The sequence below is a fragment of the Acinetobacter sp. NRRL B-65365 genome, from assembly GCF_001605865.1.
GTDB classification, from domain to species: Bacteria; Pseudomonadota; Gammaproteobacteria; order Pseudomonadales; family Moraxellaceae; genus Acinetobacter; species Acinetobacter vivianii.
The window spans coordinates 1-57,671 of the sequence record NZ_LRPD01000037.1; the positions used below are offsets into that span (position 1 = coordinate 1).

49 protein-coding genes (1 of these 49 running past the window's edge) are annotated in these 57,671 nt (G+C 41.6%); 29 read left to right on the forward strand and 20 right to left on the reverse strand.

Annotated elements, in window-relative coordinates; translation table 11 throughout:
- From AWW72_RS13490 to AWW72_RS13510, 5 genes are all read left to right on the forward strand, one after another.
- Window positions 1–1,007 (forward strand): acyl-CoA dehydrogenase family protein (locus AWW72_RS13490; RefSeq protein ID WP_502686080.1); only part of this gene is annotated, 1,007 nt, incomplete at its 5' end.
- The gene (locus tag AWW72_RS13495; RefSeq protein ID WP_062847668.1) at window positions 995–1,771 is read left to right on the forward strand and encodes a PIG-L deacetylase family protein; all 777 of its coding nucleotides are present in this window, start codon (window positions 995–997) and stop codon (window positions 1,769–1,771) included. The genes AWW72_RS13490 and AWW72_RS13495, both read left to right, overlap by 13 nt.
- Window positions 1,764–2,363, forward strand: a complete 600-nt coding sequence (locus AWW72_RS13500) for a class I SAM-dependent methyltransferase (protein ID WP_062847669.1) — start codon at window positions 1,764–1,766, stop codon at window positions 2,361–2,363. Before AWW72_RS13495 ends, AWW72_RS13500 begins: the two co-directional genes overlap by 8 nt.
- Window positions 2,360–3,004, forward strand: coding sequence for a glycosyltransferase family 2 protein (locus AWW72_RS13505; protein WP_062847670.1), 645 nt, complete (start codon window positions 2,360–2,362; stop codon window positions 3,002–3,004). Before AWW72_RS13500 ends, AWW72_RS13505 begins: the two co-directional genes overlap by 4 nt.
- Before the next feature lie 143 nt (window positions 3,005–3,147).
- The gene (locus tag AWW72_RS13510) at window positions 3,148–3,618 is read left to right on the forward strand and encodes a BLUF domain-containing protein (protein ID WP_004772199.1); all 471 of its coding nucleotides are present in this window, start codon (window positions 3,148–3,150) and stop codon (window positions 3,616–3,618) included.
- On the opposite strand, the gene AWW72_RS13515 is transcribed toward AWW72_RS13510, so the two are convergent.
- Window positions 3,605–3,943 (reverse strand): hypothetical protein, encoded by a 339-nt coding sequence (locus AWW72_RS13515; RefSeq protein ID WP_062847671.1) that lies wholly within the window; start codon window positions 3,941–3,943, stop codon window positions 3,605–3,607. The genes AWW72_RS13510 and AWW72_RS13515 overlap by 14 nt on opposite strands.
- 540 nt (window positions 3,944–4,483) lie before the next feature.
- On the reverse strand, window positions 4,484–5,119 hold the full coding sequence (locus tag AWW72_RS13520) for an SOS response-associated peptidase (protein WP_062847672.1): 636 nt from the start codon (window positions 5,117–5,119) through the stop codon (window positions 4,484–4,486).
- A gap of 458 nt (window positions 5,120–5,577) precedes the next feature.
- Between AWW72_RS13520 and gltS the strand changes: the two genes are divergently transcribed.
- The 5 genes from gltS to AWW72_RS13545 all read left to right on the forward strand — a co-directional run bounded on the left by gltS (window position 5,578) and on the right by AWW72_RS13545 (window position 11,058).
- Window positions 5,578–6,798 carry a sodium/glutamate symporter gene (gene gltS, locus AWW72_RS13525; protein ID WP_062847673.1) on the forward strand — a complete coding sequence of 407 codons (1,221 nt, stop codon included), beginning with the start codon at window positions 5,578–5,580 and terminating at the stop codon, window positions 6,796–6,798.
- A gap of 270 nt (window positions 6,799–7,068) precedes the next feature.
- Complete coding sequence (locus AWW72_RS13530; RefSeq protein ID WP_062847674.1) at window positions 7,069–8,232, forward strand: zinc-dependent alcohol dehydrogenase; 1,164 nt, start codon at window positions 7,069–7,071, stop codon at window positions 8,230–8,232.
- A 157-nt stretch (window positions 8,233–8,389) separates the two neighbouring features.
- Window positions 8,390–9,190, forward strand: coding sequence for an SDR family NAD(P)-dependent oxidoreductase (locus tag AWW72_RS13535; protein WP_062847675.1), 801 nt, complete (start codon window positions 8,390–8,392; stop codon window positions 9,188–9,190).
- Between the two features lie 160 nt (window positions 9,191–9,350).
- Window positions 9,351–10,235, forward strand: a complete 885-nt coding sequence (gene yddG, locus AWW72_RS13540; RefSeq protein WP_062847676.1) for an aromatic amino acid DMT transporter YddG — start codon at window positions 9,351–9,353, stop codon at window positions 10,233–10,235.
- Window positions 10,236–10,335: 100 nt separating this feature from the next.
- Window positions 10,336–11,058: a 4'-phosphopantetheinyl transferase family protein gene (locus AWW72_RS13545; RefSeq protein ID WP_062847677.1), complete on the forward strand. Its 723-nt coding sequence runs from the start codon at window positions 10,336–10,338 to the stop codon at window positions 11,056–11,058.
- Between the two features lie 62 nt (window positions 11,059–11,120).
- On the opposite strand, the gene entS is transcribed toward AWW72_RS13545, so the two are convergent.
- From entS to fes, 4 genes are read right to left on the reverse strand one after another with little or no spacing between them, the layout of a single operon-like run.
- Window positions 11,121–12,371: an enterobactin transporter EntS gene (gene entS, locus AWW72_RS13550; protein WP_005257602.1), complete on the reverse strand. Its 1,251-nt coding sequence runs from the start codon at window positions 12,369–12,371 to the stop codon at window positions 11,121–11,123.
- Window positions 12,361–19,524, reverse strand: a complete 7,164-nt coding sequence (locus AWW72_RS13555; protein WP_062847678.1) for a non-ribosomal peptide synthetase — start codon at window positions 19,522–19,524, stop codon at window positions 12,361–12,363. Before AWW72_RS13555 ends, entS begins: the two co-directional genes overlap by 11 nt.
- 13 nt (window positions 19,525–19,537) lie before the next feature.
- The gene (locus AWW72_RS13560) at window positions 19,538–19,753 is read right to left on the reverse strand and encodes an MbtH family protein (protein WP_062847679.1); all 216 of its coding nucleotides are present in this window, start codon (window positions 19,751–19,753) and stop codon (window positions 19,538–19,540) included.
- 31 nt (window positions 19,754–19,784) lie between these two features.
- Window positions 19,785–20,978 (reverse strand): enterochelin esterase, encoded by a 1,194-nt coding sequence (gene fes / locus AWW72_RS13565; protein ID WP_062847680.1) that lies wholly within the window; start codon window positions 20,976–20,978, stop codon window positions 19,785–19,787.
- A 271-nt stretch (window positions 20,979–21,249) separates the two neighbouring features.
- Between fes and AWW72_RS13570 the strand changes: the two genes are divergently transcribed.
- The 4 genes from AWW72_RS13570 to AWW72_RS13585 all read left to right on the forward strand — a co-directional run bounded on the left by AWW72_RS13570 (window position 21,250) and on the right by AWW72_RS13585 (window position 25,877).
- The gene (locus AWW72_RS13570; protein WP_062847726.1) at window positions 21,250–22,020 is read left to right on the forward strand and encodes an SDR family oxidoreductase; all 771 of its coding nucleotides are present in this window, start codon (window positions 21,250–21,252) and stop codon (window positions 22,018–22,020) included.
- Between the two features lie 61 nt (window positions 22,021–22,081).
- Window positions 22,082–23,314: an isochorismate synthase gene (locus tag AWW72_RS13575; protein ID WP_062847681.1), complete on the forward strand. Its 1,233-nt coding sequence runs from the start codon at window positions 22,082–22,084 to the stop codon at window positions 23,312–23,314.
- Between the two features lies 1 nt (window position 23,315).
- Window positions 23,316–24,965, forward strand: a complete 1,650-nt coding sequence (locus AWW72_RS13580; RefSeq protein WP_062847682.1) for a (2,3-dihydroxybenzoyl)adenylate synthase — start codon at window positions 23,316–23,318, stop codon at window positions 24,963–24,965.
- Window positions 24,966–25,007: 42 nt separating this feature from the next.
- A complete protein-coding gene (locus AWW72_RS13585) occupies window positions 25,008–25,877 on the forward strand; it encodes an isochorismatase (RefSeq protein ID WP_062847683.1) in 870 nt (289 codons plus the stop codon).
- A gap of 134 nt (window positions 25,878–26,011) precedes the next feature.
- On the opposite strand, the gene AWW72_RS13590 is transcribed toward AWW72_RS13585, so the two are convergent.
- Window positions 26,012–29,167, reverse strand: coding sequence for a multidrug efflux RND transporter permease subunit (locus tag AWW72_RS13590; RefSeq protein ID WP_062847684.1), 3,156 nt, complete (start codon window positions 29,165–29,167; stop codon window positions 26,012–26,014).
- 224 nt (window positions 29,168–29,391) lie between these two features.
- Here AWW72_RS13590 and AWW72_RS13595 point away from each other — a divergent pair, with 224 nt between their 5' ends.
- The 6 genes from AWW72_RS13595 (at window position 29,392) to AWW72_RS13620 (ending at window position 37,322) form a co-directional block, all read left to right on the forward strand.
- Entirely contained in the window at window positions 29,392–31,386 is a 1,995-nt protein-coding gene (locus AWW72_RS13595; protein ID WP_062847685.1) for a TonB-dependent receptor plug domain-containing protein, read from the forward strand.
- A gap of 142 nt (window positions 31,387–31,528) precedes the next feature.
- Window positions 31,529–31,909 (forward strand): Fur family transcriptional regulator, encoded by a 381-nt coding sequence (locus AWW72_RS13600; protein ID WP_047427491.1) that lies wholly within the window; start codon window positions 31,529–31,531, stop codon window positions 31,907–31,909.
- Between the two features lie 153 nt (window positions 31,910–32,062).
- Window positions 32,063–34,219: a TonB-dependent siderophore receptor gene (locus AWW72_RS13605; protein WP_062847686.1), complete on the forward strand. Its 2,157-nt coding sequence runs from the start codon at window positions 32,063–32,065 to the stop codon at window positions 34,217–34,219.
- Window positions 34,220–34,754: 535 nt separating this feature from the next.
- Window positions 34,755–34,991, forward strand: coding sequence for a VF530 family protein (locus tag AWW72_RS13610; protein WP_017390743.1), 237 nt, complete (start codon window positions 34,755–34,757; stop codon window positions 34,989–34,991).
- Window positions 34,992–35,403: 412 nt separating this feature from the next.
- Entirely contained in the window at window positions 35,404–35,955 is a 552-nt protein-coding gene (locus tag AWW72_RS13615) for an RrF2 family transcriptional regulator (protein WP_062847687.1), read from the forward strand.
- Window positions 35,956–36,116: 161 nt separating this feature from the next.
- On the forward strand, window positions 36,117–37,322 hold the full coding sequence (locus AWW72_RS13620) for an NAD(P)/FAD-dependent oxidoreductase (RefSeq protein ID WP_062847727.1): 1,206 nt from the start codon (window positions 36,117–36,119) through the stop codon (window positions 37,320–37,322).
- A gap of 259 nt (window positions 37,323–37,581) precedes the next feature.
- On the opposite strand, the gene AWW72_RS13625 is transcribed toward AWW72_RS13620, so the two are convergent.
- Complete coding sequence (locus AWW72_RS13625; RefSeq protein ID WP_062847688.1) at window positions 37,582–38,607, reverse strand: helix-turn-helix transcriptional regulator; 1,026 nt, start codon at window positions 38,605–38,607, stop codon at window positions 37,582–37,584.
- A 126-nt stretch (window positions 38,608–38,733) separates the two neighbouring features.
- Here AWW72_RS13625 and AWW72_RS13630 point away from each other — a divergent pair, with 126 nt between their 5' ends.
- Entirely contained in the window at window positions 38,734–39,435 is a 702-nt protein-coding gene (locus AWW72_RS13630; protein ID WP_062847689.1) for an NAD(P)H-dependent oxidoreductase, read from the forward strand.
- 65 nt (window positions 39,436–39,500) lie between these two features.
- Here the strand turns inward: AWW72_RS13630 and AWW72_RS13635 are convergent, their stop codons facing one another.
- On the reverse strand, window positions 39,501–40,247 hold the full coding sequence (locus tag AWW72_RS13635) for an iron-containing redox enzyme family protein (protein ID WP_004772138.1): 747 nt from the start codon (window positions 40,245–40,247) through the stop codon (window positions 39,501–39,503).
- A gap of 297 nt (window positions 40,248–40,544) precedes the next feature.
- On the opposite strand from AWW72_RS13635, the gene AWW72_RS13640 reads away from it, so the two are divergent.
- Window positions 40,545–41,774 carry a GGDEF domain-containing protein gene (locus AWW72_RS13640; protein WP_004772135.1) on the forward strand — a complete coding sequence of 410 codons (1,230 nt, stop codon included), beginning with the start codon at window positions 40,545–40,547 and terminating at the stop codon, window positions 41,772–41,774.
- A gap of 111 nt (window positions 41,775–41,885) precedes the next feature.
- On the opposite strand, the gene aroC is transcribed toward AWW72_RS13640, so the two are convergent.
- The 7 genes from aroC to AWW72_RS13675 form a co-directional block, all read right to left on the reverse strand.
- Window positions 41,886–42,977: a chorismate synthase gene (gene aroC, locus AWW72_RS13645; protein ID WP_062847690.1), complete on the reverse strand. Its 1,092-nt coding sequence runs from the start codon at window positions 42,975–42,977 to the stop codon at window positions 41,886–41,888.
- A gap of 13 nt (window positions 42,978–42,990) precedes the next feature.
- Window positions 42,991–44,001 carry a 50S ribosomal protein L3 N(5)-glutamine methyltransferase gene (gene prmB, locus AWW72_RS13650; RefSeq protein ID WP_004772132.1) on the reverse strand — a complete coding sequence of 337 codons (1,011 nt, stop codon included), beginning with the start codon at window positions 43,999–44,001 and terminating at the stop codon, window positions 42,991–42,993.
- Between the two features lie 126 nt (window positions 44,002–44,127).
- Window positions 44,128–45,333: a tryptophan synthase subunit beta gene (gene trpB, locus AWW72_RS13655; RefSeq protein ID WP_062847691.1), complete on the reverse strand. Its 1,206-nt coding sequence runs from the start codon at window positions 45,331–45,333 to the stop codon at window positions 44,128–44,130.
- Window positions 45,334–45,375: 42 nt separating this feature from the next.
- Window positions 45,376–46,563 (reverse strand): vWA domain-containing protein, encoded by a 1,188-nt coding sequence (locus tag AWW72_RS13660; RefSeq protein WP_004772130.1) that lies wholly within the window; start codon window positions 46,561–46,563, stop codon window positions 45,376–45,378.
- 12 nt (window positions 46,564–46,575) lie between these two features.
- Window positions 46,576–47,427, reverse strand: coding sequence for an AAA family ATPase (locus AWW72_RS13665; RefSeq protein ID WP_004772128.1), 852 nt, complete (start codon window positions 47,425–47,427; stop codon window positions 46,576–46,578).
- Window positions 47,428–47,462: 35 nt separating this feature from the next.
- Window positions 47,463–47,849, reverse strand: coding sequence for a hypothetical protein (locus AWW72_RS13670; RefSeq protein WP_004772126.1), 387 nt, complete (start codon window positions 47,847–47,849; stop codon window positions 47,463–47,465).
- A complete protein-coding gene (locus tag AWW72_RS13675) occupies window positions 47,842–48,147 on the reverse strand; it encodes a YcgL domain-containing protein (protein WP_062847692.1) in 306 nt (101 codons plus the stop codon). Before AWW72_RS13675 ends, AWW72_RS13670 begins: the two co-directional genes overlap by 8 nt.
- Before the next feature lie 170 nt (window positions 48,148–48,317).
- Here AWW72_RS13675 and AWW72_RS13680 point away from each other — a divergent pair, with 170 nt between their 5' ends.
- A complete protein-coding gene (locus AWW72_RS13680) occupies window positions 48,318–49,070 on the forward strand; it encodes a class I SAM-dependent methyltransferase (RefSeq protein WP_062847693.1) in 753 nt (250 codons plus the stop codon).
- A gap of 4 nt (window positions 49,071–49,074) precedes the next feature.
- Here the strand turns inward: AWW72_RS13680 and AWW72_RS13685 are convergent, their stop codons facing one another.
- The 4 genes from AWW72_RS13685 to AWW72_RS13700 form a co-directional block, all read right to left on the reverse strand.
- The gene (locus AWW72_RS13685; protein ID WP_004772121.1) at window positions 49,075–50,217 is read right to left on the reverse strand and encodes a ribonuclease D; all 1,143 of its coding nucleotides are present in this window, start codon (window positions 50,215–50,217) and stop codon (window positions 49,075–49,077) included.
- A gap of 297 nt (window positions 50,218–50,514) precedes the next feature.
- Window positions 50,515–51,111, reverse strand: coding sequence for a recombination mediator RecR (recR, locus tag AWW72_RS13690; protein ID WP_004772120.1), 597 nt, complete (start codon window positions 51,109–51,111; stop codon window positions 50,515–50,517).
- A gap of 71 nt (window positions 51,112–51,182) precedes the next feature.
- Entirely contained in the window at window positions 51,183–51,512 is a 330-nt protein-coding gene (locus AWW72_RS13695) for a YbaB/EbfC family nucleoid-associated protein (RefSeq protein WP_004772118.1), read from the reverse strand.
- A gap of 12 nt (window positions 51,513–51,524) precedes the next feature.
- Window positions 51,525–52,712 (reverse strand): O-succinylhomoserine sulfhydrylase, encoded by a 1,188-nt coding sequence (locus AWW72_RS13700; protein ID WP_004772116.1) that lies wholly within the window; start codon window positions 52,710–52,712, stop codon window positions 51,525–51,527.
- 135 nt (window positions 52,713–52,847) lie between these two features.
- Between AWW72_RS13700 and AWW72_RS13705 the strand changes: the two genes are divergently transcribed.
- The 6 genes from AWW72_RS13705 to AWW72_RS13730 all read left to right on the forward strand — a co-directional run.
- Window positions 52,848–53,933, forward strand: coding sequence for an alpha/beta fold hydrolase (locus tag AWW72_RS13705; protein ID WP_062847694.1), 1,086 nt, complete (start codon window positions 52,848–52,850; stop codon window positions 53,931–53,933).
- A 3-nt stretch (window positions 53,934–53,936) separates the two neighbouring features.
- Window positions 53,937–54,809: an NAD(P)-dependent oxidoreductase gene (locus AWW72_RS13710; RefSeq protein WP_062847695.1), complete on the forward strand. Its 873-nt coding sequence runs from the start codon at window positions 53,937–53,939 to the stop codon at window positions 54,807–54,809.
- Between the two features lie 148 nt (window positions 54,810–54,957).
- The gene (locus AWW72_RS13715) at window positions 54,958–55,605 is read left to right on the forward strand and encodes an SOS response-associated peptidase (RefSeq protein ID WP_062847696.1); all 648 of its coding nucleotides are present in this window, start codon (window positions 54,958–54,960) and stop codon (window positions 55,603–55,605) included.
- Window positions 55,606–55,711: 106 nt separating this feature from the next.
- The gene (locus tag AWW72_RS13720; protein ID WP_062847697.1) at window positions 55,712–56,203 is read left to right on the forward strand and encodes a LexA family protein; all 492 of its coding nucleotides are present in this window, start codon (window positions 55,712–55,714) and stop codon (window positions 56,201–56,203) included.
- Window positions 56,200–57,495 carry a Y-family DNA polymerase gene (locus AWW72_RS13725; protein ID WP_062847698.1) on the forward strand — a complete coding sequence of 432 codons (1,296 nt, stop codon included), beginning with the start codon at window positions 56,200–56,202 and terminating at the stop codon, window positions 57,493–57,495. The genes AWW72_RS13720 and AWW72_RS13725 overlap by 4 nt, the downstream gene beginning before the upstream one ends.
- Before the next feature lie 34 nt (window positions 57,496–57,529).
- On the forward strand, window positions 57,530–57,671 hold the 5' end (the start) of the coding sequence (locus AWW72_RS13730) for a hypothetical protein (protein WP_062847699.1). Its footprint extends 1,037 nt past the window's final position; 142 of the gene's 1,179 nt are visible here — the first part of the coding sequence; the start codon lies at window positions 57,530–57,532; its stop codon lies off the right edge, out of view.

The window sequence follows — 57,671 nt, forward strand, 5'->3', positions numbered from 1 at the left end:
GTAGAATATCTATTAAAAGATCAACTTTTGACATTTTAAATCGCTTTGAGCAGTACTCAGCTGAAGAGAGGCTAAATCAACGACCATTGGTGCTTAAACAGTTGATCCATTCTGTCGGGCGATTACCTGAACCGGCCTCGGGCCAGACCTATCAGCGCTGGCAAGTTTTTGCCCAGATTGCTGGCTTTGACCTAAGTTTAGCCAAGCTTTTTGAATCACATTGTGATGCGTTAAGCATTTTGCATGAGCTCGGATATGAAAATGAAATTGATGAGAAAATATGGGCCATTTGGGCGGCCGATGGTGGGCCAGCGCCATTACAGGTCGAAAATGAGTTTTGTTGTGGAATTAAACCGTGGTGTTCAGGCGCTGAATTTATTCAAAAAGCATTAATCAGTTTCAAAGATCCACAGGGGCAATCTCAGCTTTGCATTCTCGATCTCAACCAACCCTCGGTCACCATTGATCTGGCTCACTGGCAAGCCGTAGGCATGCAAGGCACACAGACTGCCAGAGTCAATTTTCAGGAGACAGCCGTCAAACGTATTGGTCGTCCCAATGATTACCTTGATCGGGCTGGTTTCTGGCATGGTGCTGCGGGCGTTGCAGCTTGCTGGTATGGTGCGGCAGTACGGTTAATGGATGAGCTGCAACAAAGCTGCCTTAAAACACCCAATCCTTTTAAGAAAATGTATTTAGGTCAGTTGACAACTCAACTTGCTGTGACCCGACAATATTTCCAATACGTCGCGCAACTGATTGATAGCCAACCCAAGCTCAGTCATGAACGGGATGTACGGATCTTGCGTGCACAGGCAGAACAAAGCTGTTTGGCAGTTATTGAAGGAGTCGGAAAAGCGCTGGGCGCACGGCCTTTTTGTGAACAAGCGACCTTTGCCAATTTGATGGCAGATTTACCTGTATTTATTCGGCAAAGCCATGCGGCATTTGATGATGAGCAAATTGCTGAACGATGTTTACAGGAGCAAATAGCATGGCAGCTCTAAAACATCCTTTGGTTGAGGATCGCATTATTGAAGGGCAAGGTACTTCTAGAGAACAATGGCTACATGCATTTGAGCAACAACCGCTATCGCCGCTCAATCTTGAAAAATTTCAATCGAAACGAATTGTGATTGTGGCGCCGCATCCAGATGATGAAATACTCGGTTGTGGCGGCTTGATGCAACAGTTGATTAGTATGAATTGTCACTTAGTGATTGTTGCCGTCAGCAATGGTACCCAAAGCCATCCGCATTCAAGCAAATATAGTCCAGAGCAATTAGATCGAATCCGCCCGCAAGAAAGTCTGGCGGCATTACATTGTTTAGAGGTCTCGGATTTTGCACAACGTATTGCCTTAAATTTACCCGATGGAAAGATTCATTTGCATACAGAGCAACTCTGGCAAGCATTAGAGCAGCTGGTTCAAGCGCAAGACATTCTGATTTGTAGCTACGCACAGGATGGACATCCTGATCATGAAGCGGTAGGAAAAACGGTACAGGCCTTTGCTCTAGCACATGACCTATCATATTTACATGTGCTGATCTGGGCATGGCATTGGGCGCGACCGTTAGATCCGCGTATCAACTGGCAACAGGCCAGAGCTTATAGCTTAACTCAGAGCCAGTTAATCAAAAAACGTCAGGCCATTATGCAGTTCAAAAGCCAGATCGAAGCTGATGAAAGTACAGGCAATGCTGCGGTTTTATCTCCAGCAATCATCGAACGTTTGTTGATGCCTTGGGAGGTTTATCTTTGTGAATGATTCTAGTCAATATTTTGAAGCCTTATATCATCACAACAATGACCCTTGGGGTTACGATCATCATTGGTATGAGGCTCGTAAAAGGCAGATTTGTTTAGCATTACTCACTCAACAGCACTATTCATCAGTGCTGGAAATCGGCTGTTCCAATGGTCATTTAAGTGTAGAACTGGCCCAACGCGCTGATCAGCTTTTATGTCTAGATCTTTCTGCTCACGCTGTCCATTGGGCTTCGCAACGTTTACAGAATCTGGGCCATGTGAATGTTCAACAGCAAAAAATACCTGAAAATTTTCCTGAACAGAAATTTGATCTGATTATCATCAGTGAAGTGGCTTATTACTTATCTCGCAATGAATTGCATGAACTTATCGATCAACTCAAAGACAGTTTAACGCCACAAGGTGAAATCCTGTGTTGTCACTGGCGGCACGCGATTCAGGATTTTGAACTGAATGCCTTTCAAGTACATGATCATTTAAAACAATCTTTGCCTTTCACTCATTATTTAAGTCTGAATGATCCAGATTTCATCATTGATATCTGGACAGTAAATCCTTCATCTTTGGCTAAACAGCAGGGTTTAATATGAACATCGGTATTGTTATCCCAGCCCATAATGAAGAGCAGCATTTATCTGCCTGTTTGCAGTCGATTCAACAGGCTGTACAATATATAGGTCATGAACAGGTCAAGATTTTGGTGGTTCTAGACAGTTGTACGGATCAGTCTCGTGCGATTGTAGAATCACATCAAGTGAACTGGATTGAATGCAATTATGCTTGTGTAGGCAAGGCCAGAGATTTAGGTATTCGACATCTGATTCAACAGGGTGTGACATGGGTCGCTTGTACTGATGCCGATACCATTGTTGATCCAGACTGGTTACTGTGTCAGATGCAACATCAGCCTACTGATGCCATCTGTGGAATCGTAGTGCTGGATAATCTAAATCATTTATCAGCACCGCAACAGCAAAAATATCTGGCACATTATCAGGATAGTATGGGGCATCAGCATATTCATGGCGCAAATTTAAGTTTTAGCGTAGACGCTTATCTTCAGGCAGGAGGTTTTGAGCCGATTCCTTGTCATGAGGATGTGTCATTAATTCAAAAATTTATGACTCAATGCAGCAAAATCACCTGGAGTAATCTGGTTCGGGTCACCACCAGCAGCCGACTGAATGGACGTGCACCACAAGGGTTATCACATTTTTTAAAACAGCTATAAGGTACTTTTAGGGTGAAAGTTGATTAAACGGTATAAAAGCAAATGAGAAAATAAAAAATTAAAGTTTTCGTGATTCTGTAAATATATGATAGTTTTAAAAATTATAATTAACAAAATAACTTTCAGAGTTTGCGGAAATCTTTATGAATATACGATTATGTTATGCCAGCAAACGCAATGAAAATAGCGATGATTTGCTACAAGATTTACGCGATATCCTCACCGAAGCTCGAGATTTCAATACTCAACATTGTATCTATGGCGTCCTCTACTATGCAGATAATGCCTTTTTTCAGTGCTTGGAGGGAGAACAGCAGATTGTTGAAAGTTTATTTGAAAAAATAAAAACTGATTCACGCCATCTTGATGTCAAGCATCTCAATACACACTCCATTGACCAATCGAGCTTTAACCGCTGGTCAATGAAATATGTACAACGAAATACCAATATTGAATCTTTCTTTCTGACTTTGGGAGAAAATAGCTTTAATCCGAGCTGTCTCGACCAGACAAGTTTAGATGCTTTTCTCAGTGAATTGCTACTTGCAGAACAGACAACGCTTCCCATTGGCAAAAAAGTTGGCATGGTCAATCGTGGCGTTAATCCATTCTAAGCTGTTTGGCTCGTAACTTGATATTCACGGTTTTGAGTTTCGGTAACACTTTAGCCATGAGTAAATAGACAGCAATAGAAGTCATAAACATCAAGATCACTTCCATACTCTGGCTAATAATCAGCATGGCACAGTAGAAGAAACTAAATAAGGCCAAACATAATTCTGTGCCTTTGAAATACCACGTAATAAACACACCAAAGAGAGTCGCGGAGAGTATCAGATTAACTGTTTCGTTAAAGCCTAAATAATTGAAGAAGATGATGAGTAGGCACAACGCTAACATTGATAGTAAAAAGACAAAGATATTTTTTGCAATAAACATATTCTATTTCCTATCCTGAAGTTAATTTAAAAATCTTTCCTCTGGAACCAGAGGAAAGATGGTACATATTCAGACATTATTTGAGATTCTTTTCTATTATTCAGATTTGTTATATTAATAAAGATGCCTTTTTTATTTTACGGGATCTCTTCATTAATATTCAGCTTTCTATTGAATAGTAAAGAGCGCTTAAATGTACCGAATTAATTATTAAAGAAATCAAACAGTTGAAGAATAAGTTTTTGGCTTACACGTTTGTAAGAGATTGCCTACAAATGATTGTTTTTTGACCAAAATTTACATTTGAATTTAAAATAAATTAATTTAAAAACAATTACTTATTTTCAAATCACAATTTCTCTAAATTTACATTTTTAACAAAACGCAACATGATATTTCATTAGAGAAAGAAATAATAATGAGCAATATTTAAATGAAGTAAGAATATTGATTATCTAGAATTGGTATGCACTGTTATCGATGCGATTTTCTATAAAAAGAAAATGAGAAAAGAATTAAGTTTTACGATAAGAAATTCATTCATGGATAGAAATGATCAATTTGGGATTTCGGTGCAACAGTAAAATCATCTGGAGAAAATTCAAGGATCATTTCGGCTGCCTGTACATGGTCTGCATTGAGCCAGTCCAGACGGTGTCCTTCAGAGATGATAACGACTGATCTTTTTTCATGTTCAGGCGCATGAAACTGGTTCATTAAAGGGTGGGAATCTGCATTGATGGTTAGCATACTCATGGAGAGAATTTCCTGACCTGCAACACTTGCATATTCATATATAGCGGCGACTGTAAACGGCTTTTTGTCCTGACGATAGATGCCATACCACTGTGCTTGCCCATCAATATACTTAGGTTCAAAAATTACTTCGACAGGTACCAAAGCAAATTGATTTTTGTTCCAAGCATGTTTGAAACTATTTTTTCCAGCTACCGTTTCAGCACGTGCATTATAAGCATTCTGAACTGCCTTTAACTCCTTGGCCCAAAAAGGCACAAGACCAAAACGGGCGGCACGCCATTCTACTTTTTGATCGGGTGAGATCAGGATCGGGCTAAGATCTTCAGGATAAATATCCGTTTTGTAGTCAAATGTCGGTTCAAACAAATCTAATAAATGAGCCCGAGTTTTCTGAATAGGTCGATAGTTTGCACACATACACCATCCTCGTATCGTTCAATAAACACTCTTTTAGTGTTGATCAAAATCACGTTATTGATGAGCGCATTTTTGTATTTGGATTGCATCAATACTTACTGATCTGGGGATTCTTATAGAGAAAATGAAATCTTATGACACGATCTGAAGGGATAGATGATTTAAGATATCTTAAAAAATAGATGAGATAAAAAATTATCTCAGGATGATAATCAAATGGGCGAAATTAACCCAAACTCATAAATTTTATACTTCGATTTAAAAGATTCTGATCAAAGGAAATTGAGCCGACATTAACCATTTGTATTTATATCGATTTTTACATGTTTAGGCCTGCAAAAAATTACTAAGCTTAACAAACAAATCCTTCTAATTGCTTTACTATCGCCCGCTTTATCTTCAAAAGAAGGTCTCCCTTAACCAACGACTTTCGTCAGTGTTTTTTGATTTGGTAAACAATGAATTTTGATATCGACATTTTTGGTACGATTGTAGTTGCAGTCTTTGTACTTTTTATTGGTTATTTTCTGGTTAATAAAGTTAGTTTATTAAAACGCTACAATATGCCTGAACCTGTAATTGGTGGACTTGTCGCCGCGATTGTCACTTATTTTCTATTCACCAAATTTGATATTACGGTGAATTTTAATGCGGACATTCAACGCAGTTTCATGCTGGTCTTTTTTACTTCGGTTGGTTTGAGTGCCAGCCTGTCAAAGTTAAAAGAAGGCGGAAAAACACTGATTGTTTTCATGTTCTGTGTAATTGTCTTTGTACTATTACAAAATGCTTTAGGCATAAGTTTGGCAACCGCTTTAGGGCTTGATCCATTGATTGGTCTCATTACGGGATCAGTCACCTTAACAGGGGGGCACGGTACTGCAAGTGCATGGGGAAGTATATTCGAAGAAGAATATGGCATTCAAAGTGCAGTAGTGTTAGGCATGGCCAGCGCAACCTTCGGTTTGGTTGTCGGCGGCATGATGGGTGGCCCAGTAGCGAAGTTTTTGATTCGACGTTATCAATTGGCCGAAGAAATTGCACCGACACAGCAACGTACTGAAGCACCACCTGCAAATGAAACAGCGCCATTTGAATATCCAGAAAAAACCCGACTGATTACGGCGGACGATGCTGTAAAAACACTGGGGATGTTTGCACTGTGTATTTTCTTTGCCAATTTTATGACTGACTTTGCCAAAGGCCACTGGTTTGAATTACCGACCTTTGTGTGGGCGTTAGGCTGTGGTGTGTTCTTACGTAATACGCTGGAATATGTGTTTAATATCAAGCTATTTGACCGCTGTATTGACGTATTTGGTAACGCGTCTTTGGCTTTATTCCTTTCTATGGCATTGATGTCTTTACAGCTCTGGCAGCTTGCTGGTCTGGCAGGGCCACTTGTCATTATTCTTATTGCACAGACCTTATTTCTGGCGCTTTACCTGTTTTTCGTCACCTTTAAAATTATGGGCAAAAACTACGATGCAACGGTACTTTGTGCAGGACAATGTGGTGTCAACTTAGGTGCAACGCCAACAGCAATTGCCAATATTCAGGCAGTTACCAATACTTATGGGCCTTCACATAAAGCCTTCTTGATTATTCCACTGACTGGGGCATTTTTTGTCGATATTATTAATGCGCTTGTGATCCAGACCATTATTAATTTCTTTTAGCGTGCAGAGCTTTGATCCATTAAAGAGCTGAAATGCTTTACCACTTTGAAAATGCCAGTTTTTATCAACTGGCATTTTTTATTGCTATTCACTGCATTTTCTTAAACATATTCTTTTTTAGCTTTTTTTTAATTTTTCATGATTGGTTACAAAGCGTTAGTTCCTTTTGCATATTCACAATATGACTTACCTGAGCGCAAACAAACGTTGCAAACGGTAAAGAAACACCGCCCATAATCAAATGAACGATTAAAAATTAAAGGAATAAACATGCGTGCGCTTACTTACCACGGTGCTGAAGATGTTCGAGTTGAAACGGTAGCTGATCCTGTTATTCAAGAAGCTGACGATATCATTTTACGGGTCACTGCAACTGCAATTTGCGGTTCAGATCTGCATCTCTATCGAGGAAAAATTCCTCAGACCGAGCAGGGTGATATTTTTGGACACGAATTTATGGGGATTGTTGAAGATACTGGTTCTGCCGTCACACAGGTTAAAAAAGGTGATCGGGTCATTGTGCCTTTTGTCATCGCTTGTGGACAGTGTTTCTTTTGCCAGTTAAATCTGACCGCTGCATGTGAAACCACCAATACAGGCCGAGGATCGATTATTAATAAAAAACAAATTCCTTCAGGCGCTGCCTTGTTTGGATATAGCCATCTCTATGGTGGCATTCCGGGTGGGCAGGCAGAATATGTACGTGTACCCAAGGCCAATAAAGGGCCGTTTAAAGTGCCTACGTCACTGTCAGATGAAAAAGTGCTTTTTCTCACCGATATTTTGCCCACCGCATGGCAGGCCGTAAGCAATGCAAAAGTCACTAAAGGTTCAACTTTGGCAATCTATGGTGCAGGGCCTGTTGGCTTGCTGAGCGCAGCGTGCGCCAAAATGCTCGGTGCAGAAAAGATCTTTATTGTCGATCATAATCAATACCGATTGAGATATGCAGCGGAAGCGTATGGGGCGATTCCTGTTGATTTTGAAGCAGTAGATGCTGCCGAATACATTATCCAGAACACAGACAATTATCGTGGTGTCGATGCGGTCATTGATGCCATTGGATTTGAGGCAAAAGGCAGTGTTATAGAAACATTGCTGACGAATCTAAAACTTGAAGGCTCAAGTGGTGTAGTTTTACGTCAATGTATCGCGGCGGTACGTCGAGGTGGAGTGGTCAGTGTACCCGGTGTATATGCAGGGCCTATTCATGGTTTCCTATTTGGCGATGCTTTTGATAAAGGGCTTACTTTTAAAATGGGACAAACGCATGTGCATCAATTTTTACCTCAATTATTAGAATTGATTGAGGACGGTAAGTTGTCGCCAGAAGCCATCATTACCCATCGAATGAAATTAGAAGATGCAGCCGAAGGTTATCGTATTTTCGATAATAGGGAAGAAGAATGTCGTAAGGTCATTCTTACCCCTTAAAAACCGATTAAGCGTAGAAAACCTCTAAGTTATATTGGAGGTTTTTTTATTCTCCAACCAACTTTTAAATAAAAAAATAGAGAATTCGAAATCGCCGAAACATGGCTAAAAAGCGTACAATAAATGAAAAATAAAAATACAGGTTCGGGCATATCTCATGTTAGTTAAAAATAAAATTGCCGTAATTTTTGGTGGAAGTGGTGCAGTAGGTCATGCAATTGCAGATGTTTTGGCCCGAGAAGGCGCACACGTCTATTTAGGAGCCCGTCATCAGGACAAACTGGAGCAGGTTGTAGCAAATATTCACAACGTAGAAGGTCGAGTAAAAACCTTTATTGTGGACGTCCTAGATGAACAAGCCATCCAAACAGCGATAAAACAGTTGGTTGAGCAAACAGAGGAAATTGACATAGTCATCAATGTCACTAGTTTTATGCATAACCAAGGCAAAGAACTTTCAGAACTCACCCAACATGAATTTATGCAAGGCATCACACCTTTTCTTACTGCACAATTTAATATTTCAAAAGCAGTGGCACCTTATATGGGAGCAAAGTCTACAGGTGCAATAATTAGTGTGATTGCACCTTCGGGAGGAATGGCGATAGCGGGTCATTTGGGACATATCGCTGGATGTGCAGGAACTGAAGCATTTATCAAAGCGCTCGCCTGTGAACTTGGACCGAAAAATATTCGGGTGCTTGGTATACGCTCCCATGCAATTGCGGATGCCGCCCAAGCAGGGTCTTATACTCGTGAGTTATTTAGCTTAAAAGCACAAGCCATGGGTCTGAGCTTAGATGAATGGTTAAATGGAGCTGCGCAAAGTACCATGTTAAAAAGATTACCGACACTGGCTCAAATTGCCGAAACGGTGACATTTCTGGCATCTGATCATGCCAGTGCAATGACCGCTACCATCATTAATATCACCGCGGGTACAACGATAAACTCATAGCAACATACCGATAGAATTTTTAAATAATTCAATATGATTCCTGTGCAAAGCAGACGAGTCATGGTAAAAAGTAAATCCTTATAAACTCTAATATTCAAGTGAAGAATCAATCGTTCATTCTTCATGATCAGAATATGAAACTTGATAAGTGATTAAGTGGATGATAACCAAAAGAAATGCAACCTTAGTAGGACTCATTGCTGTGCTCTTATGGAGTTCAATTGTCGGGTTGATTCGAAGCGTCAGTGAAAATCTTGGGGCGACGGGCGGAGCTGCCATGATCTACAGTGTCGCGTCATTGTTCTTATTGATGAGCATTGGATTTCCCAAACTACGTGAATTTCCCCGACAATATCTGATTTGGGGAAGCTTACTTTTTGTTTCTTACGAGCTTTGCCTTGCATTATCGATTGGCTATGCCAATACCAGTCAGCAAGCGATTGAAGTGGGTATGGTGAACTATCTATGGCCAGCACTGACCATGGTATGTGCAATTCTATTTAATCATCAAAAATCAAGTTGGCTTGTAATTCCCGGTTTTATAATTTCTATTTTAGGAATTTGCTGGGTACTTGGAGGGGATCAAGGACTTGAGCTCACTAGTATGTGGGCGAATATTCAAAATAATCCTCTAAGTTATGGACTAGCCTTCATCGGTGCATTGATTTGGGCGGCTTATTGCACAGTAACGGCTAGAATTGCCAATGGTAAAAATGGTGTCACGTTATTCTTTATCCTGACGGCGGTGGCGTTATGGCTTAAATATTTATTCATGGGTGCTGAACCGATGCATTTTGATTTGCATGCACTGGTTTATCTTATACTCGCTGCTGCCGCTATGGGCTTTGGCTATGCCGCATGGAATGTCGGGATCTTGCATGGCAATGTTACACTGTTAGCGGGCGCTTCTTACTTTATCCCTGTTTTTTCGGCAGCGCTGGCAGCTATCGTTTTACAAACATCACTTTCGATTGCCTTTTGGCAAGGCGCAGCAATGGTTTGTATTGGTTCAGTTCTTTGCTGGGTGGCTACGCGACAGAAATAATATTTCTGTAAAAATCACATTTTAAAAAAACCAGTTTAGCAAATAATAATCATTCTCTTAATTATGTATAATGTTCAGGTAATAATACCTGTAACACTTGATGAATTATTTTTTAGAAATTCCACCAATGCTAGCATCAGCTTGCCTGCAACATGCAACACTGATACGACTTACAGCAAATACGTTTTGTTATCGTGCAGAGATTTCGATAATCACCCAGATTCGACACTCTTATACACTTGAAAGACCGAGTTACTTAGAAAATGCCAGCGCAAAACGCCTCAATGAGTTTTTTGCAGGACGTATTTTGGCACAAGCCATCTTGCAACAATATTTTAATTGCTCAATGTGCATTAGTTCGACACAGCTAAAATTACCGCAATGGCCTAAAGGCTTTATTGGCAGTATCAGTCATTCAAATGAGCAGGTGATTGTCGCGATTTCATCGCAATCTGAATATTTAGGTATCGATATAGAACGAATCGTTGAGACCAGTTTTGCCGATGAAAGCGCAGCACTGATTTTGACTCCATGCGAACAAAAATTATGGCAAGCCGAAATCTCGCACTATTTAAATTTTCGTACATACCTGACGCTTATTTTTTCTTTAAAGGAAAGTCTCTACAAAGCCGTTTATCCAATTGCTCAAAACTATATTGATTTCTTAGAAGCAACAACGGTTGAAATGAACATGGAAAATCAATCAGTTATTTTAAAATTTGATCAAAAAACTAGACAGCGCTATGGATTAAAGTCTGAATATCAAGGTTATTGGCAATTTAATAATGATGATGTCATTACATACATAGTACAAAGCAATTAATTTCTTAGATAGGGATAAAACAGATAGATGGCAAAGTCGCCATCTATCTGTATGAGAAAATTCTAACTTTGTTGCAGGTCAGGATCATTAAAACTTGCGTCTCTGATTTTTTCAGCACTCATCAGAAAACCCAGCCCAAGTGCAAAGCTCAAGCCACTGAAGATAAAAATACTGCTTGAGATAGGCAGGAAACGTGTCAATGCGCCCAGAATTGTGGTGGCAATCGAGTCAGAAGATGCATCCTGAGCCAGCCAGATGGCATTGATACGACCTAAATATTCATCAGGCGTATGACCTTGTACGATGCTGTATTGCAACAGGTTGGCGATTGCTGAAAGATAGCCGAACACACTTAAGATCACCAAGGTCAACAGCAACCACGGCGACAAGCCAATCAAAAACATACAGGCAAAAACAGCAAGACTGGCATAAATCATGACTGTACCCGGTCGAGTTAAACTTGCAGTCCAGCCACTTAACAGTGCACCCAAAGTTGCGCCTAGTGGCACTGCGGAGTACATCAAGCCCAATTCAAATGCGCCTCCCGCAAATTGTTGGTCAACGATCTGTGGGAAAAGGATACGAATGGCGCTAGTGAAACCCAGAATCGTACCAATCAGAATGGTGCTACCTACTACTTTATTCTGGAAAACGAATTTGAAACCTTGTAATAACTGCTGAACTGGATGCTCATCTTCACTTTCAGTTTGTGGTTTTAATACAGGTAGGCCAAGTAATAGCAACACCGTAAACAAGGTGCCAATCGTCGCAATCCAGTAAGCCCAAGCAACACTGCTGGCAGCAATCACAATTCCACCAATCGCAGGTGAAATTACTGTCGCCAGACGTACCGAAACCATACTGATGGCACGCGCTTGCACAATATTCTCACGCCCAACAATGATCGGCATAATCGCCATCATTGCCGTGACACCTAAAGCTCCGAAAAAGCCATCCCACGCACTTAAAAAATAAAGTGCATAAAGCGAAGGTGTATCGAGCATGGCATTCACCGCCAAGCCCATAAACCCAAAACCACAAACCAAACGGGCAAATAGAATCAGTTTTTTACGATCATAGCGATCCGAAAGTACACCACCCAACAGCAAACCGATAAACATGGCAATGCCTTCAAAAGCAGTCACAATTGCAACCTGAAAGACATCCTGCGTCATTTGATAGACTTGTTGTGGAATCGCAACAATTAACATCCCAATCGTCAGCAGCGAAACGGTTCGGGCAATAAAAACATTTCGGAAATGTGTATTCACTTTAAGCAGACTAAAGTCAGTCAAGATATTTTTAAGCTTCATGCTTTGAATCCTTTAATTGATAGACTTGACTGAGATAGTCATTTAACAATGGCCCTAATGTGGTCAATTGTTCAGGCGATAATAAGGTTTCGTGACTGGCTTCTGGCAAATGGATAATTTCCAGCTCATTCACAAGAGGTTGCCAGTTTTGTTGGGGCTGGATATAGGCAGGAAGTGATTGTTCGGCCACAAAAACATGGATCTTGCCCGCGTAAGCAGTCGTTGTATGTTGGCTTAACAGACGCACAGCATCCCGATAATTCGCAAAAATGTATTCCTGCAAACTGTCTTTTTCTTCATTCAGCGCTTCATCAGCACCATCCAAGACCTGATTAAAGAACTGGATTTGTTCCTGTTCTGCTTCTTCGGTTACCACAGCGGCATTTTGCATGTCCCATTCATGAATTTCCGCAGGATAGGTGTCTAATAAGCCTACAAAAGCAACCTCATGACCTAAACGTTGCAAACGATCTGCAAGGCCATAGGCAATCGTTCCGCCCAGAGAATATCCCAAGAAGGTAAATGGACCTTCTGACTGTATGTCCAGTACCTGTTTTAATTGATGATCAATCAACTCATCCATGCTCTGGCTATAAACCAGCGCGCCATTCGGACGAGGGGATTGCAAACCAATCAGGCTAATATCGGGATGTAAATAACGGTTGAGCACGCTATATTGCCAAGCCAGACCAGAACCTGGATAAATACAAAATACAGGTTTGGTTTTTGCCTCACGGATCATGAAAGTCGTGTCAAAACCAGCTTCATCATTGGCCTGATTCATTAGATTTTGTAGTTGCACTTGCTCAGCCAGTTTTTCAATATTGGCACCCGTCATGATTTGATTTACCGCCAGACTTCGGTCAAACGCCTTTTTAATTTCAATCGACAGTTTCATGGCAAGAATCGAATGACCTCCTAACGCAAAGAAATCTTCCTCGACATAGATACGACGCGTTAATCCCAAAATATTCTGGAAAATCCGTTCCAGTTTTAATTCAGTCTCACTCGAAGCAAATCGCTGCTGTGAAGAGTGATTCAATTGCGGGCGTGGCAAGGCTTTACGGTCTAATTTACCGTTATGGCTTAAAGGCAAAGTCTCAAGCGCAATGAAATGGCTTGGAATCATATAAGTCGGCAAGTGTTTCGCTAAACGTTTCTTTAAACTGCCAGCATCAACACTTTGTGTGGTTTTTAGATAAGCAACCAGTTGCAGATCAGTCGCATTTTGATCTGCTGAAACAGACATTGGCTGAATCACAACTTCGTCAATTTGACTGACCAGACGTAATTGTTGTTCGATTTCACCTAATTCAATACGTTGTCCACGGATTTTAAGCTGATCATCTGCACGGCCTACATATTGAATACTGCCATCTATATTCCAGCGGGCAATATCACCTGTACGGTACATCCGTTGTCCAGCCTGAAATGGATTCGCCACAAAACGTGTTGCCGTCAGATCCGCACGTTGCAAGTATCCCAGCGCCAGCTGATCACCTGCCAAATACAGTTCACCTTCAGCACCGATCGGGAGCGGACGTAAATATTGATCCAGAATATAGAGTTGGGTATTCCAGACTGGATAGCCAATCGCAATACTATTTTCAGATGTGAACTGGGCCTGTTGTGCATCCATATAACTCACATCCACGGCTGCTTCTGTTGGGCCATATAGATTATGTAATTCAGCACTGAAATGTTGGTTAAAGGCCTGCGCCATTGTAGTCGGCAATGCTTCACCACTACAGAACACACGTTTTAATGGCAGTGCCTTACGTTGCTCATCCGTTAAAAATGCAGTGACCGATTCATCAAATACAGACAGCATGGAAGGGACAAAATGCAAAGTCGTGATATTGTTCTGCTGAATAATATCCAGCAAAGCCATTGGATCACGATGCGCATCTACAGGTGCCATCACCAAACGTGCACCCACCAGATAAGACCAGAAAAACTCCCACACGGAAACATCGAAACTACACGGTGTTTTTTGCAGGATACTGTCATTGATATCCAATGGATACTGGTGTTGCATCCACAAAATACGATTCACAATCGCCTGATGAGACACCATCACACCTTTGGGCTGACCAGTGGTACCCGAGGTATAAATAATATAGGCAGGCTGCTGTGGACTCACCAATGTAATTCTATAATTGGTCAGTGCGGTATCGGCTACGTCAAATAAGCTTTCAAAATTCAGTTTCGGTGTATCTATATCTGTTAACAGGTCTGCTGCAGTAATGGTTAGTCGCGGCTTGGCATCTTGCAACATATACTTGATACGTTCGGTCGGATGCTGAATATCGATCGGCAAGTAGGCTGCACCCGCTTCAATCACAGCCAGAATCGCAATACTCAGTTTGACTGAACGAGGTAAAGCGATTGCGACAATATCACCAGCCTGAACACCAGATTGCTGTAATCGTTTCGCCAGTGTACAAACTTGCAGACGTACTTGCGCAAAGCTGAGCTGATGTTCTTCATCCACCAGTGCAATGGCATCTAGATGGCGCAATGCCTGTGTACGCAACAATTGCTGCAAGGTTGTGTACGGAACATCATGTGCAGTTTGATTAATCTGCTCAATCAATTGCTGTTCAACAGGTAATTGCAATGGATAATGCTGCAATGCCGTTTCAGGTTGTTCCAATGCGGTCTGAATCAATTGTTCAATACGTTGCAAGAATTGCACTGGCTGGGCAATCACACCACGTTGTTCCAGTAATAACTCAATTTCCTGATCAGGAATCACCAGCAAGGCCAGAGGATAATGGCTATAGCCACGATTGATCAGCTTTTCAATTTTTGCTGAACCTAAGTGTTGTTGCAAATATTGATGGTCTGGATAATTCTCTACCACTAAAAGACTGTCAAATAGACTGCCTTGACCCAACTGCTGCTGTATTTCATTGAGTCCTAAACCATCATGTTCCAGATGACGAATATGCAAGTGTTGCAGATGATGCAATTGCTGCCATAAATTCTGTTGCATCTGTAGTTGGACACGTACAGGAATAGTATTCAGAAATAGACCAATTTGCTGCTCGATACCGTTCACGGGTGCAGAACGTCCCGCAACAGGTGTACCAAACAGGATATCTTCACGATGCGCATCGCTCTGTAAGCACATTGCCCAGATCATTTGCATAAATACATTTAAGGTAATGCCCGTTTGACGCAGCTTATGTTGAAGCGCTGCACTCAATTTTGCATTTAAGCGATGTTGGGTTTCCTGTACGTTTTGTTTCTTGGTATGTTCAAATAAAACTAAAGCTTGAGCATCGGCCAAATCCTGCTGCCAGATCTGTTTAGAACGAGTATGGTCTTGCTGTACCAATTGCAGAATGACATCGGCATAGGCATGTTTGGCAACCGTCAGACTTTGCTCGGGGTTCTGATAAGCTTGAATGAAATCTTGCATAAACAGCGGGGTAGACCAACCGTCTGTCAACAAATGATGCACCATCAAAATCAATTCAGATTGTTGAGATGAGGTCTGGATCAACACAGCACGAATCAGTCCATACGCCTGATGCAACTGCATCGGTTGCTTAAGCACATCTGCAATGCATTTTTCCAGGGTCTCAGGGGTACTGCTATATACATCTACAGGCCAGATTCGGGTTGGATTCGGCGTATAGACAAAGATTGGTTCATCATGCAATGTACTATCAAAACAGCCTGCCAGTTGCGGGTGTTTTCTTAATACATTGGTCAATGCCTGTTGTAACTGGATCAGATCAATTTCACCCGTGAGGCTCAGGCGAGTAAAGGCATTATAGCTAGCCTGTTGCTGTTCAAGCTGCACATGGAACAACATGCCTTTATGTAACGGCAATAGCGGTAAAACAATCGAATCCTGTCCATATTCTGCTTGCACCTTGTCAATGATTTGATCATCAAAAACCGACTGCATGGTGTAATCAACATCTCTAGGATCCAGTACTTCCAGCTGAGTGGCCATAGTTGCAATGGTTTTGAGCTGGAAGACATCACTCGGTTTTAAACCATAGCCATGTTGACGCAATTGGGTACATAACATGATGGCAGAAATACTGTCGCCACCCGTCATAAAGAAATCATCGTCAATGCCGATCTGCTCAAGCTTTAAAACAGTAGCCGCAATCTGACACAACAGAAGTTGTTCTGGTGTTTGGGCGGCACGACTTTGAGTGCGGATTTGCGGTCGTGGTAGTGCCTTTTTATCGACTTTACCACTGACATTGCGAGGGAACTCCTGCATCACGGTCAAGGCCGAAGGCACCATATAATCAGGCAGGTTTTGGCGTAATAAACTGAGGTAATGCTGGCTGAGTTTCTCGCTTTTTGCTTCATCGAGTTGAATCTCTTTCACCACACAATAGCCCAAAAGACGGTGGCTATTATTGATCGGTTCTGCAATTACCACCACGCTTTCAATATTTGGCAGTACTGAAAGGGCATTTTCGACTTCACCAATTTCAACACGATAACCACGAATCTTGATCTGATCATCGCAACGTCCCATAAATTCAAGTTTGCCTGCCATATTCCAGCGCACCAGATCACCCGTACGATACATACGCTGTCCGTATTCAAATGGATTGGCAATAAAACGGGTTGAACTTAAATCCGCTCGTCCCAGATAACCATTGGCAATACCAAAACCTGAAATATATAACTCACCAATAACGCCAACCGGGCAACGTTGCAAATTCTGATCCAGCACATAAGCCTGTGTATTGCCTATGGGATTGGCAATCACAGGACGTTCCGTCAATTTTAACTCTGCACGGAACGTATCAACGGTATATTCGGTTGGCCCATATAAGTTATGCGCAAATAAATCAGGCTGTGCATTTAATTGTTGCCATAAAGCCAATGGTGCAGCTTCACCACCAATCAAAATCAGGCTTGGATGATGCTGACCTTGCTCAAATAGTCCATTACTGATCATCTGGGCACAGAAAGATGGCGGTAAATCAAGTGTATCAATTTGACGCTGCTGAATTTCCTGTACCAGCCCATACGCATCACGGCGCATATTCTCATCAAAAATATGTAGCTCTTGGCCCCAAATTAACCAGAAGACCTGTAACCATGAAGAATCGAATGAGAACGAATGCGTATGAGCCGCTCTGAGTGGTCGATCAGGGAAACGTTGTTGTACCGCTTCCAGCACAGGGAAATAGATCGTATGTTGATGTACAAGAATCAGATTGAGCAAAGAACCATGGGTATTCATTACACCTTTAGGTCGTCCTGTACTTCCTGATGTGAAAATGACATAGGCCACATCCTGAAAATCAAAACGTCGCTGCTCTGCCGGAATATCTGCTGCATCCTGCGCACGAATTTTCGCTCGAATAGCTTCATCATCCAGATGAATTTGCTGCAAAGCTTGTGGCAACTGATTTGAGAGTGCCTGTGTGGTTAAAACGAAGAGGGGATTCGCATCCTCACACATCATTTGCATACGATCAACGGGATAGTCGAGATCCAGTGGTAAGAAACTTGCACCCGAATTCAGTACGGATAACATCATCACTACAGATTCTGCTGAGCGCGGAATCGCCCCCGCAATCACGGTATTTTTCTTGGCGCCGTGAGCTTGTAAGAAACGGGTAAACTGGTTGATTTGTGCTTTTAATTCAGCAAAAGTGAGCTGATACAATGATTCGCGTTCACCGCTCAGAATCGCAATTCGGTCTGGATATTTGCTGGCCTGTTCATAAAAAATATCCAGTACATTGTTATAACCTTCAGGATGCGCAACTCGTGGCCCCGTACCCGCTTGAGCAAGAAGATGCTGTTCTGGGGTAGTCGTGATTCTAAATGGCGCACAGCTTTGCTCAGGTCGGGCAAGACATTGTTCAAGCAATAAAGTCAAACGCTGACTATGCATTAACAATTCATCTTGCGTGTAGCGGGCTGCATCGGCTCGCAGCTCAATCATCAATTCCTGATTTTGAACAATAAACGAAAATTCAAAATCATCGATTGGCCCCGTGGAAATATGATGGGTTTTCACGGCCTGATCATCAATCACCAGATCCTGATCGAACGCTTTATAATTCAGGATAGGGCCATAAATACGCTCATGAGCATCAATCGAATTTAAGTCACGTAAAATCTGTTCTGCATCATATTTTTGGTGCGGGCGAATTTGTGCCAACTGCGCCTGAACATGCTGTGCCAGACTGATCCAGCTATGCTGCGGATTTACCTGAAATTGAACAGGCAGAACATTCACTGTAGGTAATAAGGCACGAATGGCTTTGGAACCCAGACGGCGCATGAATGGAACGCCCATAACCAGTTCAGACTTGTCGGTCATTTTATAAAGATAATGTAGCGACAGCGCCATCATCATGTCAGGCAAAGCCAGTTTGGCAGCCGAAGCCAAAGCCTGAATTTGTGCAAGAATTCCTTGAGAGAAATGCAACTGATGTTTAATAAATCGGGCTGTTGTTTTTGCCGCAAGATGATGAGTACTTAAGGTGACTGGTGAAGCAAGGTCTTGACAATAATTTTTCCAGAAAGCCTGATCTTCCTGAAACTTTGGACTGGCCTCATAGGCTTGTCTTTCTGCAATCACATCTTTCACAGTAATAAAAGGTGAGGCCTTCAGTTCATCCTTTTGAAGCTGCTGATAAATCTCAACAATGCGCTTGGTCAGATTAATGATACTAAAACCATCTAGCATGATGTGATGATAGCGTTGATACCAATAGACTTTATCGTGGCAAACAAACAGCACCTGACGATAAAGATTGCTGTCGTTGTTTTTTAATGACTTGGCATATTGACGGTCGGTTGGCATCCAATCCCATAAGCGTTTTTGTGCCTGCTCTGGTGGAAGATGACAAAAATCAAATTCTTCAATTGGAATTTCAACCTGATTTTTAAGCTGTAAAAATGGTTCCGCAGGATTGCAGGAATACTCCGCCGTGACCGTATCTGCTTCACTCAAACCCAGCTGGATGGCTTGCTTGAACGTTGCCAGATCCAGTGTTTTTGGTAATTCCAGACAATGCGCAATGGTATATAAGTCTTCAATCGCACTTAAATGATCTGCAAGGAAAATCCCTTGTTGAGTTGAAAGCAGATTTAAGCGTACAGGCTGTGTCGGTTCCTGAATAAATTCATTATGTAATGCTTGGTTCATATCGATAACTCCATTAAGCCACTTGGAATGGATTAATTGCTTTCCAATGCTGCTCGACATAGCCAATACACTCAGAACGCGTGGTTGGTCCTAATTGCACCTCCCAACCAGCAGGTAAGGTATGAAACTCAGGCCATAAGCTGAATTCACCTTTTATATTTTTAAGCACGAAGAAGGATAGGTTTTCGTTATCAAATGGATTGATATAATTTTCTTGTAAAGTACTCATCATGTTTTTCCTTTGAAAATTCAAGGTTTTTTTAAGAAATTAGGGTTTGCAGCGTGTCGACCAGATCATATTTCCAATTGATTGCGTCATGGCCACCTGCAAAGGTGTGGATCTGGGTAGGTCGTACTGAACTTAAGGTCGCGTAAAGTAATTGGCTGTCTTCACGCATATCTGTTTCATAAGCGCCAGTACGGATGAAGATTTGAGTATCGTTGGGAATCGGTTGCAGATAGTGTTCGATCACCTCTAAAAAGCGTTGTGTATGACCATTTAAAAAATCACTGTTTGAATAATCGGACCACCAGTACGAGCCTGATTGCAAAATCAGACCCTGAAAAGCGGTGGGATAAAGTAAAAGTGAATGCAGAGCGCATAAACCACCTAGACTTTGACCGCATAAAAATACGGGAGTGGATGGGGATAAAGAGAAGTTTTGCTGAATAAACGGAATCAGCTCTTCAACAATTGCCTGTGAAAACAGGTCACGACAGCCATAGTCGAGACAACGTTGTTCACTATTGATACTGTGTAAAAATACATAACTTGCCGCATCCATCTGGCCCTGATCGGTACGAGACTGGATGTCTTGTAAAATCGGTAGATACTGACTCCAGATTTGTCCATCCAGAAGAATCACCAATGGGCTGTTCTCTGTCAGCGGCGCAGTCTGGTAAAAGTCCACGGGATAGGTTGTTGCCAGATGCTGACTGTTCCATTCAATCGACTCATAAACGGGAGACAAGTTTGCTTGCTGAGAATCCTGTAGCTGCCCCAGATGCAATTGATTGACCCAACGCGAAACTTGCGCTGGATAGGGTGGGTAAGGATTGAGGCGATCCACCTGTACATAATGCTGGAGCTGGTTGATCCACCATTTGCGACGAAGCTGTGCCTCTGACGTTTCAGGCGCAATATCTAGGGTCGTCACCAATACATAACTACCAGACCAATTTACAGGCAGTGTTATTTCAAAAAAGGAAATATCTGTATTTTCAATCTGCTGGAATGCATTCCATTGTTGATAAATGGAAGGGCTTTGCGAATACACATCAATATAGGTCGATTCAGTTTCTGACTGACGACGCCATAAAAAAGTACAGTGCAACTGCTGGTTATCTTCAATAACAAGAGGGGTACCGATGTGTTCGACTGAATTCCACCAGATGTCAGAACCTAAGTTTTTTTGTTGGAATATTGGATGAATTGGAAAGTAATTTGGCTTCATCTTAAGTCCATATATCGACTAGAAAGCGGCCTAACAATAATAGAATGATTCTCATTTGTAAATGCAAATAATTATCATTATATTCAATAAAAAAACACACCAATTTATCTTAATGATAAAAAACAATAATTTAAGAAAGAAATTAGCTTTAAAAACAACCATTTTTTTCTTATTTGATAAAAAAGTGAAAATTGCCAGCTTGATTGTAATGATAATTATTTGCAATTATGTTCGGCGATCAAAAAATTGGTCGCAAATTTGGAGTATTCATATGAGCTCTACCGTCATTGTAACGGGAGCAGCCAGAGGCATTGGTGCAGCAATTTCATCTCGATTGTTGCAGCAAGGTTTTACCGTCATTGGCCTTGATCAGCAAGCACAGCCCGAACACTGGGAAATTACCCAAAACCTAACAGTCGAACTCGCTTCACGATGGAACGGTATTCAACTGGATATCACCGACGAAGCCGAGACAAAAAAAGTGATTGAAGAAATTCTGGCGCAGTACAACGTTGTTGGACTGGTAAATGCCGCAGGAATTTTAATCATGACCTCGTTGCTCGATGCAAAAAATGAGGACTGGCAACGCACATTCGCCGTGAATCTGCTCGCACCGATTGCGATCAGTCAGCAAGTGGCCCAATATTTATGTGCCAAAAAACAGGGGAGTATTGTTACGGTCAGTTCCAATAGTGCCCGTATGCCACGTATACAACTGGGGATGTATGCCACGAGCAAGGCTGCTTTAAGTCATTATTGTCGCAATCTGGCATTAGAAACAGCACAACATCATGTCCGCGTGAATATCGTGTCCCCTGGTTCAACCTTGACCCACATGCAAAAACAATTATGGACAACGGATCAGCCTCCCGCGGCGGTGGTCAATGGTGATCTGTCCCAATACAGGACGGGGATTCCACTTCAGAAACTTGCAGAACCTGAAGATATTGCCAATGTGGTGGTCTTTCTACTTTCAGATCAAGCTGCGCAAATTACCATGCAGGAAATTGTCGTTGACGGCGGCGCCACGCTAGGCGTGTAAAAACATAAATTCTTAACACTTTAAAACTTAAAAATAAGATGTCGTAAAAGGAGTATAGTCAATGTCTATACAACATCCCTATTTTATTCAAAAAGAAAACTATACCGAAAGTCGGGTGGCATTCGCCCACGAAATCTTGCAATGTGATCGCGATGCGGGTTTCTACTTTACAACGCCAGACTATGTCCTGAAAAGCCAGCATAAATTGCAGGATATTGATATTGCGCCAGACAGTCATTTATCTGACTGGTTAAAACAGGCACGCTCTCAACTGAATCAGGTGATTCAACAAGGCCATCCACAGGCGAAGATTCTTGGCGGGATTCCATTTTCCAACGCGCAAGATGTCAATCTCATGCTAATGGATGAGGTGAAATTTTATCAAAAGCTACTTTACACCTCATCTCATCGAGAAATAACGACAAGTACGATAGAACAGGCCCGCTTTATTCCTTCTGGTGAGCAATATCAAACTCAAGTCGCTGAACTGGTGCATAAAATGCAGCAAGGTGAATTGAATAAAGCCGTACTTGCCAGAATTTTAGAATTAGAACTGTCTGATGACATTGATATCTCCCAGCTCTTTTATCATTTAAGTCAAGATAATCCCGAAGGCTATAACTATGCAGTTGCCCGCGATGCGGCACATGAAGGCTGGTTTGTTGGTGCAAGTCCTGAACTTTTGGTCGCTAAACAGGGGACTCAGGTCTGGAGTAAACCCGTCGCTGGTACTTTGGCACGAGATACAGATCCGATTCAGGATCAGCACAATGCACAACAATTATTGGCTTCCGCAAAAGATCAGCATGAACATGCGGTTGTGATCGAAATGATCGCAGATCAATTAAGTCCTTTCTGTAAAAAACTACATATTCCAAAACAACCTTCACTCATTAGAACCCAACGTTTATGGCATCTAGCCAGCCGTATTGAAGGTGAATTGAAAAACAAAGACATTCACGTTTTCGATTTGGTTGAAAAACTGCATCCAACACCTGCGATCTGTGGGCAGCCAACAGCTGTAGCGAAAGGTTTGATTGAGCAACTGGAACCTTTTAATCGGGAACTTTTTGCCGGAACGATGGGTTGGGCAGATGCCCAAGGCAATGGCGAATGGTCTGTTACTGTTCGTTGTGCACGTGTCCAGCACAATATCGCCCGCCTATTTGCAGGAGCAGGCATTGTTGCTGCATCTGATCCAAGTGCGGAGCATGCAGAAACTGCGGCCAAATTTAGAACTGTATTAGATGGTTTTGGGTTTTCATCAGAACACATCATGGGGAAGGTAAAATAATATGCAAAATTATCTAGAAGGCGCAGTGCCTTATTCTGAGGCATTTGCGACACGCTATCGCGAAAAGGGCTACTGGATCGGACAGAATCTCAGTGATTTTTTACAGCAATCTGCACAACAGTTCCCTGAGAATATTGCCATCTTCGATGCAGACATAGCGCTTAATTATCAACAATTTAACCAGCTTGTCAGTTTTTGTGCCAATAACCTCTATCAACAGGGTTTACGTGCAGGTGATAAAGCTGTGGTACAAATGCCTAACTGTTACCAGTTCTATGTGGTGTTTTTTGCCCTGATCCGTTTAGGTGCATTGCCTATTATGTCATTACCTGCACATAGACATGCTGAGCTGAATAGCTTTTTTCAGCAGACTCAGGCAAGCGCTTATTTCTGTGCTGATTTCGGGGCACAAAAGTTTGACTACCGTGAATTGGCACGTAAATGCCAGCAAGCCAATCCAGCGTTACAGCATATTTTTGTTTTAGGTGATGCAGCCGAGTTTTCTGATCTTGCGGCGCTGTTGCATAAAACTGATATTTTGGAACAGGCAATACACCCAAGCAGTGCAGATCAAGTGGCCTTTTTGCAACTCTCAGGCGGCAGTACAGGCATTCCTAAATTGATTCCCCGCACACATGATGACTATTTATATAGTGTGCGAGAAAGTGCCAAAATCTGTCGCCTTGAGCAAAGCTCCCGTCTGTTAATGGTGTTACCCGCAGCTCATAACTTTTCTATGAGCTCAGCAGGTGCATTAGGTATTTTCTATGCGGGAGGTGCAGTCGTACTTGGTAGCGATCCAAGCCCTGAAACCGCTTTTGCCTTGATACGTAAACATAGCGTAACTGACGCCTGTCTGGTACCTGCTCTGGTTCGTCCGTGGATGGATAAAGCTGAAAAAGATCAGGATGATATCTTGTCCACCTTACGCTGTTTGCAAGTTGGTGGTGCGCGCTTACCCGATACGGTTGCCAGCAGGTTGATTGATGATTTTCAGGTGAGATTGCAACAAGTGTTTGGTATGGCAGAAGGGTTGGTGAATTACACCCATTTTGATATGTCGGCCGAACAGATTATTCATACCCAAGGCTTAAAGATCTCAGCCGACGATGAAATCTTAGTGCTTGATGAGCATGATCAACCTGTTGCAGCAGGCGAAATTGGGCATTTGCTCACACGCGGCCCATATACCATTCGGGGTTATTACAAGGCCCCTGAACATAATGCACGTTCGTTTACCCCCGATGGTTTCTACCGCACAGGTGATCTGGTTCGTATTCGGGCTGACGGCTGTATCGTTGTGGAAGGCCGTTCAAAAGAACAAATTAATCGTGGCGGCGAAAAAATCGCAACTGAAGAAGTGGAACAAGCATTGGTCACTCATCCTCAAGTCCGTCTAGCTGCGCTGGTGGCGATGCCTGACGAGATGTTGGGCGAAAAAAGCTGTGCCTTTATTGCATGGCAAACACAGGACAACGATCCAAGCGCGATCCGCCGTGGTATGCAGCTACGTCAATATTTAAAAGACTATGGTTTAGCGACCTATAAGATCCCTGACCGAATCGACTTTATCGAGCAGTTTCCTTATACCGCCTTTGGCAAAATCGATAAAAAAGTGCTTCGTCAGCATCTCCAAACCGAAACCGTTTAATTTTTTCACCCCAAGTCATTTATAAAAGATGAGAAATAAGTAATGAGTATTCCTAAAATTGCCAGTTATGCCATGCCTCAAGCCCATGAGTTCACTGAAAATAAAACCCATTGGCAGTTAGATGCCAAACAGTCGGTTCTACTGGTTCATGATATGCAGCAATATTTCTTAGATTTCTATGACCAGCAACAAGCACCCATTCCTGAATTATTAAAAAATACACAGACCTTAATTGAACAGGCCCGTCAACTCAACATTCCTGTGGTGTATACCGCACAACCTGGGGACCAGACTCCAGAGCATCGTCAGTTATTGACTGACTTTTGGGGGACAGGCTTAAAGGCAGATCCGCAAATTACCCGCATTCATCCTGATGTCGCCGCTACGGATGCAGATACGGTTTTAACCAAATGGCGTTATAGCGCCTTTAAATTTTCTGAATTTGAGCAGTTGATGCAACAATGGGGCCGAGATCAATTGGTGATTTGCGGTGTTTATGCGCATATCGGTTGTCTCATGAGTGCAGCAGAAGCCTTTATGCTCAATATCAAACCCTTTGTCTGTGGCGATGCGATGGCGGATTTTAGTCGTGCTGAGCATGATATGGCACTGAAATATATCAGTACCCGCTGTGGTCAGGTCATCACCACCAATCAGGTACTGCGCTTATGGGATCTCAAGCACATGGCTACGGCTTTATCGAAGGAAGGCATTATTGCTGCGGTCAGTGAGCAGCTACAAATCCCTGTGCATGAAATCGAACTACATGACGACTTACTTATGCTCGGTTTAGACTCTGTCCGTTTAATGACGCTGGTTGGAAAATGGCAGGCACACGGCGCAAAAGTGAGTTTTGAAGATCTTGCCGAACAACCAACCTTAGATGTATGGATTGAAAAACTCGTCGCTTAAGCTGAAATAAGTCAATAAAAAATGGCAGATTAAAACTGCCATTTTTTTATTGTTTAGAATTTTTCAGTGAATTGATCACTGTGCTGGATTGAAATAGAAAAGAATGCTTCCTTTCAATCCAGCATTTTTATATATCAAGATTCATCCTGCTTGATACGCATATTTCGGATACGGGATAAAATATCCAGATTTCGCCATTCCAGTTTAGGCAAACCGACCCAGCTATTTACCATGACAAACAGGAAGGCGGTAAATAAAGGAATCAGGATCGTCCCAAAAATCACACTGCCCAATACACTAATGCCAATCTCATAACGACTGGCTGCACCAGCACCTGTGGCAAAGACCAAGGGAATAATCCCCGCACCAAATGCCAGTGATGTCATGATAATGGGACGTAAGCGCAAAGCTAAGGCTTCATACGCTGCGGTATATTTATCTCGTCCTTGTGCAAGTGCTGTCGATGCAAACTCCACAATCAGAATGGCATTTTTACAGGACAATCCAATCGCCGTGAGCAACGCGATCTGGAAATACACATCATTGGGCAATTCAAATAACCACGCAAAAACCACCGTCCCCGTAATCCCGAGCGGTAAACCCAATAAGATAATGAAAGGAATTTTCCAGCTTTCATATAAGGCAGCCAGACACAGGAAAATAAACAGAATCGAAATCACATACAGATAAATTGCCTGATGACTGGATTGCTGTTCCTGTAAAGACAGTCCACTCCAAGCCAGATCTACACCTGATTGCTGGTTAATTAAATCAGAGAGTTGATGCATGGCCTGACCTGAACTAAATCCATCACTAACATTGGCCTCCAGCTGGATCGCCGCCAGTCCCATAAAGCGGTTTAATACCTCAGGCCCACCTGTCCAGTGTGTCTGGGCAAAGTGAGATAAGGGCAGCATTTCTCCAGATTGATTACGCACATGCCAGTAGCGTAAATCTTCAGGTTTAGAACGGTATTCGGTATCGCCTTGCATAATGATGCGTTTAATCCGACCACGTTCAACAAAATCATTAACATAACTGCCACCCCAAGCCGTAGAAAGGGTAGAGCGGATTTCACTTTGTTCCAGTCCTAGCATTTTTGCCTTGTTTTGATCCAGTTGCACATATACGGCGGCTTTGTTGTCGCTGACTAAAGGACTGAGCTGACTAAAAGCAGGATAATGAGCTGACTGACCTTCAATCTCTGCAAATTGTTGTTGTAAATATTCACGCCCTTTGCCAGTTAAGTCACGCAACCATAATTCAATGGCATCCGATTGTCCTAAACCTGCGACACTGGCTGGCATACCCACCATCACACGTGCTGGGAGTAGATCAGAAAGATCCTTTTGCATGCGTGCACGAATGGCAGGTGCGGTATTTTCATCACCTTGACGTTCATCCCAGTGTTTCAATGAAACAAAGGCCATCCCCAGATTTGGCCCTTGTCCAGAGAAATTCTGTCCATTGACCACTAGAACGGTTTTAATATTTTTGCCTTCTTGTTTGAGCAGATAATCATTAACCTGTTTACCCACGGCTTGGGTTTGGCCTAAAGAGGCACTATCTTGCAAGGCAAATTGCACTGCCAGTAGGCCCTGATCTTCATTCGGAATAAAACTGGTCGGTAAAGCCCGATAGATCAAAGCCAGTAGCACAATCAGTGTAGTAACACCCAGATAAGCAAAGTACCTGAATTGAAGTAAGTATTGAGTTGACTGAATAAAGAGATTTTTGATTCGATGCACGCCGCGTTCTAAATATTGCCCCCAAACGGGCTTAGGTTGTTGCTTTTTGAGTAATACAGCACAGAGCGCTGGCGTAATCATCATGGCGGCAATTAACGACAGGAGCATTGCTGCCACCAGCGTGATTGAAAACTGACGGTAAATCATGCCCGTTGAGCCGCTAAAAAAGGCCATTGGAATAAATACCGCCGTAAGAACAAGGGTAATCCCGATCAAGGCACCACTAATTTCCTGCATGGATGCCAGACAGGCTTCTCTTACCTCGAGCTGTTTTTCATGGATGAGTCGCTCAACATTCTCGACCACGACAATGGTATCGTCCACCAACAAGCCGATCGCAAGTACCAAAGCAAATAGGGTGAGGGTATTAATACTCATCCCTGCCAGATACAGAATGATAAATGTGCCACAAATGACAATTGGTACGATAATCGTCGGAATCAGGGTCGCACGCCAGTTCTGTAGAAATAGATACATCACCAACACCACCAAAATCACTGCTTCCAGTAAAGTAAAAATGACCTGCTTGATCGATTCCTGAATAAAAGGCGTATTGTCACGAGGGTAAACGATCTTATAACCCGCAGGTAAATGATGGCTCAACTGCGCAATTTTATCCTTGATCAATTTTGAAGTCTGAATGGCATTGGCATCAGGACTTAAAAAAATCCCTAAACCAGCAGAAGGGAAACCATTTAAGGTATTAATACTTTCATAATTTTCTGCACCCAGCTCAACGCGGGCAACATCCTTAAGATAGACCAGACTGCCATCAATATTGGCCTTGACCACAACCGACTTAAAATCATCAATGGTTTTCAAACGCGAGCCAGCGGTCACTTTGGCGTAGATATTCTGATCCGCCGCGGCAGGCATGGAACCAATTGAACCCGCGGCAATTTGAGTATTGTAGTCCTCTAAAGCCTTCTCGATATCACTTGGCATTAACTTATAGTTTTTAAGCTGATTCGGATTGAGCCAGATCCGCATGGCATAGGCCGATCCAAAGATATCAACTTCTCCAACGCCCTGAATCTGGGCCAGCGGCTGTTCAAAGTGATTCACCAGATAATCGGACAAGTCGATGTTATTGGCTTTACCCGTTTCATCATAAACCCCGACGATAAGTAGCATATCACCTGTGGTTTTCCAGATATTTACACCTTGACGCTGTACCTGTTCGGGGAGGCGACTGAGGGCACTATTCATCTGGTTTTGTACTTGAAGTTGCGCCTTATCAATATCCGTACCAATTTTAAAATGGATATCAATTGTACTGCGACCTGAAGATTCGCTATTAGAGGTGTAATAGAGCAGGTGATCAATGCCTTTAATCTGCTGTTCCAGAATCTGTGTGACACTGTCCTCGACCGTTTCAGCCGATGCTCCCCGATAAACCGTCGCAACGGTCACACTGGGCGGGGCAAGATTGGGATAACGCTCAACAGGTAAAGCCAGAATCGAAAAGAAGCCTAAAATCAAAATGATAATGGCAATGACTGATGCAAAAATCGGATGAAAAATAAAGAAACGGGATAGCATTATTTTATCTACTTATGCATAAAGTTTAAGGAATAGGGGAATACAACAATATTCAAATTGCCGATTATAACTAAATTTTACATAAATAAGAATGATTATCAATTTCAAATAAAAATAATTTCAACTATTGAATGATTATCAATAAATAGCTATGATTCGCAAACTTTACAAATGATAACAATTAACAAATGAAAATTGTTATTAATACTGAGGATGCAATAAAAATGGTCTTGGCTAAGAAGAAATTAGTGATTGCAATTGCAGCATTTACGCCGTTTGCAGTATTTGCAAATGAAGATCAACAAACCCAGAAAGCGGGGACGACCTTACCTACGATCGTCGTCACTGCCAGTCTGGCAGAAGAAAGCCCAGATACGGCACCTGCTTCTATCACTGTTGTCAGCAAAGAGCAGATCGAACAATCAGCAGCAAATAGTCTGGCTGAAGTCTTGGGTAAAACCGTCGGGGTGCAAAATTATAATGGCGGTGGTCGTGAAAAGTTGACCATTCGTGGGGTGCGTGAATCAAACGGGGTATATACCTTGATTCTAGTGAATGGCATACGTATTTCTTCTACAGGTGCCTTATGGCGTGATGCCGATCTGGATATTAGCTCGATTCCATTGTCCAGTATTGAACGGGTAGAAGTAATTCGAGGCCCGATGTCGGCGCTATATGGTTCAGATGCGATTGGCGGTGTAATTAACATTATTACCAAAAAGCCAACAGATGAATGGCAGGGCGCAATTAATGCGGAATATCATATAGTTGATCGCGGTACAGGAAAACAGCAATATCGTCTGGGCGCCTCTGCATCTGGTGCATTGACCGATAAATTAGGTCTTTCTATTTCAGCTGAGCAATATGACCGTGATGCATGGTTCTCACAAGGCAAACAAGCCACGCCAGCGTATTATATCGAAGGCAAGAAAACCCAAAATTTACGTTCAACCCTTAGTTATGAACTCAATGATCAGCAAAATATTGATCTTGACTTAGGATATAACAAGGATGAACGTCCTTATGGCCAAACGGATTATCAATATTATCCAGCTTGGGACTATTTAAGTGAAGGTTTTGCCAGTCAGGAGATTGAACGTTATTCAGTTGGCCTAACACATCGCGGTGACTGGAGTTGGGGTAAAACCACCGTTTCAGCGCAACAGGAAAATAGTGAAATTAAAGACTATGATTCAGATTTTGATGAACCTAAACATCGTACTTTAAAAGAAAATAATACCAACTTGCGTGCTTATAGCAATTTTGATGTCAGTATTCACGGTGTTGTTGCTGGTGTTGAATACAATAATCAGGAAGTCAAAGACGGTGTAACTTATCAAAATTCAGGTAAGGCTTCGGTTAGCACAACTTCGGTCTTTGTACAGGATGACATCCATATCACAGATCCGCTGACTTTATCCTTGTCTGGTCGTTATGATGATCATGAAGTGTTTGGTCACCATTTCAGTCCAAAAGCTTATCTGGTCTATCAGTTACCGCATGATATTGTGGTGAAGGGCGGTTATGGACAAGCCTTTAAAGCGCCGTCTCTGGCACAAATGACTAAAGATTATGGCATAGTCAGTTGTGGAGGAGGGTGTACCTTATGGGGCAACCCAAACCTTGAACCTGAAACCAGTGATAACTATGAAATTAGTGCTTCTATCCGTAAATCGAGCTGGAACGGGAGTGTGACTTTATTCCAGAATGAAATTAAAGATATGATCAGCCGTGATATTACCTATACCATAGATCCAAACGGTGAATCCAAGCCGACTGGCGCTGCTTGGGTAAATTTAGGGCGAGTTAAAATCAAAGGTGTAGAGCTTGCAGCACAGGCTGATTTATTGCCTATGCTTTCTGTCGATGCCAATGCGACTTATCTTGATGCTAAAAACAGTGAAACACATAAACGCCTGGATGAACGTCCACGTCTGCAAGCCAATACCAATCTTAATTTAAAACCGCTTGAATGGTTAACTCTAACGGCGGGTGCAAGTTATATTGGTGATCAGGTCATTAATCAGAAAAAACTACCTGATTATACCTTGGTCAATATTGGTCTCTCTGCCAAAGTAGATCCAGCAGTGACTGTACGTGCAGGTATCCGCAACCTGACCGATGTTGATCTTGAAAAAAAGGGCAAAGATGCGGGAATTACATTTAATGAAAAAGAGCTGGGCCGTAATTATTACGTCGGTTTGACCTATACCTTCTAATTTTGAATATTGTACCTAACAAGATGCCTTGAGAAATCGTTTTCAAGGCATTGTTTACTTCGATTTTTCGACTTTTATTTATACCAAGTTATTTATTTTTATAAAAAATAGAGTTGTTATTATTTTAATTTACAGGTTTTTTATGTACTCAAAGTTATTAATAAATAAAGGCTTAACGCCAACTGTTGCCAGAGTTTCCGTTTTAGAAGTACTTGCTCAACATAACGGTCTTACCGCAGATGATATCTATATGATTGCCAATAAACAAAGTGGCCTCAAAATAGGCACCATTTACAGAGTCCTGTCTGATCTGGAAAAACATCATCTTATTCAAAGAATTCTGTTTGGTCGGAATAAAAGTGTATACAAACTACTTAAGCAAAGAATCAATTGTAATGTGAGAGAAACCATCAATGGAAATATGCATGCTTATAACAATCCTGAAATCACCACATTACTCGAAGAAATCATGGACAAACTTGGAGATGAGTTTTCAACAGCAGAACTGATTTTGTATAAATAAAGCTTTTGGATCACAAGTTAAATTCAATTTATCGGCTAAATGTGAAAAAGTCGTAGATAGATGGAAAATATACTTGTCCAATCTAAAGAAATTGTGAATACTCGTGCCGCAAATTCGGACTGTAAAATTATTTTTTAGGACTCGGCAAATACTGTGAAAACCTTTGCACTTTCTCGTTTACAAACAGCATTACTGGCAGTTGGCTCATTTTCATGTTTAGGACTGCTTTCCACAGCGGCACAGGCCGAAACTGAAGGCGAAACCACTCGGCTTGCCACTATTACAGTCAATGCTCAGGCTGCGGAAAGTGCGTATTATCAACCTAAAGTCAATTTAACTGGTTTTAATCAACACAGTCTGGCCGAAATACCTGCATCAATCAGTACTATCACAGCTGAACGTATTGCAGATCAACATGCAAAAACACTCACGGATGTGGTAAAGAATGATGCAGCAGTAGGGGATGGCTATGCACCAATTGGCTATTATCCGAACTTTGTCATGCGTGGCTTTGCCCTGAATCTGGGTTCAAGTTATTTGCTGAATGGCAATGTGATTCGCGGTGAGCAAAATGCAGCGCTTGAAAATAAAGAACAGGTTGAAATCCTGAAAGGAATTAGCGCGATTCAAAGTGGCATGTCAACACCCGGTGGTGTAGTCAATTATGTGACTAAACGTCCTAAAGACATACAGTCGGTTAGCGTAGGTACTGATAGTGAAGGTGGCTACCATGTTGCAACAGATCTAGGGGGATTGTTGGGCGAGCAGCAACAATTTGGTTACCGGATTAATCTGGCCAATGAAGAAATTCATCCATATGTTGAACATGCCAATGGGCGTCGTTTATTTGGCTCAGTCGCTTTAGACTGGAAAATCTCAGATCATTCCAAGCTCGAATTTGATCTTGAATCACAACATCAACGTCAGCGTTCTGTACCAGGTTATCAATTATTGGGTGGAAACGCCGTACCAAGTGGTGTGAAATGGGATCGTTTACTGGGTTATCAAAGCTGGAGTAAACCTGTAAGCAGTGATAGCCTAAATACAGGATTAAAATATACTTATCAGATCAATGACAACTGGACATCGCATTTAAGTGCTTCACAAAGCCGTGTTGTGGTAGATGACTATTCATCATTTGCTTGGGGTTGTTGTCAGGCGCAAAATAATACTTTTGACCCGAATGGTAATTACGATATTTATGACTTCCGCAATCCAGATGATAGCTATCTCACCAATCAATTTAAGGCTGGCATAAACGGTAAATTTAATACCGGTACATGGCAACACAATCTCAGTGCAGAATTGTCCCACACAGCTAAACGCCATTCACAATATGATGCTATTTTCCAAGCCCCAGAAGCATCTGGAAATATTTATGAAGATACTAAAGAATATATTCCGACCGAAAAAAACCTAGGCAAGCATTATAAATCCTTAAAAAGCCAGCAAACCGCATTAACATTGATTGACCAGATTGATTTCAATACGGCTTGGTCAGTTTTAGCAGGTGGAAAACTTTTACATTTAGATGAAAATGCTTATCAAACAGATGGTCAGCGCATTCGGAAAACCGACTTTAATCGCTTCTTGCCGCAATTTGCTGTGATGTATCAACCTTGGGAACGCACGCATTTATATGCATCTTATGCCAAAGGTTTAAGCGATGGTGGTCAGGCACCTTGGTTTACCAATAATGCGCCTATAACGCTAGCCCCAATACATTCGACTCAATATGAATTGGGTATGAAACAGCAATGGCAGGATTTTCTCTTTACAGCAGCATTATTTGATTTAAAACAAGACAATCAGTATACCAATGCAGCCAATAATTATATTGCTGAAGGTGAACAGCATAACCTTGGATTGGAATTCGGTTTACAAGGTCGTTTAGGTGAAAATCTGGATATTACATCAAGTCTGGCATTGACACGTTCACGACTTAAAGATGTACAAGTGACTGAATATAAAGGACATCAGACTCAAAATGTGCCAAATGTACGTTTTGCCAGTCATTTATCTTATCAAGTCCCACAAATTGATGGATTACGTTTATTGGCAGGTATGCAGTACAGCAGCAGTAAATATGCCAATAAAACAGGCACAGTGAAGGTGTCAGGCTATAGCGTATTTGATGCTGGCGCTGCGTATAACTTTCATGCGTATGGTTATGACAATACATTGAGATTGAATGTCGATAATTTATTGAATAAAAAATACTGGCGCGATGTAGGCAATTTTGCTGGGGATGATTATTTATTCTTGGGTGCGCCACGTACAGCACAGTTATCGTGGACTATGAATTTTTAATTTGCCATAGAATTTAAAATACCGAGAAAGCATCACGGCGTAAACTTTAAATCATCAAATAAGTTTACGCCGTTTTTATTTAGATTCGTATAGAGCAATTAGAAGCCTCAAAATTAGAGTTTGGTGAGGAACAAGTCGTGATCTTAATAAATTATAATTATTTCGCATAATGTATATTATGTTAAATAGAATGTCTGAGACTGTGGCCTGAGCAGCACTGCTACGCAAGTCATTGTTTGTTGCCACAACTAAGCAACGTGAATTATGATTGTAGAGGTTCACGTTGCTGACTTAGAGTTCTCATTCCATAAAAAGAAAGGTCTAGATTTTATTTAAGACACTAAATCAAATGGCAGAAGATTTTTCAAGCCGGCTGCCCAGAATCTCCTAAGTGAATGTCTCCTGCTATCTCAGCACACATCAATAAGAAGATAAGCTTTTATTTTCTATATCAACTACGTTTAAATTCCAACCCTCTCATTTTTCAACTAGCTCAGGTTATAATGATGGTCTCCTAAAATATAGTTGATTTATTATGAACGCCTCCAATGATCCTCTACACGGCAAAAAACTTGCTGACATTTTGGATGAGTTATTGGATTACTACGGTGGCTTTGAGGGCTTAAGTCGTAAAATTGAAATTAGATGTTTTTGTATAGATCCAAGTGTTAAATCATCATTGCGATTCTTACGTACCACACCATGGGCACGTGAAAAAGTAGAAAACTTATATTTGTATGTCTTACGCCAAAAAACTAAACAGAAATCGTAACTATCAGAACCCTAGTCTCAGCATTTTAATTAGTGGCGGACTGCCACTACTCTCTTAGACAAAATTTAGTCAATTCTTAAGACCTTTATTAGCAAAAATTTGCATTTATAGTTAGGTTTTTAATTACGCGCAAAACTCTCAATTGATGTCTTAAAATCAATTTGTTGACTAATTTTCATAGCTTTATATGAAAAGATTATTGGTGGCATTCGTAAGTTTTTTCAATATTTTTTAAATTATTTATAACCCCTAATTTTACTTTAAAGGCGTTAAAATTCAGTTATATACCAGCTATTTATCCTACCTATATTACTCTCAACAAAACTAAGACTAACTTTGTCTTAGTTTTATTATTGACTTAAAACACAGACTGCATTAGTCTGTGTTTGTAATTGATCAATTATGAAATTAAATGGCTTATATCACTAGTAGCGTCGAGTATGCGATTCACTGTCTTCTTTTTCTTGTAAATAATGAAGACAAACCTTTGAGTAGTAAGGATCTTGCCGAATTACAAGGAGTCTCTCCAAGTTTTATGGCCAAGATTTTTCCTAAACTTGAAAAGGCTGGACTTGTTGTAGCACAAGAAGGTGTTCGCGGTGGATATTTACTGGCCCAATCTGCTCACGAAATCAGTTTTTTAGATATTGTGAATGCAATCGAGGGTGAAAAACCACTTTTTGAGTGTCAAGAAGTTCGTGGTAAATGTGCGGTCTTTAACAATGCCCCACCCGATTGGGCAACCAGTGGTGTGTGTGCAGTTCATGCAGTTATGCTACAGGCTGAAAAAGCCATGCGAGATGCTTTAGGTGCACATACACTTGGTGATATTGCAAATCGTTTTGGCCGTTATGCACCCGATGTATTTTTTAGTGATGTAAATGGCTGGATCAATGAACGCATTGAAGGAAGAACAGCAAAAATGCGGAAAAGTAAGATATCACGGGATACACCGCCAGACTAATGAGCTGTAAGGGTCTCAAATCCTAGAGCAATAACACCCCGTAATCGTTTTAAACGCCTTCTCAGATTTTTCGGACAGTCAGAGAAAGGATTCGCTCACCCAAAATTTGGGAGTGAGCTAGAACTTGTATGTCCGAAAAAATCGATCAAAAGGATAATCAAATGAGTAAGCGTATTATTATTGCAGGTTCTGGCTTTGCTGGTTTATGGGCTGCACTTGCCGCACAACGGGCAATTCACTTGGCTTCCCAACAACAAAACATTGAAGTGATAATGGTTTCTCCTAGTCCAAATGTGGATATTCGTCCTCGTCTTTATGAAGCTGTACTTGAAAATATGTACCCTGATATTTCAGAAGTATTAAGCGTAGTTGACGTTAAATATGTGGCTGGCTGGGTAAATGAAATTGATGCTACTGCCCAAAATCTTGTAATTACCACAACTCAAGGCGACAAACAGACTTTAAGCTATGACCGTTTTATTTTGGCAACTGGAAGCACCACGTTTATGCCACCAATACCAGGTCTTACCGAGTATGGATTTAGCGTAAGCACATTAGAAGATGCGGAAAAATTAGATCAACATCTTAAAAACTTAGCCCATAAACCTGCAAATGCAGCACGTAATACTGTAGTTGTCGCTGGTGGCGGCCTGACTGGGTTAGAAACCGTGACCGAAATGCCTGAACGTCTGCGTAGCATTTTAGGTGAAACTGATATTCGTGTGGTTTTAGTCGATTCATCAGCAGAAATTGGTGCGGCATTGGGTGATGAAGCTGCGGCTGTCATTCGTGAAGCTCTCGACGAACTTGGTGTGGAAGGTAAAGCTGGGCTACGCGTTACTGCACTTGATACTTCTGGCGTAACACTTTCTAACGGCGAAAGAATTGACGCAGAAACTGTTATTTGGACTGCAGGCATGCGAGCAAACTCACTTACCTCTCAAATTGCAGGTGAAAAAGATAATTTAGGTCGTATTTTAGGTGATGCTTATTTACATGCACCTGAAGCAAAAAATATTTTTGTGACTGGTGATACAGTCAAAGTTCCAACTGACGATTTAGGTAATTTTAACGTAATGTCGTGTCAGCATGCGATGAGTCTAGGCCGTGTAGCGGGTTACAATGCGGCCGCAGAACTGGTTGATTTACCATTACACGCTTATAGTCAGCCGAAGTATGTGACTTGTGTTGACTTAGGCCCATGGGGAGCACTTTATACTGAAGGATGGAATCGAAAAGTTCAATTTGTGCGTCACGAGGCGAAAAAAATTAAACAAGAAATTAATACTGTATGGATTTATCCGCCAGTTGCAGATCGCAAAGCAATTTTTGCAATAGCAAACCCTGATTTTGTGATTGTTCCTTAATATTAGGTTTTCTAGAACAAACTACTTGATTTAAACACCTTAAAAGCAAAGCCGTCGCTGGTTTTGCTTCTAGGGTTTATTCTTTAGTCATTAGGTATGACTTCTAACTCTTCTATTATCGTCAAAGCCATTTTTTAGCAGAAAACGAGATTTGTCCTGTAATTTCTGAATATGAGGGAATCATAATTCTGGTATGTAATACCACACTGATCTTATGAAACTTTTCTCTATTCTAAATTAGAAGCCTTGGTTCATAAACTTAATTTACGATTAGTGCTTTGCTTACTTCCCGATAAAATTTGGGCGTCACATTCGTCCAACGTTTAAATGCACGTGAAAAATGAGAAATATCAGCATAGCCCAAACGATCCGCCACCTCTTGAATAGATAACTTTGGCTGTTTTAATAAATACTCGGCATGTTGTCTACGCACCTCTGCCAATAATGTCTGAAACGTTGTTTGTTGCTGTCCTAGCTGCCTTTGTAATGATCTCTCCGAAATATGCAGTTTTCCTGCAATTTGTTTGATTGATAAAAAACCATCCTGTTCGTCATAAATCATGGCTTTAATCACAACATCCAGACGATCCTTCCCCATTCTTTTTTGTGCCAGTTTCTGAGCATCTTGCTGGCATTGTTGTCTGCTTAAACGTGCAAGCAACGGATCTGAGGTTTTTAATGGTATACCCAAACATTGTTTCTTAAAAATCAGACAATCTGCTTCCGCAGCAAAATCCACGCTTAAATACTTGGTAGGATGGATATTTCTATAAAAATCAGGTTTATCTTGCTGAAACTTATAGCGAAGATCCAGATTAACTTGAGCCAGACTCTCCAAAATCTGTGCGAATCCAAATAGCAAAAAGCAAATCGCGTGTGGATTCAATCGCTCTGGTCGTAATGGCTGAGAAAAATATAAGTACGCCATTTCGCCGTCAATCTTAAGTCTAGGCTTAAAAACGGCGCAATGTAGACCAATAAATTGCTCTAAAATCTCTATCGCTTCCGATAATGTCTGTGCTGCGGTTGCAGCGACTCCCACATTACCATAGCAAGATGCCCTCATGTCCTGAGCAAGATATAAACTCATTGCAGGTTCCTTGGTTAAGGTCACTGCTTTTTCGAGTAAATAATTGAAAATATTCATATCAACATACCAGAACGGAGCTTCAAGTTTTTGCACCTGAATACCTGTACCTGCCAGCATTTGCTCAGGAGAAATATTCCATTTTTTCACCACATCGATCAATAAGTTGACATAGCTTCCTGGTAATTCTGGGCTCATTTTTATGTTCTCATCACATGAATTTGGCGTGAAATGGTAAATATTGGCAGCTAATGAACTATGCCAGTTTTAAGCATTTCGGCATAGTTCATTTATCTAAAATATATTGATTAATGTGATACCCCAATGAATATACTGATTGTGCATGCTCATCCAGAAAACTTGTCGTTTACCAGCGTACTCAAGGACAGGGCACAGGAAACTTTTGAAAAGCTTGGCCACAACGTTGAAATCTCTGATCTGTATGCAATGAATTTTAATCCCGTTGCATCTCAAGACGATTTTCAAAGCTTAAACCAGCCTGATTACCTGAATTATGCTTTGGAACAACGCCATGCATTTAAACAGCAGCAATTTTCACAGGATATTCAGACTGAAATTGAAAAAGTACAACGTGCAGATCTACTCATTTTGAACTTTCCGTTGTACTGGACTTCGGTACCTGCCATTTTAAAGGGCTGGATTGATCGTGTATTCGTCTCTGGACTGTTTTATGGTGGCAAACGCTTTTACAACCACGGCGGCATGCGTGGCAAAAAAGCCATGCTTTGTTTAACGTTGGGTGGTCGTGATCACATGTTTGGTGAAAACACTATTCATGGGCCAATTGAGCATTATCTTTCATCCATCCAGCGTGGCACATTGGCCTATGCGGGATTTGAAGTTCTACCGCCCTTCATTGCCTATCACGTACCTTATATCAGTCACGAAGCCCGACAAAAACTGTTAACTGATTTTGAGAGCTATATCACTCACCTTGACCAGCTAGAAGCACTCGAATTTCCATTACTCGAAAATTTTGATGACAGGATGCATCCATTAAAATAAATAGGCCATAAAAAAACTGCTATGCGTACCCCAACGTCATAGCAGTTTTTATCTCTAGAATGACTTTAGTTTTTGTGCTGTAGCTTATAACACTCATCTAAAGCCAATTCGTAATAGGCCAGACCTTCCTGAGCAGCCAGAAAAGCCTTTTGTTGTAGTACAGGATCTTTATCACATAAGCGCTTAATCAGCTCCATCGCCTCATACGGATGTAAATCATCATAATGTGCATGCGCTCTTAACCACGCTAAAGAACGTTTATTGATATTCACTTCAGGATGCTGGGTATAAACCTGTATTCCTTTATACACCTGAATAGTCCAGTCGCCTGTTGCCCATTCAATTGCGAGATTGGTCGCAGCAATACTTTCAGCCAGCGTGCCTCGGAAGTTGACATCCCATAAAAAGTGATTTACTGCATTCATGGCCACAGGCGGTTTGACATTGTTGAGCATCTCAACCGTCAGACCAAATCCCCCTGCCCAGTCCTGATACCAATTCAAATGCCGTTCTTCCACCTTGATATTCTGGATCAGCCAGTCACGGGTTTCAGTCACGCCATCCAGTTCAAACGAGGTTGCTTTCGCCAATGATCCGGCCATATAAGACGGAAAATGAGCCACCAAGGGATAGAAATTCAATAAGGCTGAACGAAAACATTCCAGACTTAATGAACCATTTGCCATATCCATAAATAACGGATGTTTACTCACTCTTTCTTTTGAAGGTAACAGGTCGTCCCAGAACTGTTGCGCCCATTCGGAGTGAGGTGTGATTTCTAGTTTTGTTCCATATTGATTCATAGCAGTCATTGCGATGCATCCTATTTCGTATGACTTAATTCAACCATTGACCATGATTGATGCTTTTTTATAAATTGTATCTCAATGCCATCAAGATACAATCGATTGCCGTTTAATTTGTAACAGCTTTTTATTTCTTGAATCTAATTTAAGCTTGAATCATTATATTAGGCAATGCTTATTATTTAAAAATTAATATTTTTTTATAATCTAATACACATTCTATTTAAATCAGTGTAACGTAGTAAAAAAATAATCCCTATTTTGACATTTATAAGAACATTTTTGGGAGTGGTGAGAGATAAGATGAAGTTGAAAGCTTCCAATATATTGGGACAAGAACAAATCGACTTGTTAATTTCTCGCGGGCTAAATTTAGTTTGGTTTCCTAAAGAATTAGAAGTGATCTATCGTGATCAGTACAGAAATGAGGCTGCGCATGAGTTCCGTTATCGCGCCCCTATTATTTTAGGTTTATATCTATTTCTAAGCTTCGGTATCTATCAGGTTCTACCTACAGACCTACGTATCACCTGGATGGCAACCTACGGATGGGTTGGGATCATTATTACATTGGCATGGATGCTGTCTTTCCTGCCGATGATGAATAAATGGTTTGACCACTATGTCTGTATCGGCTCCATGGGCGCTGTCGCTATTTCGTTTACGATCATTAACGTACTGGAACAAGGACAAAATAACGTTCTGTTCCATGCCGCCATGATGTATGCCGTTGTGATCATCTACGGCTTCGTCGGGATGCGCTTCTATACGGCGATTATTGCGGGCTGGGTTGGCGGTTTGATCGGGATTATTGCCAGTACATGGCTCAGTGGTGCCATCGACTGGACCTTCCTGAACCGTACCTATACCTTCAGCAGTTTTCTGGGTATGGCGCTTGCCTATGCAACCGATCGGCAACACCGTGAAAACTATCTGCAAAACTGCATGATCGAACTCAACCGTTTAGAACTGATGCGACAAGCCCAACAACTGTCGATTCTCTCTCAACAGGATGCCTTAACAGGTCTGGCAAATCGCCGTTATCTGGATGAGGTGCTTGAGAATGAATGGAAACGTGCGACACGGCATGGTCTGCCAATCACCATCATGATGATCGATATCGATTTCTTTAAGCTCTATAACGATACCTTGGGGCATATTCAGGGGGATCAATGCTTACGGCGCATCGCGATTATGCTCGGCTCTATCGCCTCACGCAGTGGCGATCTTGCTGCACGCTATGGTGGCGAAGAGTTTCTGTTACTGTTTGCCATGACGGATCGTGAACAAGCTCTGGTGCAAGTACGCAGACTCATGGAGCTCATCAGTAATATCGGGATTGCTCACCCAAGAAGCCATGTATCCAAGCAAGTCACTATTAGTGTGGGTGTTGCCACCATGACGCCAAGTCTAAATGACAGTCTATCCGAGTTTATTGCGCAGGCCGATCATGCGTTATATATTGCGAAAAGTAATGGCCGAAATCAGTATCATATTGCGACATCAGATAATATGATTTCTGAAACTTTATAATTGATTAACTATTATTGAATGAATGTTAAATTAATTTAATTTTATTCTATTTAAAATGTGATCTAAGCCACACATATAATAAATTATCCGTGTGGCTTAATCTTTTTTATATTAGGGTTCGATTGGCTTAAATGGTGCAACCACATCGGCATTTTGAGCACGATGTCTTAAAAAGTGATCCATCAACACAATCGCCAACATCGCTTCAGCAATCGGCGTTGCACGTACACCCACACATGGATCATGACGACCTTTGGTTAATACATCCGTATTTTCCCGTTCAATCGTAATGGTTTTACCTGGTGTGGTAATACTTGCAGTCGGTTTCAATGCAATCGCAACACGAATAATTTGACCACTCGAAATCCCACCTAAAATACCGCCTGCATGATTGGCAAGGAAACCGTCTGTGGTCAGCTCATCACGAGTTTCATGACCAAACTGTCCAGCAACAGCGAAACCATCACCAACCTCAACGCCTTTAACCGCATTGATGCTCATCATCGCATGGGCAATATCTGCATCTAAACGATCAAATACAGGTTCACCCCAGCCAACAGGTACTTTTTCAGCCACGATTTCAAGTTTTGCGCCACAACTGGTGCCTTGCTCACGTAACGCAGTGACCAGCTGTTCAAAACGCGGAACAGCATCAACATCGCCACAGAAAAATGGATTATTCGGAACTTCCGCCCAATCCAGTTTTTCTGCAACTTCATTACCAATTTGAGTAACATGGCCACGAATATCAATGCCAAATTTTTCAGCGAGATATTTCTTGGCAATCGCCCCCGCAGCAACACGCATTGCCGTTTCACGCGCACTTGAACGGCCACCACCACGATAGTCACGGAAGCCGTATTTTTGCGTATAGGTATAATCAGCATGGCCTGGACGGAATGTTTGAGCAATATTGCCGTAATCTTTTGATTTCTGATCTGTATTACGAATCAACAAACCAATCGATGTTCCTGTCGTTTTACCTTCAAAAACACCAGAAATGATTTCGACTTGATCTGGCTCTTTACGTTGCGTTGCAAACTTTGATGTCCCCGGTTTACGGCGATCAAGATCTTTTTGCAAATCAGCTTCACAAAGCTCAAGACCAGGTGGCACCCCATCGACAATTGCCATCAAGCCAACACCATGTGACTCACCACATGTTGTCACTCGAAACAGTTGCCCAATACTATTCCCTGCCATGTTTCATCGCCTCTTAATTTTGAACGGATTGCTGAAATAATTCTTTATAACGACGGCATTGTTCAGCAGTTAAGGCAAAAATACCAGAACCACCTCTCTGGAAAGTCAACCAATGGAAATCAACCGTGTTGAAGTTCTGACGCATTGCCCACTCAGAATTACCTACTTCAATCACGATTAGACCATCTTCAGTCAAATAATCAGCCGCTTGAGCTAACATTTTACGAACCAGATCCAGACCATCCTGACCCGCAGCCAAAGCGAGCTCAGGCTCATGCAAGAATTCTTCTGGTAAATCCGCCATATCTTCAGCATCCACATACGGCGGATTGCTCACGATCAGGTCATATTGATTCTCAGCAGGAATTTTTGAGAATAAATCAGATTCAAGTAAAGCCACCTGATATTGCTTGTCATGATGCTCGGTATTAATTGAAGCGACTTCTAATGCTTCTTTTGAGATATCTGTTGCATCCACTTCCGCATCTGGATAAGCATAAGCCAACGCAATTGCGATACAGCCTGAACCTGTACACATATCGAGAATGCGTTGCGGTGTTTTTGGATTATTATTTTCTGGTAAGTTGTTTAACGCTTCCAGCATACGACCATTCTCATCTAGGCAGTATGGTGCAAAACGCTGTTCAATCAACTCGGCAATGGGTGAACGAGGAATCAGTACACGCTCATCGACATAGAATGGTTTATTGAAGAAATAAGCCAAGTTCAATAAATACGAGGTTGGAATACGGTCATTGATACGACGTTCTAATAAACTTAAGAATTCCGCTTTTTCACTTGGCAGTAACTTCGCATCCAGAATCTCAGCGTCCGCTTTCCATTCAAGTGAAAGTGTTTGAAGTACCAATGCAGAGCTTTCTGCAAAATAATCTTGAGTCCCTTGACCTAAGTGTGCGTCATATTGACGAAGTGCGGTTACCCCAAAACGAACGAAATCTCGAATGGTTACTAAATTTTCAGCCGCTTCTTGTAAATGTTCAGGGCTGATTGTAGGTCGCTCCACTTAGGCGTCTCCAAAAGTGCTAATTGCAAAACGCTTTATTCTAACGGGATTAAGCAAGATTTAACAATAAAAAAACCGCCTCTCTACAAGAAGCGGTCTTTTAAAGCCTTAACTTGGGTAAAAAGCTTATAGTCCTAATTTTTCAGCGACATAGTCTGAGTCTTTATCACCACGACCCGAAAGGTTGACCACGATCTTGATGTTCTTATCCATTTTGGGTGCTTCACGTAACGCCCAAGCCACCGCATGTGAACTTTCCAACGCAGGTACAATGCCTTCCACACGTGAAAGGGTCATAAATGCATCTAAACATTCTTGATCGGTCGCCGTTTCATATTGCACACGTCCAAGTTCTTTCAGGAAACTATGTTGTGGCCCTACACCTGGATAATCCAGTCCTGATGCAATCGAATGCACAGGTAAGGGTTCGCCTTGCTCATCCTCTAGCACATAACAGGCCATGCCATGAATCTGTCCCGGTTTACCCAAGGTCAGCGTTGCAGAGTGCTTATCGGTATCCAAGCCATGACCTGCTGGCTCTACGCCCACCAGTTTGACATCAGTTTCATTTAAAAATGCGGTAAATGCACCAATCGCATTTGATCCACCACCGACGCAAGCAACCACATAATCAGGATTCTGACCAAAATGCTCATTAGATTGGGTTTTAATTTCCTTGCCAATAATTGACTGGAAATCACGTACCATTTTTGGAAATGGATGCGGCCCGACCACTGAACCAATTGCATAAATATAGTTTTTCGGATCTTTTAAATATTCTTCAAAGGCACTATCGACTGCATCTTTTAAGGTTGCTGTGCCTTGAGTCACCGAAACCAATTTTGCACCCAGAATTTTCATTTTAACGACATTGGGATGCTCTTTTTCGATATCCACTTGTCCCATATGAATTTCACACGGAATACCCACCAATGCACAAGCAGTTGCTAAAGCGACACCATGCTGTCCTGCACCAGTCTCAGCAATAACCTTTGTTTTACCCATGTATTTGGCAAGTAGCGCTTCGCCTAAGCAGTGATTGATCTTATGCGCACCGGTATGGTTCAGGTCTTCACGTTTTAAATAAATCTGCGCGCCACCCAGTTGCTCAGATAAACGCTTGGCATGAAATAATGGACTTGGACGACCCACATAATTTTTGAATAAATCGTTCAGCTCATCTTGAAACTCGGCGGTATGGCGAATCTCTTCATAAGCCGCATTAATCTCATCCATCGCCTCTTTTAAGTGAGGAGGAATGAACTGACCGCCAAAATTTCCAAAGAAACCTGCTTCATTGGGTAAAGCGACTCCATTGATTTGATGTTCCATCATTATTCCTGTTTTTATAAAGTTGTTGTCTTCATATAAATATTAACGCGATAAGTAGCGCGTCATGTCTTCGATACCTTTCAGCGTCATCGGAAACATATGATTTTCAAAAATGTCTTTAATCCAGTTAATGGTCTGGGTGTAATGCCAATAACCTTCCATTTCAGGATTCAGCCAAGCGGTTTTATCAAAATGCTGACGTAAACGTCTCAGCCACACTTCACCCGCCTCATCATTCATATACTCCACCGAACCACCGACTGACTTTAACTCATACGGTGCCATACTGGCATCACCCACCACGATGACGCGATAATCACGTCCATACGTATGGAACAGATCCCACGTATTCATACGGGTTGCGCTACGGCGATGGTTGTCTTTCCAGACATAATCATACAGGCAATTATGGAAATAGAAGTATTCGAGGGTTTTAAACTCTGATTTGGCCGCACTGAATAGCTTTTCGCATTCAGCAATATAGGCATCCATCGAACCGCCAACATCAAACAACATCAACACTTTAATGCGGTTACGACGCTCAGGTACCAGTTGTACATCCAGAATACCCTGTTTGGCTGTTTCACGGATGGTGCCATCGACATCCAGCTCTTCAGCAGCTCCTTGACGGGCAAACTTACGTAAACGGCGTAAAGCGATTTGCATTTGGCGGGTTCCCAGAACCTGATCATCATCCAGATTCTGATATTTACGCTGTTCCCATACTTTCACCGCAGAACGTTTACGCCCCGGGCCACCAATACGAACACCTTCAGGATGATCACCAAACGCGCCAAAAGGCGAAGTACCGCCTGTGCCAACCATACGATTGCCACCCTGATGTTTCTTATGCTGTTCACGTAAACGCTCTTCCAGCATTTTCATCAGTTCTTCGAGCGAACCTGCTTTTTGCAATTCCGCACGTTGTTCAGGCGTTAGATGCTTTTCCAACAGTTCAAGATCAAACCAGTCTTTGGGTAATTTGTGAACCTGTTTCAGCAACTCGTCTAAATCAAAGGTTTCAATGCCATCAAAATAATCTTTCATGGCACGATCGAACTTATCAAAGAAGCGTTCATCTTTGACCAAAACTGTTTTAGCCAATTGATAGAACTCTTCCTGATCTGCAAACACAAGACCTGAAGCTACTGCCTGATTAAGATCAATGAGCTCACGTGTTGTTACAGGTACGCCATATTTGCGTAAGGTGTAAAACAGTCGCACAAACATTGCTCAGTACTCTTAACGGCGTGACATAAAGGCTAAACGTTCAAGCAATTGCACATCTTGTTCATTTTTAATCAAGGCACCGTACAACGGTGGAATGGCTTTAGATTTATCGTGGTTACGCAATACATCTTCAGGCATATCATCTGCCATCAACAAGCTTAACCAGTCAATCAGTTCAGAAGTTGATGGTGGCTTCTTCAAATTCGGAATTTCACGTAATTTAAAGAACACCTGCAATGCTTCACTCACCAATGTATTGGAGATACTTGGAAAATGAACTGCGATGATATCGCGCATGGTCGCTTCATCAGGGAATTCGATATAGTGGAAGAAGCAACGGCGCAAGAAGGCGTCTGGTAATTCTTTCTCATTATTCGAGGTAATAATCACGATTGGGCGTTGTGTCGCAGTAATGGTCTCGCCTGTCTCATACACATAGAACGACATTTTATCGAGCTCATGTAACAAGTCATTTGGAAACTCAATGTCTGCTTTGTCAATTTCATCAATCAACAGGACACAACGCTCCTCACTGGTAAATGCTTCCCACAATTTACCGGGCTTAATATAGTTTTTAATGTCGTAGACACGATCATCACCTAACTGACTATCACGCAAACGCGAAACCGCATCATATTCATACAAACCTTGCTGGGCTTTGGTTGTCGATTTGATATGCCAGGTAATCAGCTTTAAACCCAGACTTGCAGCCACTTGTTCTGCAAGCAAGGTTTTACCTGTACCCGGCTCACCTTTGACCAGTAATGGTTTTTGTAGAGCACGTGCAGCTTTCACTGCAAGTTTTAAGCTATCGGTCGCGATATATTGATCTGTACCAGCGAAGTGTTGTGTATCAGCAGACATTTAAAAACCTTATTTTTCTATATTTAACTTAGTATCTAAACTGAACGTGCAGTTTTATTTGCAGTGTATTTTGACCAGCAGAAGCCAATCAGTAGCCCTGTACCAATGACAAATAAAATCAATGATAGATTTGACCAGATCAAGACATGTTCTTTAGTAAGCACACCAAAAAGCAAGCCAAAGATTGCAGGTGCAAGAGCTGAATTTGGACCTTCTGAAATGGTTGGCGTTGCAAGAACTGCAAAAGCCACGATCCACAGGATTCCACCAATTGGATTTGGCAGGCGTGACATCAAACGATACCAGCACCACAATGCAATTAGCGTCCCCGTAACATAAACAATGATCGCTACATTTTCTTCAGGAAACTGATCCAGTACCGAAAGAATGTTCGACCAAATTGCTGTTAAAGTTTCAAGCACCGCGTAAGCCCTCTGGTTCTACCGCATTTGGGTTGATCAACCCTTCTAACGGCATTTGAATGAAGAAGCCTTTGGTATTTAATGAGTCTATAACATGTAAAACGTTTGCACGTGCAAGTTTTCGCTCATTATGAAGTTCTAAATGCATCACAAACGTGGCTTTGCCAAACGCCTGTAAAACGCTTTCTGGAACACCTTCAAATGGGTTCTCTTGTTCCTTGTCATCAGGATAATTTGGACGAGCAATATACATATACATTTCATCTTTCTTGCTCGATCTATAAATATCGCAGTGCATGTTTACTCACATCTATTAACAATCAAAGACAGCATACATGAAAATAAAAATGGATACATTAAGGATTGTTAACGCCAGAGTCGTCTTTTCAATCCCTTGTACGCCAAGCAACTTCTAGTCATAAAATCAACGTGCCATAATTACAGCCTAAAGCTGATGTGAAATGTGATATGCAACAAAACAAATATGATGACCCGCACTTCTTTAACGAATATTCAAAAATGCCCCGCTCGCGCGATGGACTCAGTGCGGCTGGAGAATGGTCTGCATTTAAAGCTCACCTTCCAGAACTCAAGAATAAGAGAATTCTGGATTTAGGCTGTGGTTACGGCTGGCATTGTCAATACGCCTCGGAGCAAGGTGCATCCACAGTAGTCGGAATTGATCTCTCCGCCAAAATGCTAGAACAGGCGCAACGTTTATGTGCAGCAAAAAATATTCGCTATCAACAAAGTGCTATTGAAACATTTGATGCCGAAGCCGCTTCATTTGACCTGATCATCAGTTCACTGGCATTGCACTATATACAAGATCTTGATGCTGTATTTGAAAAAGCAGCACACTTACTGGCGCCACAAGGTGAGCTGTATTATTCCGTCGAGCATCCTGTATTTACTGCCCGTGCTCAACAAGACTGGATTTATAATCATGAAAAACAGCCCCTCTACTGGCCCGTTGACCATTATTTTGAAGAAGGTCAAAGAGAAACACAGTTTCTAGGTGCTCATGTGGTGAAATATCACCGTACCATTGAAACTCATGTCATGGCTTTACTCAAAGCAGGTTTCGAAATCACTGCCCTGATCGAACCATCACCAACCGCTAAAATGATTGAAAAGATGGGCTGGCAGGATGAACTAAGACGCCCCATGATGCTGATTATTAAAGCCAAAAAAAGAGCTAATCACTTAGCTCTTTCTTAAAATACTAACGGGCAATTTTCATTTGTGTTGCCAGATAATCAATATCTTCCCGCAGCAATGCAATCAATGGTTGAGTCAGCAGATCATAACGCCAGCCCATTAAATAATTCGGCAAGCTCTGCTCATCCAGATGGAAGACTACATGCTCATAGATGGCATTCATCCATTTCTTGCGCAGCAACACTTCTTTCGGAATTCCAGTCTGAAGCACTACATTAGCAATTAAAGCATCTATCTTCGGTGCAACTTCTTTTGAATTATTCTTGATTGGCCGTGCCATACGTAAAGGCCATTCATTTTCAGGCGGCAAAAATTTCAGCAAGTCCAGAATGGTTTTACCATGCTCACGAACTACATTCGGACGTATATCTTTAATCTTGGCAAGCTGGAACGTATTACGCGGATTTTTTTCGACCAGATCAATCATGGTGCCATTACGGAGAATAAAGCTACGCGGCTGATTCAATGCCTTGGTAATCTGTTCTCGCCAGATACTCAACTGCTGCAGTTGCATCAACTCACGGCGTGAATGACGGTAATTACCAATATCCGTATAGAGTTCTGCCAATGGTGTTTCCATTGCAATCTCTTTGGTGAGATTCTGACAATCTTCCAATACGTATTGATAAAGCCCCTTCACTTTCAGATCATTTTTCAATGTATCCGCCAGCTTGGTGAGATACAAAACATCATTTGCCGCATAACTCATTTGCTCTTGCGACAATGGTCTTGCCAACCAGTCAGAACGGGTCTGATCTTTTTCAATATCGATATTGAGACAGGTTTTTAATGCATTCTGATAACTGACTTGTAAGCCATGTCCAAGAAATGCCATGGCAATCTGGGTATCAAACACATTATTTAACGGTTTTTGATCTGCATAATGGTAGATCAGATCAATATCTTCACCGCAGGCATGAAAAATATTCTGTTGTGCCGCAAAAATCTTTGGCCAAAAACTTGTCAGATCCAAAGCAGCGCCGTCGAGTAACAGAATCTGGCCATTTAAATTGATTTGGCAAACACCAAGTTTAGGATATAAGGTATCGACCTTGATAAATTCGGTATCAAGTGCATAGACAGAACACTGTTCCATCTGGCTTAGGAGAACAGCTAAATCTTGTTGCTGCTGGATAAACTGAAACATGTGTGCTCAAGTAAAATAATATAGAACCATACGCAATAGAACTGTCTAAGATCAGCTATTGCTTAACTAAAAAACAAAATACAAAAAATAAATCTAATTGGTATTCCACATATAAAACATGAAATTACTCCTCTCTCCATTTCATCAAAAAACGAAAATCCTTTTCGCCAGCTCATAGTGCCACAAATCACCGCAAATAGATCTACGATAATGTTAGACAAAATGTAAAATTTAATTATTTGTTTAAATTAACAGCATGAATTTAAAATAAATATAAGAAAATGCCTAAGAAGGCTGTTATTTCATGCGCATACGGTTATGGACAGCCTGACTTAAAGTATGACTATCGACATATTCCAGCTCACCACCTTGTGGTACGCCTTGTGCAATTCGGGTCATATTAATCGGTAAATGTTTGGTCGCTTCGACTAGATAGTGTGCTGTAGCTTGCCCTTCTACCGTCGCATTCGTCGCCAGAATCACTTCCTGAATCTGTCCTTCGCTCAAACGCTGAATCAGGTAAGGAATCCCGATTTCCTCTGGGCCAATTCCATCTAAAGGTGACAAATGTCCACCCAAAACGTGATATTTACCACGGAAGCTGCCACTTTGCTCAATTGCCATAACATCTGCTGGTGATTCAACCACACATAACAATTGCTCATCCCGCTCTACAGAGGCACAAATATCACAGACATCATGTTCTGTTAAAGAGTGACAAATACGACATTCATGAATATGGCTGGATGCTTCATGTAAAGCATAAGATAGTGCAAAGGCACCTTCGCGATTTTTCATTAATAAATGTAATGCCATACGCTGTGCTGATTTTGGGCCAACACTCGGCAGAATACGTAATGCTTGAACCAGTTGTTCAAATCGTTCACTAAACACAAATTAACTCGATTATTTGTAGAAAAAAAGATTCCCCAAGCACCCAGATTGAGTGCTTAAGGAATACTCAATTAGAATAAGCCAGATAAACCTGGTGGTAAGCCCATACCTGAGTTTGCACCTTGAAGTTTTTCTTCTGAAATTGCTTCCGCCTGACGCGCAGCATCATTCATTGCCGCAGCAATCAAATCTTCAATCATGTCTGCTTCGTCTTGTAACAAGTCAGGGCTAATTTCGATACGCTTAACGACATTACGGCAAGTCATCGTTACTTTAACTAAACCACCGCCTGCTTCCGCATGAACTTCAGTATTTGCAAGCTCTTCTTTGGCTTTTTTAAGATTAGTTTCCATATCTTTTTGCATGCGCTGAGCTTGCTGCATGAGCATATTAATGTTCATAAGTTTCTCTCGTTAAATTAAATCTAAACCGCGTGATAAGTCGCGAATAATATCATCAATGTCTTCTAAACCAACAGACACACGAATTAAACCTTCTTCAATTCCTGCAGCTTGTTTAGCTTCTGCCGACATTCTACCATGTGAGGTGGTTGCTGGATGTGTAATTGTTGACTTAACGTCACCCAGATTACTGGTAATCGATAAGAAGCGCGTATTATCGATTACTGTCCATGCGCCTTCACGTTCGCCTTTGACCACAAAGGATACGACACCGCCAAAACCTTTTTGTTGTTTTTTCGCGAGTTCATGTCCAGGATGATCAGGTAAACCTGCGTAATATACTTTTTCCACTTTTTCGTGCTGATGTAACCATTCAGCAAGTTTCTGCGCACTCTCACAATGGGCTTTCATACGAATGCTAAGCGTTTCAAGGCCTTTCAAGAAAATCCATGCATTAAACGGACTCATTGAATTACCTAGGGTACGAATTACACCATTTACTTCTTCAAGCAAGTCATGCTTACCAACCACCGCACCACCAAGCGCACGGCCCTGACCATCGATATATTTGGTTGCAGAGTAAAGGACTAAATCAGCACCAAACTTGATTGGCTGCTGTAATACTGGCGTACAGAAACAGTTATCAACGGCAAATAAAGCCCCATTGGCATGTGCAATATCGGCAATCGCCTGCATATCACCGACTTGTGCCAATGGATTCGACGGCGTTTCAATGAATAAGATACGGGTATTTGGACGAATCGCCTGTTTCCAGCCCTCAAGATCACCAAGATCAACAAAGGTCACTTCAACTGCAAATTTCGCCACATATTTTTCAAATAAGGCAATGATTGAACCAAATACTGCGCGCGAACAAATGACATGATCGCCAGCTTTTAGATATGCCATACACATCGCATGTACCGCAGCCATACCTGAACTGGTCGCCACTGCTCGCTCTGCGCCATCCAAAACCGCTAAACGCTTTTCAAATGCCTGCACTGTTGGATTGGTATAACGTGAATAGGTATTACCTGCGATCTGCCCTGAAAATTTTGCAGCGGCATCCGCGGCACTTTCACATACAAATGATGAGGTTAAAAAGATCGGCTCACTATGTTCACCTTCCGAGGTACGATCATGCCCTGTGCGAATTGCCAGTGTTTCTAGTTGGTATTCTAAATCATCGCTTGGATTCATCGTTTTGTATGCCTTATGATCATAATGAGGAAATATGCCAATATTTTGAGCGCCTAAGGTATTTAAGGTCAAGGCGTAAGATGAAATTATCGCTTAGACTTCGTGCAATCTTGACTCATGATGAGACTTTCTAAGATGAAATCGCTTGTGGAACAGCAAAAAATAAATTTTAAACATCTGGCTATGCGTGTATTCGATGCAAACAAACTGGTTTTATCTCAATCAACGCCGTATCAAGTGATTGCGCAATTCCAACAAACCCGTGTCCGTTTCTATGCTTCAGAGAATAAGCGCTATAAAGAGCCTCTGGTTTTTGTTGCACCCCTAGCGATTAATATGGATATCTATGACCTCTATCCTTACCGTTCATTGGTCAAACATTTTCAGGAAAGCGGTTTTGATGTCTATCTGATTGACTGGGGCAAGCTTACTTATAAAAATTATCAGATTAACTTTCTATCTTTTATTGATAAGTTTATTCCAAAATGTATTGAAGCCATTCAACAACATGCACAATCTGAAAAAATTTCACTGCATGGCTGGAGTATGGCTGGCATTTTTGTCACGCTTTATACCGCACGCCATCAGCCAAGCGTTGTCAAAAACCTTGTGGTCTTAGGCAGTCCAATCGACAGTTACGCTTCGGGTTACATCGGCAAGCTTTATAAAACCTTGGCTTATCTCACCAACCGTAACCCAACCATTAAAGATTATATCTATAACCGTTTGCCCAAGTTAATGATCCATTCACCGGGCTTCCTCAATTCGTTGGGCTTTAAGCTGCTTGATCCTAAAGGCTGGATTGATGGCAATATTCAATTATTAAAAAATCTGGATAATTTGAAACTGGTACAAGAAGATGCCACCTTAAGCCACTTCTTAAATAATATGATTGATTACCCAGGCGGCGTAAACCAAGACATGTTATTTAACGTCTGGCTGCAAAATCCTTTAAAACACGGTGCAATTCGCCTCAAGAACAAAACCATTGAACTTAAAAATATTAATTGTTCACTTCTTGTCGGTGCAGGTAAAGGCGATCAACTGGTAACTTCCGAGTCTGCATTTCCGCTGACCCAGTTGACAAGCAGTCAGGATGTCACGTTTACTCTTATCCCTGGTGGGCACTTAGGTTTAATGTCCAGTCAAAACAGTTCAATTGAGTTCTGGCCAACTTTAACCACATGGTTAGCCGAACGATCGACGCAAATAAAAAGGTAAAGTATGACTCAATCTGTTGCATTCATCGGTTTAGGCGCTATGGGCTATCGCATGGCGGCGCATCTTCCTAAATATTTTGAGAAAGTTCTGGTCTGGAACCGAAATTTTAGCAAAGCAGAACAACATGCAGCAGAATATGGCACCACGGCGGTTGAACTTACTCAGGCAGTACAAGCCGATATTATTTTCTCATGTTTACCCACCAGCGATGATGTGGAAAAACTGATTGAAGGTGTTAAAATTAAGTCAGGTTCAATCTGGATTGACTGTACCAGTGGCGTACCAGATGCAGCCCGCCGTCTCGTCGAAAAGCTGAAAGTACAAAATGTCGATTTTCTGGACGCCCCTGTAAGTGGTCAAACTGTCGGTGCTAAAAATGCAACCTTGACCTTTATGGTTGGTGGTGATGTGGATGCATTTGAACGTGCTTATCCCGCTATGGCTGCATTAGGTAAATTGATTCAGTATGTAGGTGAACCCGGTGCCGGCTTTGCTGTAAAAGCCATTAACAATATGCTGCTTGCAGTAAACTTATGGTCAGTGACTGAGGGTTTCAGTACCTTAAAAGCGCATGGTGTGAACTTGGATGCGGCCCTGAACTGTGTAAATGCCTCTAGCGGCAAAAGCTTTGTTACGGAAAATATTTTCCCGCAACGTGTGCTGAGCCGTGAATTTCCAGTGACGTTTGGTCTGCCATTACTTGCAAAAGATACAGGTATTGCACTAGATCTCGTCAAGGATGCCAAATTACCAGCACCTCTACTCGCTCTAACACAGAGCCTGATTCAAACAGCAAATTTAACTGCGGAGCCAAATAGCGACTTCTCCGCAGCAGCAAAACTGTATGAATCATGGAGTAAAATTACGCTGAAATAAAATTCCAATTTAAAAACAATGAATTAGATTAATGCTAGATTTTTATGGCGTAAATATGGAGTAATTACCTTTTAAAAATCCAGACTGTTGAGCTATTACGATTGCATAGTTTAAGTGTATTAATAAATTTTATCAGGATGAGTTTAGTATGTGCGCAAACTACGAACCAATAGCTCGAAGTCGGACACAACTCCTTAATCTGCTCGAACCGACTTTCGATTACAAAGAGGATCTATATCCTGGGTATGATGGCCCTATCCTTATTTCAACAGAGCACGGTATTGAATGGAGATCTGCCCGCTTTGGTTTAGTACCTAACTGGGCTGACGACATCAAGAAAGTACGTAACACATATAACGCCAGATCTGAAACAGTGGCCAGTAAGCCCAGCTTTCGCCATGCATGGTCTAAAAATCAATTTTGCTTGATTCCTGTCGAAACCATTTTCGAGCCAAAATATATCCATGGTAAGTCACATTGGTACGGGATATATCGTCAGGATGACATGCCCTTCACTGTTGCGGGCATTTATGAATATGCAGTTATAAACGGCGAACCAGTGGTATCGATGAGCATGTTAACGATCAATGCAGATATGCATCCTTTCATGAAGCAATTCCATGCGCCTGACGATGAAAAACGGTCAATTGTGGTAATTCCAAAAGGTCGAAGAAAAGACTGGCTCACCTGCAATCATGATCAAGCGCGGGAATTTTTAGTTGATATGCCACCAGATGAGTACACAGCTGCACCTAAAAATAAAATGCATAAATTCCGACCAAATGCACAATTTTAAGCGACAAGTTATGACTTCCCTTTGTTTCACCTAGAAATTTAAAATTTGTTAACTTTATAGGCCATAGTCTATCATCTTGATTATGTAACATATTCAAGAGGTGTCTATGAGCTCATCTTCACAAATCATCGAAATCAAGAACCATTTAAGGCGTGAGTACTTCTCTGATATAGGGTCTATTTCGCTTATTGAGCCCTCTATGAGAATGCAGATTTCAGTTGCGATCGAGAAAGTGTCTGCGGGCTTTCCTTCTCCAGCCCAAGATTATATCGATAAGAAAATAGATATGAATGAGCACTTGATACAGAACGAGTGTGCAACTTTCATCGTAAGAGTAGCATCACTATCAATGATAAACGCTGGCATTGATATTGATGACGAACTCATTGTAGACCGTAGTCTTGAAGCTAAGCATAGAGATATCATTGTCGCATTGATTGATAACGATTTCACTGTTAAACGCCTGATGATGGATGAAACAGGAATCTGGTTAAAAGCTGAAAATCCAGAATACAGCAATATATATTTAAATGATGGACAACAATTAGAAATCTGGGGTGTCGTTACTTTTGTATTGAAGAATACAAGAAAGTCATGAAATCCGAAAATAAAGTATTTGCACTCGTTGATGTAAACAATTGCTACGTCAGCTGCGAACGCATGTTCAATCCAAGCTTACGAGATAAGCCTGTCATTGTACTGAGCAATAATGACGGTTGTGCTGTTGCCAGATCAAATGAAGCTAAAGCACTGGGTATCAAAATGGGAGTTCCCCTCTTTCAGATTAAAGATATCGTCCAGAAACATAATGTTCAGGTACTTTCTAGTAACTATGCTCTCTATGCCGAAATGTCTCGCCGGTTTCACAAGATACTCGGTCAATATGTCACGGAAGCTGAACAAGAGATTTATTCTATTGATGAGTGCTTTTTAGACCTGACAGCTTATTATAAAAATTATGATTTAACCGAGTATGGCCAAGATATGCGACAAAAGATCCTGAAATGGATCGGATTGCCTGTCTGCGTTGGCATAGGTCGATCAAAAACTGAAGCAAAGATTGCAAATCACATAGCAAAGAAAAATCAGGGCTTTGATGGTGTGTGCGATCTGGTGAATATGGATCTGTGCAATAAAGAGGATTATCTTGCGAAGATCGATGTTTCTGAAGTCTGGGGGGTTGGACGTAAAATATCGAAGAAGCTTCAGGAAATGGGCGTTAACTCAGTACTTGACTTGGCAAGCTCAGATCCACGTGAGATGCAAAAACGCTTTTCTATTGTAATGGCCCGAACCGTTGCTGAACTACAGGGAATTTCATGCATCGAAATTGAACACACGCCCCCCAGCAAAAAACAGATTGTTGCCAGTCGATCATTCGGATCTCGAGTAACTGAATTGACGGACTTAAAAGAAGCCATCTCAATGTATGCTCAGGACGCATGCATACGGTTAAGAAGTGAGGATTTGCTCTGCGGTACCATCATTGCATTTGTTCAATCCAACCCTTTCGATCCAAATGTGCCCTTCTACAACAAGTCGGTTAGCTATACGTTTCCAGAACCTACAGACTTTGCTCCAGATTTAGCGAAAGCTGCTACATTGATGCTGAATCATATTTACAAAGCAGGGATTAAATATAAGAAGTGCGGCGTGTTGTTGACATGTCTAGAGCCTAAGAGTGGCCACACCTATGATCTATTAACAGATTTTGATGAGATAGAAAAGAAAGAAAGGCTAATGAAAGCTATGGAATGCGTGCACCAGAAATTTGGAAAGAAAAAAATTGGTATTGGCCCCTGTTTTGTACCTAACCGAAACTGGTCGATGAGCCGGGATAAATTAAGTAAAAATCCCTTTAAATGGGATGATTTATTAATTATAAATTAGTAAGATTACGTATCTAAATTAAAACTACATTGCAATGAGCAACACTAATCAAATTTTATCAGATATAGAGAAGTTACAAGATTCTATTATTAACTTTTACTTACCTAAGTTATATTCTGAGCTTGAAGCTTCCCCTCTTATATCTCTATTAGGAAAAGCTTCCGCAATTAACTCTA

Excerpts from the sequence above, each read along its gene's own strand:
- AWW72_RS13495 (WP_062847668.1), top strand. The coding sequence starts at position 995 with ATGGCAGCTCTAAAACATCCTTTGGTTGAGGATCGCATTATTGAAGGG.
- AWW72_RS13505 (WP_062847670.1), top strand. The coding sequence starts at position 2,360 with ATGAACATCGGTATTGTTATCCCAGCCCATAATGAAGAGCAGCATTTA.
- AWW72_RS13510 (WP_004772199.1), top strand. The coding sequence starts at position 3,148 with ATGAATATACGATTATGTTATGCCAGCAAACGCAATGAAAATAGCGAT.
- AWW72_RS13515 (WP_062847671.1), bottom strand. The coding sequence starts at position 3,943 with ATGTTTATTGCAAAAAATATCTTTGTCTTTTTACTATCAATGTTAGCG.
- AWW72_RS13520 (WP_062847672.1), bottom strand. The coding sequence starts at position 5,119 with ATGTGTGCAAACTATCGACCTATTCAGAAAACTCGGGCTCATTTATTA.
- gltS (WP_062847673.1), top strand. The coding sequence starts at position 5,578 with ATGAATTTTGATATCGACATTTTTGGTACGATTGTAGTTGCAGTCTTT.
- AWW72_RS13530 (WP_062847674.1), top strand. The coding sequence starts at position 7,069 with ATGCGTGCGCTTACTTACCACGGTGCTGAAGATGTTCGAGTTGAAACG.
- AWW72_RS13535 (WP_062847675.1), top strand. The coding sequence starts at position 8,390 with ATGTTAGTTAAAAATAAAATTGCCGTAATTTTTGGTGGAAGTGGTGCA.
- yddG (WP_062847676.1), top strand. The coding sequence starts at position 9,351 with ATGATAACCAAAAGAAATGCAACCTTAGTAGGACTCATTGCTGTGCTC.
- AWW72_RS13545 (WP_062847677.1), top strand. The coding sequence starts at position 10,336 with ATGAATTATTTTTTAGAAATTCCACCAATGCTAGCATCAGCTTGCCTG.
- entS (WP_005257602.1), bottom strand. The coding sequence starts at position 12,371 with ATGAAGCTTAAAAATATCTTGACTGACTTTAGTCTGCTTAAAGTGAAT.
- AWW72_RS13555 (WP_062847678.1), bottom strand. The coding sequence starts at position 19,524 with ATGAACCAAGCATTACATAATGAATTTATTCAGGAACCGACACAGCCT.
- AWW72_RS13560 (WP_062847679.1), bottom strand. The coding sequence starts at position 19,753 with ATGAGTACTTTACAAGAAAATTATATCAATCCATTTGATAACGAAAAC.
- fes (WP_062847680.1), bottom strand. The coding sequence starts at position 20,978 with ATGAAGCCAAATTACTTTCCAATTCATCCAATATTCCAACAAAAAAAC.
- AWW72_RS13570 (WP_062847726.1), top strand. The coding sequence starts at position 21,250 with ATGAGCTCTACCGTCATTGTAACGGGAGCAGCCAGAGGCATTGGTGCA.
- AWW72_RS13575 (WP_062847681.1), top strand. The coding sequence starts at position 22,082 with ATGTCTATACAACATCCCTATTTTATTCAAAAAGAAAACTATACCGAA.
- AWW72_RS13580 (WP_062847682.1), top strand. The coding sequence starts at position 23,316 with ATGCAAAATTATCTAGAAGGCGCAGTGCCTTATTCTGAGGCATTTGCG.
- AWW72_RS13585 (WP_062847683.1), top strand. The coding sequence starts at position 25,008 with ATGAGTATTCCTAAAATTGCCAGTTATGCCATGCCTCAAGCCCATGAG.
- AWW72_RS13590 (WP_062847684.1), bottom strand. The coding sequence starts at position 29,167 with ATGCTATCCCGTTTCTTTATTTTTCATCCGATTTTTGCATCAGTCATT.
- AWW72_RS13595 (WP_062847685.1), top strand. The coding sequence starts at position 29,392 with ATGGTCTTGGCTAAGAAGAAATTAGTGATTGCAATTGCAGCATTTACG.
- AWW72_RS13600 (WP_047427491.1), top strand. The coding sequence starts at position 31,529 with ATGTACTCAAAGTTATTAATAAATAAAGGCTTAACGCCAACTGTTGCC.
- AWW72_RS13610 (WP_017390743.1), top strand. The coding sequence starts at position 34,755 with ATGAACGCCTCCAATGATCCTCTACACGGCAAAAAACTTGCTGACATT.
- AWW72_RS13615 (WP_062847687.1), top strand. The coding sequence starts at position 35,404 with ATGGCTTATATCACTAGTAGCGTCGAGTATGCGATTCACTGTCTTCTT.
- AWW72_RS13620 (WP_062847727.1), top strand. The coding sequence starts at position 36,117 with ATGAGTAAGCGTATTATTATTGCAGGTTCTGGCTTTGCTGGTTTATGG.
- AWW72_RS13625 (WP_062847688.1), bottom strand. The coding sequence starts at position 38,607 with ATGAGCCCAGAATTACCAGGAAGCTATGTCAACTTATTGATCGATGTG.
- AWW72_RS13630 (WP_062847689.1), top strand. The coding sequence starts at position 38,734 with ATGAATATACTGATTGTGCATGCTCATCCAGAAAACTTGTCGTTTACC.
- AWW72_RS13635 (WP_004772138.1), bottom strand. The coding sequence starts at position 40,247 with ATGACTGCTATGAATCAATATGGAACAAAACTAGAAATCACACCTCAC.
- AWW72_RS13640 (WP_004772135.1), top strand. The coding sequence starts at position 40,545 with ATGAAGTTGAAAGCTTCCAATATATTGGGACAAGAACAAATCGACTTG.
- aroC (WP_062847690.1), bottom strand. The coding sequence starts at position 42,977 with ATGGCAGGGAATAGTATTGGGCAACTGTTTCGAGTGACAACATGTGGT.
- trpB (WP_062847691.1), bottom strand. The coding sequence starts at position 45,333 with ATGGAACATCAAATCAATGGAGTCGCTTTACCCAATGAAGCAGGTTTC.
- AWW72_RS13660 (WP_004772130.1), bottom strand. The coding sequence starts at position 46,563 with ATGTTTGTGCGACTGTTTTACACCTTACGCAAATATGGCGTACCTGTA.
- AWW72_RS13665 (WP_004772128.1), bottom strand. The coding sequence starts at position 47,427 with ATGTCTGCTGATACACAACACTTCGCTGGTACAGATCAATATATCGCG.
- AWW72_RS13675 (WP_062847692.1), bottom strand. The coding sequence starts at position 48,147 with ATGCACTGCGATATTTATAGATCGAGCAAGAAAGATGAAATGTATATG.
- AWW72_RS13680 (WP_062847693.1), top strand. The coding sequence starts at position 48,318 with ATGCAACAAAACAAATATGATGACCCGCACTTCTTTAACGAATATTCA.
- AWW72_RS13685 (WP_004772121.1), bottom strand. The coding sequence starts at position 50,217 with ATGTTTCAGTTTATCCAGCAGCAACAAGATTTAGCTGTTCTCCTAAGC.
- AWW72_RS13695 (WP_004772118.1), bottom strand. The coding sequence starts at position 51,512 with ATGAACATTAATATGCTCATGCAGCAAGCTCAGCGCATGCAAAAAGAT.
- AWW72_RS13700 (WP_004772116.1), bottom strand. The coding sequence starts at position 52,712 with ATGAATCCAAGCGATGATTTAGAATACCAACTAGAAACACTGGCAATT.
- AWW72_RS13705 (WP_062847694.1), top strand. The coding sequence starts at position 52,848 with ATGAAATCGCTTGTGGAACAGCAAAAAATAAATTTTAAACATCTGGCT.
- AWW72_RS13710 (WP_062847695.1), top strand. The coding sequence starts at position 53,937 with ATGACTCAATCTGTTGCATTCATCGGTTTAGGCGCTATGGGCTATCGC.
- AWW72_RS13715 (WP_062847696.1), top strand. The coding sequence starts at position 54,958 with ATGTGCGCAAACTACGAACCAATAGCTCGAAGTCGGACACAACTCCTT.
- AWW72_RS13720 (WP_062847697.1), top strand. The coding sequence starts at position 55,712 with ATGAGCTCATCTTCACAAATCATCGAAATCAAGAACCATTTAAGGCGT.
- AWW72_RS13725 (WP_062847698.1), top strand. The coding sequence starts at position 56,200 with ATGAAATCCGAAAATAAAGTATTTGCACTCGTTGATGTAAACAATTGC.